The sequence below is a fragment of the Bradyrhizobium sp. i1.15.2 genome (genome assembly GCF_040548425.1).
GTDB lineage: Bacteria > Pseudomonadota > Alphaproteobacteria > Rhizobiales > Xanthobacteraceae > Bradyrhizobium > Bradyrhizobium canariense.
Genome location: NZ_JBEPRQ010000015.1, coordinates 1 through 57,354, shown reverse-complemented (window position 1 = coordinate 57,354; position 57,354 = coordinate 1). Strand labels below are relative to the sequence as shown.

The following is a 57,354-nucleotide window of genomic DNA, read 5'->3' as shown; positions in this document are numbered from 1 at the left end:
CATCGCAGCGGCGATCGGCTGCTGGCCAAACTCGCTGCCGATGACTGCTGAAAAAATTGTTGCTTCAATGCGAGCCCGGCACCCATGATCCGCGTCGAGGTCAACATGCATGGAAATCTTCGCCGGTTCTTGCCCGGCGGTGTCGGATCCATTCAGCTTGACCTCCCCGAGGGGACCACAATTCTCAAGGTGATCGACTCCTTGAGCGCCGAGCATGAGGTCTGGCTCGCATCAATTGGTGACACGGTCGTGCCGTTATGGGCTGAGGTCAAGGAGGGGGCTGAGCTCAACTTCTATCCCTATCTTGAGGGTGGCTAGCATGGACTCCTTTTTTCGGGGAGAGGCTGACAATCGTCGACCTACGGCCGCGTCGGGCTTGACGAGTTCGTTCTCGTGAACAGGCGGGGTCGTGTTCGGCCTCGTATGAATACGGTGCGGCAGGCTCAAGCAGAGCAAAATTTTCGCGGCAATACGCAGGCCGCAAGCAAAGGAGTGTAATACAAATGTCGAACGCGCCCCTCCCGACTTTGTCGATCGTCGGCGGCACCGGAGATCTCGGATCGGGCCTTGCCCGCAGCTGGAGCCACGCCGGATATTCCGTCATTCTTGGATCGCGCTCGATTGAGCGCGCCCAGGATGCGGTCGCGCTCCTGAAGTCGGACGGGTTTGCCAATGTCAGCGGTGACACCAACGCTGCCGCCGCGGCGAAGAGCGATATTGTTGTCATTGCCGTGCCTTTTTCCAACTACGAGGCAAGCCTGGCCGAGATCAAGGACGCGGCCAAGGGCAAGATCGTTGTCACCGCGGTCGTGCCGCTCGTGCCGCCGAAGGTGTCTGTTGTTCAACTTCCGAGCGCCGGGTCGGCCGCCCTGATCGCGCAATCGCAGCTTGATCCGAGCTCGCGGGTGGTCGGGGCCTTCCACAATGTCGGCTCACAGAAGCTCCATGCCGGAGGCAAGGCGGACTGCGACGTCCTCGTGTTCAGCGACGACCCGGAGGCCCGCAAAGAGGTCATGCTGCTGGCCGATGCGGTGAGCAATCGCGGCATCGATGGCGGTGCGCTCGCGAACTCAGCGGCAGCCGAGGCTCTCACCTCCGTTCTGATCGCGATCAACCGCAAATACAAGGTGAAGGGTGCCGGCATCACGATTTCCGGCCTGACGTGAATGGAAAACCGCAGGGGCGTTCGCAACGATGCTCACAGCCCTCGATACTCTTGACCGTAAAATCTTGGGCCAACTCATTCGGGATGCCCGAATAAGTCAGTTGGCGCTTGCCGAACTTGTCGGTCTCTCGGCAACGTCTTGCGCAAGGCGTGTGCTGCAAATGGAGAAAGCCGGCATCATCAAGGGCTACTCGGTCGAGATCGACGCAAACTCTCTTGGCTTTCCCTTGACCGTGATCGTCCACATCACCCTCGACCGCCAAAGTGAGGATGCGCTCAGGGTTTTTGAGACCGAAATCCAGAAGTGCCCCGACGTGATCGCCTGCCATCTGATGTCTGGCACGGACGACTATCGGCTTTTGGTGCTGGCGCGCGACATGGAGGACTACGAACGCATCCATAAGCAGCACTTGTCACGGCTACCCGGTGTGGCAAGACTGCAATCGAGTTTCGCAATGCGGACCGTCATCAAGCGCTCGATTTCTCCGGCGGCGCTTCATGGCTAGCAACCAATCGCGCAGCGGAGCTCGCAATGAAGGCAGGAGAAGGTGCAGGCGGTCGCAAACCCGCGACAGCACGCCTGCAGCATGTCGACTTCGGAGACTTGTCCGCAAGCCTTGGCGGCCGGACGATGCTCAAGGAGAAGCAGACGAGGTATAAAACTGAGGGGCAGCTCGTCGAGACCGTATTCGAGGTGAGATGCCCACGCGCCAGAAACACGAGACAAATTCCGGACATGGGCGCCGAAGGAAGGAAGAGCTCGCGATGACGAGGAGCATCACATACACCGCCCTTCCCGGAATTCCTTTGACGGAGCCGGGCGACGATCTGGTTGGCGTCATCGCGGCCGGCGTCAGGAGTGCGGACATCGTCGTCGCGACCGGTGACATCTTTGTCATCGCACAAAAAATCGTATCGAAGGCGGAAAATAGGTACGTCTATCTTGACGATGTGAACCCTTCCGACCGCGCTATCGAGCTTGCAAAGACGGTCGGCAAGGATCCCCGGCACATTGAGGTCGTGCTCTCGGAATCCACCGAGGTCTTGCGCGCAAGGCAGAACGTGATCATCGTTGCCCACCGCCTCGGCTTCGTGATGGCTAACGCCGGGATCGATGAATCCAACATCGAGCAGGATCGCGGCCACCGCGTATTGTTGCTGCCGGAAGATCCGGATGTGAGCTGCCAGCGCCTGAAGGCCGGCCTCGATCGGCGGTTCGGAGTCGATGCCGGCGTCATCATAAACGACAGCTTCGGGCGCCCCTGGCGCAACGGCGTCGTTGGCGTGGCGCTCGGAAGTGCTGGTCTTCCTGCCCTTCAGAGCATGATCGGCGAGCCCGATCTGTTCGGGCGGCCCATGCAGGTGACGGAGATCGCCGTTTCCGATGAGCTGGCCGCCGCCGCCTCGCTCGTGATGGGACAGGCGGCCGAAGGCCAACCGGTCATCCATGTCCGTGGATTCTCCTCTCGCGCTCCAATTAATTCGGCGTCCGCACTCCTGCGTGCGAAAGAACGGGACATGTTCAGATGAACGGGCGGTCACAGTTTGTGCCTACAGAAGGCCGCGTAGTGGCACTCTGCGGGGGCGTCGGAGGAGCAAAGCTTGCTGTTGGATTGCAGCACGTGCTCGCAGAGAGACTAACCGTGGTCGTCAATGTCGCCGATGATTTCGAGCATCTCGGGCTCCATATCTCGCCTGACCTGGACACAGTCCTTTATACGCTCGCGGGCCTCAGCGACCAGCAGCGCGGTTGGGGCCGATCCGATGAGACCTGGAACTTCATGGAGGCTTTGAAGCAAATCGGCGGCGAGACCTGGTTCTTGCTCGGCGATCGCGACATGGCGATGCATGTGGAGCGGACCCGCCGTCGCCTAAGCGGTGAAAGTCTCACAGCCATTGCCATCGATATTGCGCGGCGGTTCGGTATTCGTTCAGCCGTGCTGCCCGTCACCAACGACAGGCTTTCCACCATGATCGGCAGCACGGAAGGCGAACTCGAATTCCAGCGCTATTTTGTCGGACGTCGCTGCGAACCGGTTGTCAAGCAGATCCGATTCAGCGGGGCGCAAAGCGCCCGCCTGAGCGAAGAGGTGCTGGCGTCGCTCGATGCCGAGGATCTGCATCTTGTCATCATTTGCCCTTCCAATCCCTATCTCAGCGTCGATCCGATCCTGGCTGTTCCTGGGATGGCCGAAAAGCTGCGTGCGACCGGCGTTCCCGTTCTGGCCATTTCCCCAATTATCGGCGGTCAGGCAATCAAAGGGCCGACGCGCAAGATCATGGACGAACTTGGCCTCGAGCCGTCAAATGCGGAGATTTCCAGACATTATGCAGGGCTGCTCGATGGCCTCGTCATAGATGTCGCCGATGCCGCAGGGGCGGGCGATCTCGGGGTTGATCTACACGCGGCACCTACGCTCATGACAGACTTGCAGTCGAAGATCACGCTCGCCGAGCATGCGCTTGCCTTCGGCGAGAGCCTTCGCGCAACGCACAAACGGCGGATCAGGCCCCCTTCGATACGAGGCGCGTCATGACAAGACGAAATGCATGGGTGATCATCCCGGCAAAATCGTTCTCGTGCGCGAAGCAGCGACTCTCGCCATTGCTGACGCCTTCCGAGCGTGTCCTGTTGGCCCGGTCGATGCTGGGCGACGTTCTGAGCGCGGCATGCGGCGTGATGCAACTCAACCATGTCGCTGTGGTCACCAGTGCTGAAGATGTCGCTCAAGAGGCGGCTCGTCTGGGGGCTGTCGTGATTGATGACGGCGGTGCGGACGGAACCAATGCTGCAGTGGCAGCCGGGCTCGCCGCCATCGGAAGTCGTGGAGGCGAACTCATCCTCGTTCTGCCGAGCGATGTTCCGGCAATCTTGAGCGAGGACGTCTCAACGCTTCTTCAAGCCGCACAAGGCGACGCCGTGGTGATCGTGCCGGCGCCGCGCGACGGCGGCACCAACGCGGTTGCGTTCAGCTTGGCGCGACCATTACAGCCGTGTTTCGGCCCCGACAGCTTTGCCCGCCACATCGCCGCAGCCGATCGCCTCGGCATTAAGCCCATCTTGTGCTCCAATGCGAGGATTGGACTTGATCTCGATGCTCCCGCCGATCTCTTTAATTTTCTTGAGCTGAACACGACCACAGCCACCGATCGCTATTTGCGTTCGATCGATCTGGGGCAAAGGCTGCTCGTGGAAAGCGCCGGACAGGGCGGGCGCACAATCGTCGATGCGGCGCCCGAAATGCGCTCGAAACTGGTTGCCCAAAATAGGGAGAGCTCCGCCGGACTGCGGAGAGCGTGAGGAGTTCTGAGAATGGTGGATCGGATGTTCCTGGAATCGCTGAGACGAAGTGACATTTCGGCTTCAGAGGCCCTGTCTGTCGTCAGCGACGTGTCCCTTCCCGATCTCATGCGGATGGCGGCATCAAAGCGGGATGAGGCCCATGGTAGAAAGATCTCCTACTCGCGAAAGGTGTTCATTCCGCTTACGCAGTTGTGCCGGGATGTCTGCCACTACTGCACATTCGCCCATTCTCCCCAAAAAGGGCAGCGCGCCTACCTCACCATGCATGAGGTGCTGGCGATCGCGCGTGCCGGTCGTGAGGCCGGCTGCAAGGAGGCGCTGTTTACGCTCGGCGACAAGCCTGAGCTGCGATACCGCCTGGCCCAGCGTGAACTGCACGAGATGGGCTTTGCATCGACCCTGGCTTACCTCAAGGAAGCCGCGCGCGTGGTTTTCTGCGAGACAGGCCTCTTGCCGCATCTCAATCCAGGCTTGATGGAGGCTGATGATATCGCGGCCTTGCGCAAAGTCTCCATCTCGCAAGGGATCATGCTCGAGAGCGCCTCCGCAAGGCTGTGCGGGCCCGGGGGACCGCATTTCGGTTCACCTGACAAGGACCCTGCAAGGCGGCTGCGGACGATTGAACTCGCTGGCCAGCTCTCGGTGCCCTTCACGACCGGATTGCTGGTCGGTATCGGTGAGACGCCGCTTGAGCGCATCTCCTCGCTGCTTGCATTGCGCAATCTGGACGAACGCTACGGGCACATTCAGGAAGTCATTATCCAGAACTTCAGGCCGAAGCCGGATACCCGCATGAGGCACGCGCCGGCGCCAACAATGGAAGACCATCTGTGGACCATTGCGCTCACGCGATTGCTGTTCCGGTCTGATATGAACATCCAGGCGCCGCCCAATCTCAGCCCGGGCGTACTGGACATGATCTTGGCCGCTGGCATCAATGACTGGGGCGGCGTGTCCCCGGTGACACCGGACCATGTCAATCCCGAGGCGCCTTGGCCCCATCTCGCACGTCTTTCCGAGTCCACCGCTGCATGCAGCAAGACGATCGTCGAACGCCTCGCAGTCTATCCGGCCTATGCGCGTCACTATGCACGCTGGACTGACACATCGCTGCAGAAGAGCCTGCTCGGCCTCGTCGACGGAAATGGCTGGCCGCGTCGGGACGAATGGTGCCCTGGAACAAGGTGCGATCCGCCTGCCGGAGAGCTGGCGATGCTGCATGAAAAAGCCAACCCGCCCGCCGTCTTAGCCGGCAGGTTTCGGAGAATTATCGCGAAGGCTCAATCTGGGACACGACTCGAAGAGGCAGAGATCGTGTCACTGTTCGAGGCCGAGGAGCGCGATTTCATGGCCGTGTGCCGCGCTGCTGATGAGCTGCGCCGATCCGTCAGTGGCGATTCCGTCAGCTATGTCGTCAACCGCAACATCAACTACACCAATATCTGCTACTTTAAGTGCCAGTTCTGCGCATTTTCAAAAGGAAAGCTCGCCGAGAACTTGCGCGGGCGGCCCTACGACATTTCGATGGATGAGATCGGGCGGCGCGCCCGCGAAGCCTGGGAGCGCGGCGCCACCGAGGTCTGCATGCAGGGCGGCATCCATCCCGCCTACACCGGTGCGAAGTATCTTGAGATTTGCCGGTCCGTGAAGCAGGCCACGCCCGACATGCATATCCATGCCTTCTCGCCGCTCGAGGTGTTCCAGGGCGCCAAGACGCTCGGAAGTTCGGTCGATGAGTTTCTGCGCGAGTTGAAGGACGCCGGTCTTGGCACTTTGCCGGGGACGGCTGCAGAAATTCTGGACGACGAGGTCCGCGCGATTCTGTGTCCCGACAAGATCAACACCGCGCAATGGCTGCAGATCATGGCAGCGGCCCATAGAACGGGATTGCGCAGCACCGCAACGATCATGTTCGGCCATGTTGACCGTTACGACAATTGGGCAAGACATCTGTTGCGCATCCGGGATGTTCAGGCCGAGACCGGTGGCTTCACTGAATTTGTCCCATTGCCGTTCGTCCACATGGAAGCCCCGATCTATTTGAAAGGGCGATCGCGCAAGGGGCCGACCTTCCGCGAGGTCGTTCTCATGCATGCGATCGGACGGCTTGTCTTCCACACCAAGATCTCCAACATCCAGGCGTCTTGGGTGAAGCTCGGCGAAAAAGGCATTCGCGCCTGCCTTGAGGCTGGTGTGAACGATCTCGGCGGCACGCTCATGGACGAGACGATCTCGCGTTCAGCCGGTGCCCAACACGGCCACGAGATGGCTCCAAAGCAAATGGAAGAGCTCATCCGCGCGACGGCGCGCCTGCCGCGCCAACGTACGACACTCTATGGCGATGTTGCTGACCATCGTTATCTCGCCTCGCTGAACCCGCCAGAACTCGAGCCGATTGTTACTGGACTGGAGGACCATCGCGGTGGGGGCGGCGCTGCAGGGCCTCCTGCGCTTGAAATGACGTAGCGGGAGCGCGGACCCTGCGGGCAAAAGTCTAGCGACGCCGACATGCGTTGCCGCGGAATACTTGACGCGGTTTCGAATTTGTGATCACATATCTCATATTGGAGAACTTTGGAGTGAGCCGTATTATCGCGCCAGCGCACGCTTTCGGCTGGGCCTTGATTGTCCAACGCGTTTCGATTGACCGGCGTTTGGCGCCGTTATCGGGCGCGGCACTCCGCTCAAGCTTGATCCGGGCGGCCGACATGCGGTGCCGCAAGGCTCATTGCATCAACTATTCCGTCGCCTTTGAGTTGGGGAGCCTGCCTTGCGAGCTCTCCAAGCGCACCCTTGCCGTGATTGATATCAGGCCATCACGAGGAGCAGGAACATCGTCCCGCTTTAGCTCTCGCGATGTCGCGTTTTCCGGCGCGCGCACTCAGCTGAACCGCCCAGAACTGCTGTCCAAGGAGTCGACGGGGCCAAGGCCGCGGAAGCGGATCCAGCAAGCAAGAGAATCTGCCCTGGTTTTTAGACCAGAGGCCGATGAGGTCGCCAATCTCAGGCAATCCCCGGCGGCCAATTCCACGATCACACCACCCAGGAGCGTTCATGCCGACTATAGATGAAGACCGAGCAGCCATTTTGAAAGTGCACCGCGACTGGTGGGCGGCCAATTACAAGTGGGATATCCCCTTGATGCGAACTTGCTTTCCGAGTGGCGCCGCGTTCTTGAATTTCAACCTCAGCGGTGATCCGTACTTCGGGCGGGAAGAACTGACCGCCTTTTGGGAGTCGTTCAAGGACACGCCGCGATCCAGGCCTGCGGTCATGCACATCTGGCGTCTGGATGTCCATGGCGACGTGGCTTACCTGCTTTGCGAAGGCAACTTCGAGACCGCCGAGAAACCGGACCAGTACCTGCGCAGCACCGAGATCTACGTGCGCAATGACGGGGAGGGAAAGCCGGAGTGGAAGATCTGGCACTTCCACTGCTCGGAGATGGCGCCGCAAGACAAGATTCGGCAGCCGTTCGGCGATAGCTATGCCAGCCGCGGTGTGGGCTATCTGCCGTCCAGCTTCGGCAAGAGCTTCTCTGTCACTGACGATCAAAAGCCGTAACGGCAAGCGAGCGTCCTGTCGGGGCTGGCAGGAGCATCCTACTTCCGGCGGGACGAACTGATCCCGCCGGTGCTGCAAAAACATACAGAACCGTTTTTTTCTCGTTGAAGTGCCGTCCGATGTGCCCGCCCGGAAGCGAATGGACTTTCGATGCTTGAGCTTGGCTGGAATCGAAGAGCGATCCACAAATTGAGCGTCCTTTCGGCCGTTTGGGTCACCGTGCCCGAGGATGATTCATGAGGCGGCTCACTATCAAGCGACCGGTCGGTACGATTGCCGTGTCTTACCATGGCGAGACCGATGCGAGCAGGCCGCCAATCCTGTTCGTGCATCCCATCAATCTTCAAGGCGCGGCGTGGGCCGAAATTGTACCGGCGTTCGCCGACCGGTTCACCATCGTTCCTGACATGCGAGGATTCGGTGACTCGCCGCCGACCAAACAATACGACCTTGCGCGGTGGGCGCAGGACTGCATCGACGCCGTCGACCGGGCGGGCGTCGACCGCTTCCACGCGGTCGGCGGTTCACTCGGTGGAGCGATTTCGCTCTATCTCGCAGCCGCCGAACCCAAACGGGTCATCTCGGTTGTTGCGGTAGGCAGTCAGCTCTACTCGCGAGATCCTGACAATACGGCGGTGCTATCCACCCTCGAACATCACACCGTCACCGAGATGTTTGAGCTCATCCTGCCGAAATATGCGCTGGGCCCAAACGCGTCTGCCGAAGTGGTGGCCAAGACCATGACGCTGCGCAATCCGAACGGAAAGGACGACATCCGTCGCGTGTGGCGAGCGGCATGCGCGGCCGATATCCGCGCACAGGTGGCTAGCGTCAGCTGTCCCGTGACGGTTCTGACCGGCGAGTTCGACCTTACCTGCACTCCTGCGGCGGGCGCAGAAATGGCAGCCTCGCTGCATGCTCCGCACGTTGTCCTGCCAGGCGTCGGTCATTTGCCGATGCTGGAGGATCCGCCCGCTTTGATCGCCGCGATCAAGGCGCACCTCAAGCGCGTGGAGTTCTGAAGAGATGACATACTCGATTGTCGCCAGAGACCCGATCACCGGCCAATTGGGTGTGGCCAGCCAGTCGCATTATTTTGCCCTCGGGCGCGTCGTGACGTTTGCGCGAGCCGGCGTTGGTGCTGTTGCGACCCAGTCCTTCGTTGATCCAGCTTACGGGCCGAATGGGCTGGATCTCATGGCCTCGGGCGCACCGGCGGCGACGGCGCTCGCGACCCTGCTCGCAAAGGACGCAGAGCGAGAACTGCGCCAGGTCGCCTTCCTCGATGCCGTCGGCGGCAAAGCCATGTTCACTGGCGATCGCTGTGTTCCCCATCGCGGTCAGCTCGAGGCCAATAACGTTGTGGTGTTGGGAAATATGCTTGCCAGCGACGGCGTCGTGCCTGCCATGCTGGCGGCGTACGAGAATGCTGCCGGTCCACTCGTCGATCGTATGCTCGCGGCGATGGACGCAGGTGAGGCCGCGGGGGGTGACGCCCGTGGCCGGATGTCGGCTGCGCTTCTCGTGGTGTCCGCAGACGCCGGTCCAGCGCCTTGGGCTAACTGCCTTATCGACGTGCGAGTTGACGACCATCCTGACCCGCTCGCCGAATTGCGCAGGCTCGCCAAGCTCTCTCAGGCACACACGACCTTCGGCGCGTCTGTCTTCACACCCGGGCTGCTCTCGCGCGAAGCGGCAGCAACAGGTTCGCAGCTTGTAGAGGCGCTACGTATGCTCACGGACGCTCAAGTATTGATCGGCGCCGACCCCGAGCCAACCTTCTGGAAGGGCGTGCTGCTGATCCGTGCCGGCGAGATTGCCCTAGGAACGAGACTCATTACCGCCATCGTCGCGGCGCGACCGCAGTACCGGACCTTCGTGGACGGCCTGCACGCAGTCGGCATCCTTCAGCTGTCATCGCACGAATTCCTCGGTGCGTGAAAAGCCCAACCTTCTTGCCTTCTATCTGCGGCACTTTGCTGCCGAAGGGTCCCGGCGGCCGGCACGCATCACGCTCAATCCGAGCCGGTCGACAACACAACGCCCACGCCACACCGCGCGAAACCGAAACTCGATAGGCCAGACAGACCGCCTTTGCGGCGGCCCTTGACGGGTTTTTCGTATTGTGATCACATATCTCATATACGGGAGGGGACCTTGGAATCGAGCAATCTCGTTGCCTTGCTGCCATTGCCAGCCATTGCCCGGGGCTCAATGGCGGATCAGGTCTACCGTCATTTGAGAGACGGCCTGATGGCCGGTCGCTTTGCGCCGGGTCAGAGGCTGATGATCCGCGGCCTCGCCGAGGCGCTGGGCTCAAGCCCGACGCCGGTACGCGAGGCGCTTCGCCGCCTGCAAGCCGACGGCGCCTTCGAATTCAGCGGTTCGGCGCGGCTGAGCGTTGGGCAGCTGTCCGAGGCGCAGTTGCGGGATGTGCGCGATGCGCGCGTGGCGCTCGAGGGGCTGCTGGCCGAGCGCGCAGCCTCGCGCATGACGCGCGTCGATGATGCCGAGGTGACGCAACTCTGCGCGCGGCTTCAAGCAGCCGCTGATGCAGCCGATGGGCCCGCTTATCTATGGACCAACTTCTCCTTTCACCGGCGGATCTACCAAATCGCGGACGCCCCGATGCTTCTCGCTGCCGTCGAGAATTTTTGGCTGCTCATTGGCCCCTGCCTCGTGCTCGTTGCATCCGATGCTGTCCACCTGCAGCGTTCCATGGACGCACACCGCCAGATCCTCGATGCTCTCTTGGACCGCGATGCCCCCGCCGCCCGCTCCGCCGTGACCGACGACATCATGCAGGCCGCCAGTCGTCTGTCGGGCATTCTGGACAAAGCGGGCAGAAAGCGCTCCTTGGTCGTTCCGAGACGCAGGCGGGGAGGCATACCGGCATGAGCGTGCTGCAGCGTCTTGTGCCTCATCCCGAGCTGCGCGTCCTGATCTCGGCAGGCGCGTCCGGCATTGGCGCCGCACTTGCCGATGCCTTCATTGAGGCAGGTGCGCATGTCCATATCTGCGACATCAACGACGATGCGCTTGCAGCCTTCCGCGATCGGAATCCAAAGGTGCTTGCCACAAAGGCCGACGTGTCGGATCACGAGGCCGTCGCCGCCGTCTTTCTCGCGCAGGCAGCGCGTTGGCGTGGGCTCGACGTGCTCATCAACAATGCAGGCATTGCCGGACCAACCGGCGGAATCGATACCCTTGCAGAGTTCGACTGGCAGCAAACGATCGATGTCAATCTCAACGCGCAGTACCGCTTCGCCCGTCATGCAGTCCCGATGCTTCGCCAATCGCGCCATGGGCAAATCCTCTGCATGGCCTCCGTTGCCGGCCGGCTCGGCTACGCCTGGCGTACCCCGTACGCCGCAACGAAATGGGCCATTGTCGGGCTCGTCAAATCGCTTGCCGCCGAACTCGGTCCCGACGACATCCGCGTCAACGCGCTTCTGCCCGGTATCGTCGAGGGCCCGCGCATGGAAGGCGTGATCCGCGCGCGCGCCGAGCAGCTTCATACCAGCTACGAGGCGATGCGCCAGGAATACCTCAAGAAGATCTCGCTGCGCCGCATGGTGACGGCCGAAGACGTTGCAGCGATGGCCTTATTCCTCTGCTCGCCAGGTGGACGCAACGTGACCGGCCAGGCGATCAGCATTGACGGGAACGTGGAATATCTGTGAAGCGTAAGAACGGGGGGATGACTTGCAGATCGAGATCGTGGCGGATCTGAAGACGACGCTGGGCGAAGGCCCGCTTTGGGACACGGAGCAGCGGCGTCTGTACTGGATAGACAGCATCGATGGTCGCGTTTTTCGCGCGACAGAAGATGGACGCGAGCTTCACGCCTGGGATGTCGGGGCGAAGATCGGCTCGATGGCGCTGCGTCGCGAGGGTACCCATGCGCTCGTCGCGCTGCAATCGGGCGTGCATGATCTCGATCTGGCGAGCGGCGAGCTCAAGCTGATTGCGGCACCCGAGACGCATCTTCCGCGCAATCGGCTGAATGACGGCAAGGTCGACCGCCGCGGGCGTTTCCTATTCGGCTCCATGGATATGCTGGAGGCGGAAGCCTCCGGTCGCCTCTACCGGCTCGATCCCGATCTCTCGCTGCACGTGCTGGACGAGAAGATCATCGTCTCCAATGGCCCGTGCTGGAGCCCGGACGACCGGATCTTCTATTTCGCCGACACCTGGACGGGAGAGATCTGGGCCTACGACTATGACATCGAGACCGGTGCTGCCACGAAGCGGCGCCGTTTCGCGCCAGTGGATCGCTCAAATGGCGGTGCTGCGGACGGCGCCACCGTTGATGCAGAAGGGTTCCTCTGGCAGGCGCTGGTCTACGACGGAAAGCTCGTGCGCTACGCGCCCGACGGCCGCGTCGAGCGCATCATCGAGATGCCAGTGCGCAAGGTCACGAGCGTGATGTTCGGTGGTGCTGACCTCGACATTCTGTACGTGACTTCCATGGCGAAGCCGCCCTTGCCGCGATTTCCCGATGATGGGCAGCAGCGCGGGGCCCTATTTGCCATCAAGGGACTTGGCGTCAAAGGCATCCCGGAGCCGCGGTTTGGCAGCTGATCTGCCAAAAGCTGCTTCATCATCAAAGCGCAGGCGAGAGAGCTCCACGATCCGAAAAGCGCGGTGGAACTCCTGATTCTGGCGGCTGTCCTGCCACTTCTCGGCGATAGACCTTGAAAGCCGAAAAGGCCGCGGCCGCCCCTTACGATTACCGATTTGCTCTGGAGGTTTTTACATGCCCAGGACCGGCAAGGTCATTCTCACCTGCGCGCTGACCGGCGCGATCCACACGCCTTCAATGTCCGAGCATCTTCCGGTCACAGCCGAGGAGATCATCGAAGAGGGAGTGCGAGCTGCCGAAGCGGGAGCTGCGATCCTGCATGTGCACGCACGCAACCCCAAGACTGGTCAGCCGGACCAATCGGTCGAGGGATTTGCGAAGATTCTGCCGGAGTTGAGCCGCAGGTCGCGGGCCGTGATCAACATTACGACCGGCGGCAGCCCATTCATGACGGTTGCCGAACGCGTAGAGCCCGCCCGGCATTTCCGGCCCGAGCTCGCCTCACTCAATATGGGCTCCTTCAATTTCGGCCTGTTCCCGATGCTCGATCGCTATCACGAGTTCACCCATCAGTGGGAACGCGAGCACCTGGAATCTTCACGCAACCTCGTTTTCCGCAACACCTTCGCAGAGATCGAGCAGGTCCTCGCCCTCTGCGCGCCCGGTGGCACGCGATTTGAATTCGAGTGCTACGATGTCGGCCATCTCTATAATCTCAAGCATTTTGTCGACCGCGGTCTCGTCCGGCCACCGTTCTTCATCCAGTCCGTCTTCGGCCTGCTCGGCGGGATCGGCGCGCATTACGAGGACGTCGCCACCATGCGCCGCACGGCCGAGCGGCTGTTCGGCAACGATTATGTCTGGTCGGTGCTCGGCGCCGGCGCCGCGCAGATGCGTATAGGCGCCATGGCCGCCGCGATGGGCGGCAACATCCGCGTGGGACTCGAGGACAGTCTTTGGGCAGGGCCCGGCAAGCTCGCCGCTTCCAGCGCCGAGCAGGTGGGGCTGGCCCGCTCGATCCTGAAAGGAATAGGCTTGGAGGCGGCTACGCCCGAGGAGGCTCGCGCCATGCTGAAGCTGAAGGGGACCAGCGATGTTGGCTTCTGATCGTGCGATCTATTCGGCAACTCGAACCCTAACGAGGACGCTCGAGATCAGAAAAGAAGCGAGTGACCGATGAACGGCTACAACGATAACGGGAGAGTTCTGTGAAGCAGCATCCCTGCCTGTTGGCGCCTGGTCGCCTGCCCGGGCGCGCGTACGATGCCGTTACTTACCTTCAGCCGGCATGGTCGAACACGTGATGGGCAACGGCGGTTCGATCCGGCCAAGTGGTCTCATGGCCGTGTTCTCCGGCCTGATCATCAACGCAAATGACTTGTAAGCGCGCGCTGCACCATATGACACGTCGTCACGTGTCGATTCAGCGCCCGGACGAAAAAGGGTGATCAACCGCGCTAGAACAGAGGCGTTCTGTGCGGCTTAACAGGGAGGGGCAGGTTGATGCCAAGGCAGACGAAAAGCGTCCACTGCTCACCCAGATATGGCGCGGGCGGCTGGATCCACTGGCCGGATTATGAGGTGGAGAGCACCCAGCTGAGACGCCTGCTGGGAGATGCCCAAGAGGGCGCAAGCTTCGTGTCCGAGTGCCTCATGGTTGCGGCCAAGATCGTCGTCGGCGATGACGAGAGCTGGCAGAGTGAGTGGCGGGCCTTAGCGGATCGTATCGCAAGGCGCGCGCGGCTGTCGTACGCAGATGGCCACTTTGCGACGGCGACGAACGAATGGCTGCGCGCCTTGAATTATTATCGCACGGCAGCCGCGTTTCTTGTTGGGAGCGACCCGAGAATTTCCGAACTGTCTCGCATTGCCCAATCATGTGCCGCTGCCTTCCTGGAACTGCTGTCTCCGCGTGGAGAGGTGCTGGAGATCTGCGTCGGGCACAACCTGCTCCAAGGCTATCTCATTCGTTCATCGGCCGCGCCTCGCAAGTCTCCAGTGATCCTTGTCATTGGACATGAAAGGGATACCAAGGAAGACCTTTTGGTGAGGTTTCAGTCTCACGCCATTGCTAGCGGCGTGTCGTTGCTCGTTGTCGACTTGCCGCAAGAGATGGAGTGCTTTCAGGATCGACATGTCCATCATCAAAGTATAGTGCTACGCTGCTGGCTGGACTACCTGCTGAGCCGCGATGACGTCGATGCGAGGCGAATCGCCTTGATTGGTGATGGTCTTGGAGGAGCTCTTGCCACGCGCGTGGCTGCAACCGAAACGATGTTGGCGGCCGCCGTTTGCGACGGAGGATTTTGGGATGATGTCGAACACAGGTACGTCGCCGCCAGCTTGTTCGGTTCAGGCACAAGGTTATCGCCGCCCTACAAGCTTGCGCGCCAAATCAAGTGTCCATGCTTGGTCGTCATGGGTGAGCATGACTACGCCAAGCAGGAAGATATCACTGCGTTGCACGAGCACTGTCGCGCCGCCGGCGTACCGATGGACCTGAAGATTTTCAAGGACGAGGATACCGGGTCATCGCACCGGCAACTCGACAATCCGAGCATTGGTCGGCAGTTTATATTCGATTGGCTGACAGACCAGCTGCGCCTGGATCGAAAAGAAGAGACGCTTACCATTCCAGCGCGAAAAAGCCGCGTGAAAACCTCTCGGCAGATCGCAGCCGACGATACGCGCACCGCCTCGAGGGCCTAGGCCCTTTCCGTTCCGACGGAATCGGAACGGGGCTCTAGATTCTTATTTTGACCCGTTTTCTTTACTCGAACCGGTATCCACTTCGCTCGAAAACACTCTAGAGCGCGAATACGATTGGAATCAATCGCTCTCGCGCTCCAACCATGGGCATGTATTCGCTGATGACGAGCCTAAACGCGCTCCAGTGCTCAGTTGCTCACACGTCAGGCTTGCTTGCATCCAGCTCGAGCTGAAGGGCCGCTTTCTCCATCCTGCGCTTAATGGTCGAAAGCACTTCCCTGAAATCTTCCAGTCTTTCGTGGCCGAGATCTGCAAAGATCGCCTCATCCAGCTTTCTGCGCTTGGCGGCAAGGCCTGTTATCGCCTTACGTGCCTTTTCAGTTAGCGACATCAAGACGACCCGGCCATCCGCCGCAGAGGCGGTGCGGGATACGAAGCCGCCTTTTTCCAGCATCTTGGTCTCTGCCGTCACGAACGGTGAGCGGACGTTGATCTTCGCAGACACATCCCCGACGGACACGCCCGCTCCCTGATCCTGATCGGCGATCGCCATCAGGATCAGCCATTGAGGGCCGCTGACGCCAAGCGCCTTTGCCCACGTACGCCGGATGTCCTCCAGATGCACATTGATGGCCGCGATGTCCCAACCGACTTCTCCTATGATTCGGTCCGACGAAGCGGTCTGTTTGCTTGTCCTTTGACCTTTCGCACTGGGCGAGGGCTGCTGCCGGGTCGTATCTCGGGGCGTCATCCGAGACCTCCTCTTCATTAGTTCGTTAACTTACCTAACCCGGTTTGAAAGACACGGCAATCATTTGGCTGTGGTGGGTGTTGCTCGAATGTCACGACGTTCTCCGATCTAAAGCTTCGCCAGCTTATATCAGTTGCATATATAAGTTACTTATATAATGTCCAGGCCGTGACGGAGGCGGCCCTCGGTCGCACGTCAAGCAGATCGATCCATTCGTGCGTGGCGAAGACGTCGAGGCTCGCAAGACGAGAAGCAACAGTCGTGAACTTGGGATCATTCTCCGGTGACCGCCCGTAAGGGCCGCCGCAGAAAATGTTGGAGGGCTTTTATGAAGATGTTTAACCGAATGCTCTGCGGTTCGGCCGCTGTACTCACCTTGATGGGTCATGCACACGGCGCCGACCTGCCGGCCAAGGCAAGGCCGGTCGAATACGTGAAAGTCTGCTCTCTCTACGGCCAGGGGTTCTACTACATCCCTGGCACCGACACCTGCATAAAGCTCGGAGGTTACCTGCGCGTTGATGCGGCGTTGAACACCAACTCGATCTACACGCAAGGCGCGGTGAATGGTGCGCCCGGAGCTGGCAATCGTCTGCGCAACTACTATTCCACCAATGCTCGCGAAGATCTGACGATCGATACCCGCACCGCGACCGAATACGGCATGCTTCGCACCTTCTTCGATGGCGTGTTCGATTGGGGCTCGGGTGGCTATACCGGTGCCGGCACGGGCGCCGCTAACGGCTCGACAGTTTACGGCGGAACTGGCGTCGCCAGCGGTTCGGTTGGTGTCTATCTGGCCTTCATCCAGTTCGCCGGGTTCACGATGGGCAAGACCATCTCCCAGTTCTCAACGCCCTGGATCAACTACCCCTCGAACAATTTCGACGGTCTGCCGGGCGGCGGTGGTGCGGTTACGGGTGTCAATCAATTCACGTACACCGCTGACTTCGGCCAGGGTATCACGGCTTCGTTCTCCGCGCAGGATCAGGTCCAGTACTATACGACCAACATCTGGAATGTCAGCGGCGCGACAGTGGCGGGTCTTGCAACAGGTGCGTACGGCAGCAAGGACATTGCCGGTGCAAGCTCTCCGGACCTTGTCGCCATGCTTCGCGTCGATCAGGCTTGGGGTCTGTTCCAGGCCTCAGTCGCAGCGCATGACAATCACGCCGCATATTACGGCGCTGATGAAGCCAGCGGTCATGCCGGCGACAAGTGGGGCTGGGCCGGTCAATTGGCCCTCTCGATCAAGAACCTTCCGACGGGGCCGGGTGACACGATCAACGTACAGGCCGTGTATACGTATGGCGCAAGCCGCTACAATTTCCAGGATCTTGTGCCCACGACCTACGCGATGTACGGAGGCTCGGGCCTCGCGGGGGCTTACCAGAGCGTTGGCCTTGCGGGTCTCGCTGACTCGGTGTTCGTGACCGGCTCCGGTCAGGAGCTGACCACCACCTACGGCTTCCGTGGCGGCTATACCCATAACTGGGATCCTTACTGGAACACTGGCATCTACGGTGCTTGGGCTGCTGCGCGATACAACGGCACGGCGAAAAATTACATCTGCGGTGCATTCGTCGCAGGCCTTGCGCTCTCGAGTGGCGCGACCGGCTGCAATCCGGACTTCAACTATGCCGTCGCCGGCGTGATCACGCGCTGGACCCCGGTCAAGAACCTGACCTTCTCTGCCGATCTGGCCTATAGCATGCTCGATCAGAAATACGCTGCCGGCAGCACCGTGGTCTTACCGACCCAGACGGGTATCGCCAAGCCCGCTGCCACCTACGAGCTAAAGGACCAGAGCACGCTAAGCTTGCTCCTGCGAGCCCAGCGTAATTGGTGATCCGCTTCAACAACGAGCAAGAAGGAGAAAAGAAAGGCTTTTTAGAACCGACTTTGACCTCCAAGAGACCTCCGGCATGCCCGCCGGAGGTCTTTCTAAGCAGAGCCGGAATACCCTGGACGGCGAGATCAGGTGCATCGCCGCTCGCCGCCTTATCGAGCTCTCTCGCGTTGATCGGAACGACCCGTCAAGTCTTGCCGCGTTGCCGAGCGAACAGGCCAATGATCGTCGCAAGCACACGATTTGACGCAGAACAGAATTTGTGATCACATATCTGGAATCAGATCTGGGAGGATCCGCGAAGGTGAAGAACAACAAACCGCTACCGCCGCTGCCGTCCGTTGCCCGGGACTCCATGGCGGATCAAGTTTACCGGCATTTGCGTGATGGCGTGATGGCCGGCCGTTTCGCACCGGGCCAGAGGCTGACCATACGCGGACTTGCCGACGCGCTGGGTTCGAGCCCGATGCCCGTGAGGGAAGCGCTGCGCCGCCTGCAGGCCGAAGGCGCATTCGAGTTCAGCGACACGGCGCGGCTGAGTGTGGTTCACCTATCAGGACCTCAATTGCGCGACGTGCGCGACGCACGGGTAGCGCTTGAGGGGCTCCTCGCCGAACGCGCAGCAATCCGCATGACAGGGGTCGATGATACCGAGATCGCCCAACTCTACGATCGCCTCCAGGCAGCCGCCGATGCGATCGATGTGCCGGCCTATCTATCGGCAAACTTCGCATTTCATAGGCGGATCTATCAGATCGCTCAAGCCCCGATCATCCTTGGTGCGGTCGAGAAGTTCTGGGTTCTGATTGGCCCGTGCTTCGTACTCGTTGCGCCTGACGCCGCACACCTGCGCCGCTCCATGGATGCGCATCGCCGCATTCTTGACGCGCTGATGCATCGCGACGGCCCCGCCGCCCGCGCGGCTGTGACCGATGACATCATGCAGGCGGCCAACTGCCTTTCGCGCGTTATCGACAAACCTGAAAAGAAGCGCTCGGCCGCCACTCCCAAACGCAGGCGCGGAAACGCCTCGGTATGAGGATCCTGCAGCGGCTCATGCCTCGTCCCGAGCCGCGCGTCTGGATCGCACCTTTATCTCCGCGATCGTCGATTGTACGGACGCGAACCGACCTTCCTGGCCGCTGCTTTGCGAGAGCCTCTTTGAAGACTCGTGCACCTTCACGTCATTTGAGCTTGTTCACGTCACACAATCTACGCAGGGGGACTTGAATGTTTGGAAATCAGTCACGCCGCAATTTTCTCAAGCTGGCGGCGAGCGGAAGTGCGATGTTCACGCCGGGCCTTGTTACCGGGTCTGCAAATGCACAGGGCGTTCCGACGCTCACGGTCGCCTGGGGCACGGATATCGATTCTTTCGATCCGGCACAGTTCAAGTCCGACGGCGCTTATATCGTTCAGGCAAACATCTACGATACGGTATTGAGTTGGGGGGCGGAGCCGGTTGGCGGATCGCCCAACCTTGCGATGTCCAAGCCCGGTGTTTTCACAGGCGGGATCGGCGAAAGCTGGACATATGAGAACGATAACAAAACCCTTGTCGTCAAGATCCGTCGCGGCCTGAAGTTTCCCAGCGGGCGGCCGGTGAATGCAAGCGCGGTGAAATATCTCTTTGACCGAGGGCTACAATCCACCGGCTACATGCGGCTCATCTTTCCGACCATGATCGGAGTCACAGAGGCCGATCAATTCGAGGTTCGCGACGAGAGCACCTTTGCCATCAGCCTGCCGGCGCCAAGTGCCATGTTGCTCGACGTGCTGGCCTTGTCCAACAACGCACTTCTCGATCCCGAAGAGATCAAGCTGCACGCGACGGCCGACGACCCCTGGGCCGCTCAATGGCTCAAGCGCAATACGGCCGGGCTTGGGCCCTACAAAGCTGTCAGAAACGAACCGGGGGTCGAGGTAGTCCTGGAAGCGACCCCGGGCTATTGGGGGCCGCCACCCTATTTCAGGCGCATCGTGATCAAATCGACGGCGAATGAAGCGGACCGGATTCTCCTGCTCAAGCGCAAGGCCATCGATATGGTGATCGGACCAAATTCGATGTCGCCGAAGAACCTCAAGAGTCTTGAGGGCGAGCCGGGCCTCAATGTCGTGTCTCTGCCCGATACCAATTGCAATTTCCTCTGCATGAATCTGAAGAAAAAACCGTTCGATAATGTGAAGGTTCGCCAGGCGATCAACTACACGATGCCGATCCACGCGATCATCCCAAACGTGCTCTATGGCTATGGCGAACAAATGAAAAGCCCGGTCGCAGCTCAAACGCCCGGCTATGATGGTTCGCTCTCGCCGTACACATATGATGTCGCCAAGGCAAAATCACTGATGGCGGAAGCTGGGTTCGGCTCCGGGCCGATCCCGGTCAAGCTCGCGGTGCGTGTGGGCTATGCGCCGCATGAGCAAGCAGCGGTTTGGATACAGCGCGAACTGGAGAAGATCGGATTCCAGGTCAGCATCGAGAAGGAGCCCGACGCGACCTTCCGCCAGCTGTCATCGAGCGGCGGGCACGAGCTGTCGATCGAAACGTGGCAGTCCTGGATCAACGACCCATTTTATCACCTCTATTGGAACTTCCACAGCAAAGCCAGTGCGACCAACAAGGGGGGCTACGCCAATCCTGCCCTCGACAAGATTATCGACGAGAATATCCGCGAGGCTGATTCAGCGAGGCGCATGGCCGCAGTCAAGGACGCGCAGAAGATTCTACTGGATGACGCGGCGTGGGGTCTGCTTTGGTACGACAATTGGGCGAGGGTGACCCGTTCTGAGCTCGCGGGCGTTGCGAAGTACTGGGATTCGTTCGAGCGCTTCGACAAGATGAAGCTGGCTTGAAAAGCAGCCTGGACGCGCTGAGAAGGCCATGTCGTTCCTCGCTTTCGTGCTTCGTCGAGTAGCTCTGCTGGCGCCGACCTTGCTCGGCGTCAGCGTCATCGGCTTTCTCCTCGTCTATCTGTTGCCCGGCAATCCCGCCCTCGTGAAGACTGGCGCGATGGCGATGCCCGAATCTGTCGCGGAGATGCAGCACAGGGTGGGGCTGAATCAGCCACTCGATGCGCAATACGAGCAGACATGAGTGCTCTTCTCCACGAAGATCTCGGCGGAAGCTCCTCGACTGGCCGTCCCGTTTTGGTTGACGTCAAGCAGGGTCTGCCGGTCACCTGCGAGCTGACGTTGGTGAGCGTGCGTCTTGGTCCTCTGTTTGGTGTCCCGCACAGTGTCGGAGCCATGGATCTCGGCATCATCGTCCAGGAAGGCGATCCGGCCAGCTTCGCCGACCCAACGCATCCCTACACGCGCGCGCTTTTGTCATCGCTACCCGTTCCTGATCCGGACGTCCGGCGCGAACGCTTCGCTTTAAAAGGCGAAATCCCAACTCCGACCGCCGTTCACGTCGGCTGTCGCCTTCGCGCTTGCTGTCCGCTGGCCAAGGCGGTCTTGCCGAGCCCGTCCCGCGACGGGAAATCGCGCCAGCTCATCACGTCCTCTGCCATTTGGCCCGACAGACGCAAACATGAGTCGAACGAAGCCCGTCTCATTAGGCCTAGACCGGCGCTCGCAAGGCCCAGCTCTTGCCGCTCTGCCGATCGGCCAGCCCATCCGCCGCCCCTCGGCGTGATCGCATGCGTCGTCAAGGATCGGACGCGTGGGCTGGTCAGGAGCTTGGCCGCGGGATCGGCGAAGCGGCAAGGCAAGCCCTTTCTTCATCACCTCTCGGCCGGATCAGCTGCTTGAGCGCGGCCGGAGGCAATTGTCGGAGACGTTCATGTCGATAGAATTGTTGATGCTCGGCGACCAATCGGTGTCCCGCCTTGCCGCTCGTACCAGGCTTGCCGAAGAGAGCGGATTTGAAACCGTCTGGCTTGCGGATGAGCGCTTCTACCGGGAAACTTACGCGTGTCTGTCCCACCTGGCTGGACAAACCTCGCGCGTCAATCTCGGTCCCTGCGTTACCGATCCGTTCGCGCGCCACCCGGCTTTGACCGCCATGGCCTTGGGCACCCTCGATGAAATTTCGGAAGGCCGCGCCATTCTCGGGATCGGCGCGGGCGTCTCCGGCTTCGCCGAGCTGGGGATCCAACCGCGCAAGCCTCCGCTGGCCATTCGCGAAGCCGTTGATCTGATCCGTCAGCTGATGGCCGGGCAGGAGGTCGACTATCAGGGCGAGATCGTTCGTTTTCAGCGCGGCCGATTGAATTTCGTCCCGCCACGCGCGCGTGTCCCTGTTCGCGTTGCAAGCAATGGGCCACTCGGCCAGAAAATGGGCGGCGCAGTCGCCGATGGCGTGATGATGGAAGGGTGCGGATCTGTTGAAGAAGCAAAGGCCTTCGCGTCGATCGTCGCCGAGGGAGCCATGAAGGCCGGCCGTTCTCCGGGCGAGGTCAAGCTTGTCGCGCGCCTGGATTGCTGCATCGCCAATGACGGTAAGCAGGCGCGGGATATATTGCGGCCTTCAGTGACACGGATCATTGCGCAAGCCACTTCGCGGTTCTACACGCTCCAGACCCAGGGACTTACGTTGCCGAATGAGGTCGTCGAAGCCATTGGTCCGGTCCCTTATGCTGCCGGGGTCACTCCGTTCGCGCCACTCTTTCCCCTCGTGACTGACCGCCATGTCGACGCTCTCACCCTCTGCGGGACTGTCGAAGAGGTGACCCAGCACGTCATTGACCTTCGCCGCGCCGGCGTCACCGGCTTCAATATATTTCCCGTTCCGGCTCCGGGTATCAGTTACGAAGACGTCATTGTGCGCTTCGGAACCCAGGTCTGGCCGGCGGTCGAGGCGACTCTCGCCAAGGAGGCCAGCGATCGGAGCGCATAAGCCTCGTGCGCTTCGGTGCAAAAGAGAGTGGCTGGCTATGAGCGGTCCCCGTCGCGCCGCTACGATCGAAGCACAGCTTTGCCGATATCTCTGAGGGGTGGGTGCAGCTTGGGGCGGGTCTGAGCCAAGATGATGGGCTCGCTCGTGGCGTTGAGCAGGACCTTATCGTCACCCGCTGAGCCAACATTTAAGAACCTCCTGGTTGAAGCGTGGCCTTGAGGTTGTGAAAGCTCGCTCTTTCTCCCTGAGCAATAATGATGAGGAGCACTTCATGACGACCGTCGTCTATATCCTGACCGCCTTGAAGCCGGGGGTCGATGCGGACGAATACGAGCGATTCGAGCGCGAAGTCGACTATCCGTTTACAGCAAAGCTGAAGACGATCATCAGTTATCGGATTCATCGCCTCACGGATCCGGTGCCGTTCGACGGCGGCCCCTGGGATTACATCGAGCGCATCGAGGTGAGCGATCGCGCAGCCTATGAGGCGGAGCTGGCCACATCCGCCAAGGATCTCATCGACCTGATACACAACAAGTATCTGGACGAATCGAAGCTGAAGTTCATCTGGTCCAGGAGAATCGATCCATGAATGCTGGCGAATGTGATCTCAACGGCAAGGTCGCCCTTGTCACCGGCTCCTCGTCAGGCACCGGCGCTGCAATCGCAGTCGAGCTCGCCCGCCGTGGGGCGCGTGTCGCAGTGCATTGCCGGCGTTCTTTGAGTGAAGCAGAAAGCATTGTCGCCCGCATCGCCGCGATCGGTGGAAAAGCGGCTGTCTTTCCGGTTGACCTCAGAGATCCAGAAGCGGCGGCAGCGCTCGTATGCCGCGTGACGGAGCGACTGGGAGCCGTGGTCATCCTGGTCAACAATGCGGGTCCGTATTCGGATACGCCGTTTCGGTCACTCCCCCTGTCGGAGTGGGAGACGGTCATGACGGTGAATCTAAGGACACCATATCAGCTCGCTCAATGCACCATCACTGGCATGGAGCGAATGGGCTGGGGCCGGATCATCAATGTGAGCGCAACCTCGGCCTATGCGAGGTCGCATTCGGTCTATGGCCTTGCCAAGGAGGCTTTGATCCATTTGACGCAGTGCCTCGCGCTTGAATTTGCGCCCGCTGTCACGGTCAATGCGATCGTGCCCGGCCAGATCGCCAGCGAGCGTACCGACGCGATGACCCACGACAAGGCGACGGTCGTCAAGGAAACGCCGCTGGCACGACTGGTTACGGAACAGGAGGTCGCCCGTATGGTGGCGCTTCTGTGTGCATCGGAGTTTTCCACGGTGACGGGGCAGTCAATTGTCATGGATGGCGGAAGATCGCTGCCGCGCACTCTGAAACTCAACGTCACGACGACTGATTGAGTGTCCGCCGCGGGCAAAAATCCATTCCTTGGTTTGAGGGACCGCTGGCCTTCCCGGCCCTTTGCTGACGTCCGGTGTCCGGCCGCTCGTGGTCCTCCAGGCCTGTCCTGCCCTGTGACGAAGCTCGATCGCTTATCGACACGCCTAAGCAACAAAATGGTGCAACGCGGATGGCCGCCTTTGGGTCAGGCGCGTTCATGCCTGAGTCTTACGGTGAGAGACAGCCAATCCCAGATAGCTCTGTCGCAACCGGTGATCGGGCTGACTTGGTGCCGGGGCGGGCGGCTGACGGTGAGAGCTGTCTTGGCCGAACTCCTTCGGCTCCGTCCCTGACGGCGATGGCCCTGCCTTTTTCATTCCAGGGAGAAGGGTGAAGGGTAATGTCCTCGGCTCCCTTGCAGCGGCATGGACACGTGTGCTGCGCCACGCGCTTTTCCGCTTCTTGGCTGCGCCACGAGCGCGCGACATTCGCTGCAGGTGCTGTACGAACTTGATTCGATCGTCTGTCTATCCATCGCATCTTGCAGAAATGTTTCGCTCATCTCCAATCTTGCGGCGGATTCCACCGCAACTATCCAGCAAACGCAGTCAGATCGCCGAGAAACGAGACCTTCGCAGTGCTAGCTTGCGCGCAGATGCGAGGCAAAATGCAATGGGGCGGGGATCCAATGTGAGGTGCAATCGGCAGCTGGATGCGGCAGGGCGCCTGACCTTGAGGTTCATCCGCCGCAATCCTCATTTGATTATGGGTAACGAGTGAGCGAGCTTTCGATTCAGGCGTGGCGCGATGGTCGGTGTCCCGGCTTGGCCCGGGCGGGATAGTCCGCGTACGGAATGCCGCGCTGGCAACATTGTCTCTCCATTCGGACCAGCGGCCTGAGAGCTCCATTGCGATTTGGCAGATCGCGTCGAGTAGAAAAGCGGCGCTGCGCCGCTAGAGCTTAAAAGGCTCGGCGTCTTTAGGAAGCGCGCCGGGCACGTAATAGAGTCCAGCAAACGAGCTTATCCCCAGTGCGGACAGGTAATCACCAAAAATAAACTCGGCCGTTCCGCGGGCCTGCACTCGGAAGACCATTGCACGAAGACAGGCGGCACTCGCCGGGAGGTTTCATGAAGGTTGCCGTTGCCAAGGAAATCGATCCGTCGGAGCCGCGGGTCGCCGCTTCGCCGGATACGGTGAAGAAGTTCAAGGCGCTGGGCGCCGAGATCGCCGTCGAGCCGGGCGCCGGCCTCAAGTCGGGTCTGCCGGACTCCGAATTCACTGCCGTGGGCGCCACCGTCAGCGCCGACGCGCTGAAGGACGCCGATATCATCATCAAGGTGAAGCGCCCTAAAGCCTCCGAGTTGGCGCAGTACAAGCGCGGCGCGCTGGTCATCGCCATCATGGACCCCTACGGCAACGAGGCCGCGCTGAAGACGATCGCCGATGCCGGCGTCTCCGCCTTCGCGATGGAATTGATGCCGCGCATCACGCGCGCGCAGGTGATGGACGTGCTGTCCTCGCAGGCCAACCTCGCCGGCTACCGCGCCGTAATCGAAGGCGCCGAGGCCTTCGGACGCGCCTTCCCGATGATGATGACCGCGGCCGGCACGGTGCCCGCCGCCAAAGTGTTCGTGATGGGCGTCGGCGTCGCCGGCCTTCAGGCGATCGCGACCGCGCGCCGTCTCGGCGCCGTCGTCACCGCGACCGACGTCCGGCCCGCTACCAAGGAGCAGGTCGAATCGCTCGGTGCGAAATTCCTCGCCGTAGAGGACGAGGAATTCAAGAACGCCCAGACCGCCGGCGGCTACGCCAAGGAAATGTCCAAGGAATACCAGGCCAAGCAGGCCGCGCTTACCGCCGAGCACATCAAGAAGCAGGACATCGTGATCACGACTGCGCTGATTCCGGGCCGGCCGGCGCCGAGGCTCGTCACGGCCGAGATGGTCAGGTCGATGAAGCCGGGGTCGGTGCTGGTCGATCTCGCCGTCGAGCGCGGCGGCAATGTCGAAGGCGTCAAGGCGGGCGAGGTCGCCGAGGTCGATGGCATCAAGATCGTCGGCTACACCAACGTCGCCGGCCGCGTCGCGGCGTCGGCCTCCAGCCTCTACGCGCGCAATTTGTTCAACTTCATCGAAACGATGATCGACAAGACCAGCAAGGCGCTGGCCGTGAACTGGGACGACGAGCTCGTCAAGGCGACCGCGCTGACCAGAGACGGCGCCGTCATCCACCCGAACTTCCAGCCGAAAGCGTAAGGAGAGCCGTCATGGAGCATATTGCACAAGTCGTCGACCCCTTCGTCTTCCGGCTGTCGATCTTCGTTCTCGCCGTCTTCGTCGGCTATTTCGTAGTGTGGTCGGTGACCCCGGCGCTGCATACGCCGCTGATGAGCGTCACCAATGCGATCTCCTCGGTGATCGTGGTCGGCGCGCTGCTCGCGGTCGGCGTCGGCATGATCTCGAGCGGCTCGGGCTGGGCGCGCGGCTTCGGCTTCATCGCGCTCATTTTCGCCTGCGTGAATATCTTTGGCGGCTTCCTTGTCACCCAGCGCATGCTGGCGATGTACAAGAAGAAGGTGAAGTGAGCGGCGTGCACCTCGGGGTGACGAAGACAAAGGGGACCTGAGATGAACGCCAATCTGGCTGCAGTTCTGTATCTCGTGGCAGGTGTGCTGTTCATCCTGTCACTGCGCGGGCTGTCCAGCCCCGCCTCATCGCGGCAGGGCAATTTCTTCGGCATGATCGGTATGGCGATCGCGGTCGCCACCACGCTCGCCAGCCATCCGCCGGCGGACGGCCTCGCCTGGATCCTCGTGATCCTTGGCATCGCGATCGGCGGCAGCGTCGGCGCGGTGATCGCCCGCCGCGTGCCGATGACCTCGATGCCGGAACTGGTCGCCGCCTTCCATTCGCTGGTCGGCATGGCTGCGGTGCTGGTCGCCGCCGGCGCGTTCTACGCACCCGAGGCCTTTGACATCGGCAGCCCCGGCAACATCCATCCGCAGAGCCTGGTCGAGATGTCGCTCGGCGTCGCCATCGGCGCGCTGACCTTCACCGGTTCGGTGATCGCGTTCCTGAAGCTGTCCGCGCGGATGAGCGGCGCCCCGATCATCCTGCCGTTCCGTCACATCATCAACATTGCGCTCGCGATCGCCCTCGTCGTCTTCATCGTCGGGCTGGTCATGACGGGCAGCGCGCTCGACTTCTGGCTGATCGTCATCATCGCGCTGGCGCTCGGCGTGCTCATGATCATCCCGATCGGCGGCGCCGACATGCCGGTCGTGATCTCGATGCTGAACTCCTACTCGGGCTGGGCCGCGGCCGGCATCGGCTTCACCCTCGGCAATTCCGCGCTGATCATCACCGGCGCGCTGGTGGGATCAAGCGGCGCGATCCTGTCCTACATCATGTGCCACGCGATGAACCGCTCCTTCATCTCGGTCATCCTCGGCGGCTTCGGCGGCGAGACCGCGGCGGCCGGCGGTGGCGGCGGCGAGCAGAAGCCGGCCAAGCTCGGCTCGGCCGACGATGCCGCCTTCATCATGAAGAACGCGCAGAAGGTCATCATCGTGCCCGGCTACGGCATGGCGGTGGCGCAGGCTCAGCATGCGCTGCGCGAAATGGGCGACATCCTGAAGAAGGAAGGCGTCGAGGTGAAATACGCCATTCACCCGGTCGCCGGCCGCATGCCCGGCCACATGAACGTGCTGCTGGCCGAAGCCAACGTGCCCTATGACGAGGTGTTCGAGCTCGAGGACATCAACTCCGAATTCGCGCAGGCCGACATTGCTTTCGTGATCGGCGCCAACGACGTCACCAATCCGGCGGCCGAAGAGGACAAGACCTCGCCGATCTACGGCATGCCGGTGCTCCAGGTCTGGAAGGCCGGCACCGTAATGTTCATCAAGCGCTCGCTCGCTTCGGGCTATGCCGGCATCGACAATCCGCTGTTCTATCGCGACAACACCATGATGCTGCTCGGCGACGCCAAGAAGGTCACCGAGAACATCGTCAAGGCGATGTAGCCGCAAGGGGCTCAATATGGTTCGGGGCGTATCGATTGTTGCACAACCCCGGCGCCGGCGCGACGGGGCTTATCAATCGGCTCCCCCTGATAGCCGTGAGGCGTTTTCATCTCGCTTGCTCGATCCGCTGCAACCCAGGAGACATTCAGATGCCGCCCCCGCCCCTTGTGATCCCTGAACCGCAAGATGCTCCTGACCTTTCGCCTGCGACGACTTGGTTGCTGGCGATCGTGGCCGCCCTCGTCAATCTCGCTTTCGTTGGATTGGTCTTGTTCTGGGCGTGAGCACAAGATGCGCTCTTGCGGTGAAGGCGACTATGTCCGCCTCTGGAATTCGCATCACGCTTCAGAGCACGAAGCGTCCCGATGCATGAGCATTCAATGTTTCATATTCAGCTTGAGGAGCTAGCGTGACTGCATACCGTGGGCCAGTGTTTGAGATGGCCGTAAAGCAATTCGAGGTGATCGCGAACTATCTGAGCATACCGGATGACGCGAGACCGCGCCTGTTGCTGCCGAAGCGATCTGTCACAGTGTCGTGCCCGATTCACCGTGATGATGGCACCACTGCGGTTTTCGAGGGCTACCGGGTTCAGCATCATTTGACGCTTGGCCCGACAAAGGGTGGCACCAGGTTCGCGCCAACAGTTGACCTTGGCGAAGTTGCAGCGCTTGCCATTTGGATGAGCTGGACGTGTGCTCTGGTCGGGTTGCCGTATGGCGGGGCCAAAGGCGGAATCAACGTCGACCCCTCGACCTTGTCGAAGCCCGAGCTTGAGGCGCTTTCGCGCCGCTATATGCAGGAAATGATTCCATTTGTTGGGCCGCACACCGATGTTATGGCTCCAGACCTCGGGACAAACGAACAGATCATGGCCTGGTTCATGGACACATACTCGATGTATCAGGGCCAGACCGTCACCGAGATCGTGACGGGCAAGCCGGTCAGCGCCGGTGGAACGCTCGGTCGTCGTGAAGCGACAGGCCGGGGTGTGGCTCATTTGGTCAGGCGCGCTGCGGACGAGCTCAAAATCCGCCTCAATGGCTCGACGGCCGTCGTTCAAGGATTTGGAAATGTCGGTTCGATTGCCGCGCTCGAGCTGCACAACATGGGAGTGAAGGTGATTGCGGTCAGCGATCACACCGGGGCGCTCTACCGGCCTAGGGGTCTCGACATACCCCAACTGGTCCGGCACGCAGCGTCGCAAGGGAGCCTTGACGGTTACTCCAACGAGCTTGCTCTTGACTCCGCAGAGATCTTGACCCTGCCGTGCGACGTGCTTGTTCCGGCCGCCGTCGAACGGGTCATCGACGCCGAAATGGCGGGTAGGCTGCGCTGCCGGATCCTTGCCGAAGGCGCCATCGGACCCACCACACCGGAAGCCGATAGAATCCTGGAGGGACGCCAGGACGAGGTGTTCGTCATTCCCGATATTCTCTGCAATTCGGGAGGTGTTGTCGTCAGTTACTTTGAATGGGTGCAGGACCTTCAGCGATTGTTCTGGGAGGAGGAGGAAGTCATGCGCCGCGAGTATCAGCTCCTGGATCGTGCATTCGATCGTGTCCTGGCGCGAAGCAAACGTGAAAAGTTGTTCAATCGCACCGCAGCCATGGCGATAGGGGGCGAGCGTGTTCGCGGTGCCAAGGAAACACGCGGACTGTTTCCGTAACAGCTTCGTCTTTCTTTCGCCTGCCACCGCTGCGGGCCGATATCGCTGTCGCTAACCGAGCCACACGAATGAACTGCTCCAATCTAGCCTGTGCCCTCGCGCTGATGCGTTTCCTTGCGAGCTCGATACACCCGATCCGCTGGTAGACCAGTATGTCTGCCAATTCGCCCTAGACTTGGCTGGGCCGCTGCCGACAACCGCAGCGGCCGGTTTTTGTACATTGAGTGACTGTCTTGAGTCTTACGAGTTTTCCAATCGGCCGCAGGCTCGGCAAAGCCATGCGCCATCTAGTAGGAAAGAAAGCATTGTTCTCACCTCTCACACTTCGCGCGCTCTCCTTCAAGCGCACCTCATCGTGGCGCTTGCTCAAGCTGCCTGCCAGCCCGGGATTCGGTGCCTCATTACGCGTTAAGATCGGCCTGCTTGGCATTGTCGCGGTCATTGCGACCGGTGCGGTCTGTCTGGTCGGGCTGAACTACGCAGCGCAGGTCCAGCGTGATGCGGACGAGGCCGCTCGCTTTCGTGACCGGTTTGCGGCGCTCTCGCAGAGCTTTCTGGAATCGCAACATGTGACGACCGAATTCCTGCGCCGGCGTGACGAGGCAATGATCGAGCGTCATGCCGAGCTGCTCAAGCAAGAAGTGACGCTGCTCGGCGATATCGAAGCCTCTGCGGCCCAATTGCCCGAGGGCGACCCTCTCAAGAGCTCCTCCGGATTGCGCAGCGGGATCGACCTCTACGCCGCGCGCTTTCAAAACATCGTCTCGACCGAGCGCGCGCTTGGTTTCAACGGCGACCAGGGGCTTCAGGGCGGGCTCCGCGCGGCCGAGCTTCAGCTGCAACAGCGGCTTGCTGAGCTGGACCAGCCAAGGATGACCGCGCTCATGGAGACAATGCGTGGGCACGAGAAAGATTTCATGCTGCACGGCGACGAGAAATACGGCCAGGATTTCGACAAGTCTGGCGCCGAGTTCGCCAGGCTGCTGGCCACCTCAGATGTTTCCTCGGCCATTCGGACGGAACTTGAGGGTCTTCTTAAGTCCTATCAAGCCGGCTTTTCTGCCTTCATGTTCGTGCAACAATCGCTGAACGACGAGATGGAGGATATTGCAAAGGTTTATGGCAGCCATCGACCGGCATTGGCACGGGCGATCGCAGAAGCCGATGGCCGAAGCGCAGCGGCTGGCTTGCGGGCGACAAACGCCCGCGATCTCTTATTTTGGCCGGTTACTGGCGCGATGGGCATGGTCGCGACCTTTGCCCTGCTGTTCGGCCATCGCATTGGTGATGCCATTTCTCGAATGACGGCGGCCATGCGTCAGCTTGGTGCCGGTCAGTTCGCGATTGTTCTGCCGGGGCTTGACCGCAAAGACGAGATCGGGGACATGGCACGAGCGGTCGAAGACTTTAAGCACGGCATGCACCAGAAGGCTCAGCGCGACGTTGCCGAACAGTTGGAGCGCGACTGCCTGCAGGGCGAGCGAAGCCGCGCGGAGCTCGTGCGGCTTGCTGATGCCTTCGAGGCGGCCGTCGGTAACGTCATACAGACGGTGGCTGACGCCTCTTGCCAGCTTGAATGCGCGGCTCTTGGCCTTGCTCAATCGGCCAAGCACACGACCGGCGTTTCGAGCCACATCTCGACAGCATCCGACAGCGCCTCTTCCAACATCCAGCTCATTGCTGCCGCGACGGAGCAGATGATGACCTCCGCCTCCGAAATTGGGCGGCAGGTGCAGGAATCCTCGAAAATTGCGCTGGAGGCGGTCCGACAGGCGGCGCGGACTGACAGGCAGATGTCCGAGCTCACTGAAGCGGCCGAACGGATCGGCGACGTCGTTCGGCTTATTGCGAAAGTGGCACGCCAAACCAACCTGCTTGCCCTCAACGCAACGATTGAAGCGGCACGTGCGGGCGAATACGGCACCGGCTTTGCGGTGGTCGCGCAGGAAGTCAAGGCTCTGGCGGATCAGACTTCTTATGCCACCTCGGAGATTGCCGCGCAAATCGGCTCGATGCAGTCGGTCGCCCGCCAATCGGTGAACGAAATCGTCTCGATTAGTGCAACGATCGACCGCATCTCGCGGATTTCAGGAGCTGTGTCGGAGTCTGTCGAACAGCAGCTCCTGGCAACGCGCGAGATCGCGCAGAACATCCAGCAGACCGTCGCCCGAACCTCGGAGGTTGCCAGCGGAATGAGCCAGGTCGCCTATGGCGCCGCGAGCACGGATACGGCTGCAAGTGATGTCCTGCAATCGGCGCGGGCGTTATCCACGAGCAGTTCTGCGCTGCAGGCAGAACTGAGCCGCTTTCTTGCAACCTTGAGACTGGCATGAGATGCCTATCGCACAACGGTCGACAAGCGAAATGTCCCTTGCGCAGGAACAGTCAGTGCAACCTGATGATCAGCAAGACCAAATCGCCGCGGAGACACCCCTGCTGTGCGCTGGCGTATATCTGCTCGACCCCGGCTATCGAAAATGTGATACTTGCGTTGTCTTTTCCGCAGGGTGAGCCAACAGTCTAACGACTTGCGCTCTCAGAAATATCGACGTTTAGGGCGATGGGTGTTTTCGTGGATGAACGATTCTTGAAGGACCGGGTCCGGATCATCCGGAATCTGGCAGACGATGCGCCCTCGTTCATTAGGAAGAGGCTGCTGGACCTTGCGTTCCTGCAAAATAGATTTTTGGCTGCGATGCAGCCTACCGACGATTTCGCTGCAAGCTAACGGTCGTCGTGGAGTTCGCGCGATGGTGCTTGCCGGCAGCCCTCGATCGATCAAATTCCGCAGTCCGGCTCTTGCCTGCGAACTGTGAGCGGCGTCAGGAACTGCGGAGCGAAGCCGTGATGAAGTTGCCCCGAGTCAGGTATCGCCTTGTGCGCTGCAACCGACGCGTTCGCGATCCAGAGTTGTCAACGGACGAGCATTCTCTGTAAACGCTGAGCGCGAGATTGAACATTTTGAATTACCTAGCTATAATTCCACTCTGTGCTGTTTGGCGTTAGCTGCAAGGTCGATGGCACGGCTTATTCGCCCAAGCCGGGATGTACCTGAAGGTTGAGGATCCACGACGGGATTGCAACTCCTCTACGACGTGAAGGGCCGTAAGATCGGTTACCCGTCTTCTAGTGCGCGATGGTGTGGAGGGGACAATCATGTTGTGGCATCGACTAGTCCGTCACGCTCCTCCGCCCGTCGTTAAAGAGGTGCCCAAGGAAATACGTCGCAGAGGGGAGCTCTTCGAAGAAACGCAACGCATTGCCCATGTCGGCTACTGGGAAGGCGATCTCGGAACAGACCGGATCACCTTTTCGGACGAAGCATCTCGTATCTTCGATCTGGCGCCGCGTGAGGGAACCATTACGATTGAGGAGGTGACCGAGCGGCTACATCCGGAGGACCGTGCGATCTGGCGCTCAGCGATAGCCCAGACGCTACGCGGCGGTCCTCGCTTTATTCTCAATTGTCGGTTAGTCAGACTCGATGGCGAGGTGCGGTTTGTCAGCAGCCAGGCCGACCTGACTAGGGACGCATCCGGCAGACCTCTTAGCCTCTTCGGAGTGGTCCAGGACGTTACCGATCTCAAACGGGCCGAGCATCTGACGCAGCTGGTTTTCGAACGTTGCCCTGATGCAATCTGCATCATTGGGCGGGACTACCGGTACCGACGCGTTAATCCGGTCTTCGAACATATGACAGGAAAATCGGCCAAGGATGTGATCGGGATGCACGTGGCCGATGTCTTGGGAAACACGGTTTTTGAGCAGACGGTCAAGCCGAAACAGGACCGGTGTTTCGCAGGAGAAGAGGTCAGATATGCCGACTGGTTCACGTACCCTGATACTCAACGATATATCGCGATAAGCCATTCACCCCTGTACTCCAAGTCGGATCGGGTGGAAGCCATCCTTTCGATCTTTCACGATCTTACAGACTATGCGTTGGCGTCCGAAGCCTTGCGATTGGCGCAGGCGAAGCTTGCGCATGCCAACCGCGTCGCGACCATGGGGCAACTCACGGCCTCAATTGCCCACGAGGTCAACCAGCCAATCGCTGCGGTCGTCATGAACGCCCAAGCAGCTTTGCGCTGGCTCGATGCCGATCACCCCAATCTTCAGCGGGTCCGTCAATCCCTGGATCTGATCGCTGACGATGGAGCACGAGCCGGGGAGGTCGTTAGCCGAATTCACGGACTTCTGAAGAAGGCACCGCCACGCAAGGATAGCCTCGACCTCAATCGCGCTGTCCTTGATGTGATCACCCTCACTCGGAGCGAAGTCCTCGAGCACGGACTTCTTCTGCAGAAAGATTTCGCGAAGGATTTACCACTTGTGGAAGGCGATCGCATCCAACTGCAACAAGTGATTCTTAATCTTATTATGAACGCCGTGGACGCGATGAGCTCTCTTGCAAACGGCGTCAAGGAGCTCACGATTAGCACTTCAAGCGACGCCTCTGATCGCGCGCTGGTATCTGTGCGGGATACCGGGCCAGGCGTGGACCCAAACATCGAGAACCGCCTCTTCGAGGCGTTTTACACCACCAAGCCGGACGGGATGGGAATGGGGTTGGTCATCTGTCGTTCGATCATCGAGGCGCACGGGGGACGGTTATGGGTGACCGCGAATGAACCACGGGGAGCGGTGTTCCAGTTTAGCTTGCCTACAAAGCAAGACGACCATTCTAAGGGGGGGCCACGCCAAAACGTGGCAGCATGAGCTCAATCTCAAGCATGCTGCAGAGCCTGGGAAGGTAAGACCTCCTGGTGGAGCAATCTCTGTAAACCTTTCCAGCACATCTCTTTGCGATGAATGAAGCGCTTGCGTCCGCAAAAAGTCTGCCGACTGCATCAATTCACATTTACTCCGACATCATTGCATTACATCTGCGCTCACTCGCAGAAGAACCAAGCATCCGCAAGCCGAGCTATGTCTATACAGTGCATAAGCTGCGCCCGTTGCCCTTACTCCCACCGATCATCGCGAAATCTCCAAGGGCGTTAAGCGGCACTCCATCGTCCCGGTAGCCATCGTCGGCCGGACAAGAATATTAGCGGATCATGTAATCAAGCCCGATAAGATCCGAACGGCAATCACTGAGACACAAACGACGTGCCCAGCTGACCGGCTGTGGCCGTTTCAACGCTCGCAAACTCTGTCTCGGCTTCCCAGATATTAGATCACCTCCCACAAAGACGGTCGAGAGGCAGCCAAGCAGAGAGTGTTACGGAATTGTCGGTTTCGGACGCCTTCAATTGAGCCTTCCATTGCAAACGCCTAACGCGCTGCAGCTTCGCGCTGTGCGTATCGGGCGGGCGAGCACCGAAAGGGTGCCTGCGCTACCCGATACTGCTCTGCCGCTCTCCGAGATCTGCTTACGCGGTGCTTACGCAAAGAATGTTTCAGATCGGGCAGATTGCCTGTCGTGTCAATCGATCCTTTAATTGCGGTTTGTTGTCAAGCTACCATTCTTTCTCGCCGGTGGCACGCCGGTAGCGATTGCTCCGTCGGAGTCTGGTCGGGATTGCGGAGACGGATGCTGGCGGCGAGCTTTTCAATTCCGCCCGGCAACTGGACACCGATCCATTGCACCTCGTCTTGTTCTCCGTCTTTTCTAGCAAAGTAAGTAAGCTGATCTGAGTGTCTTGATCGGCTGAACCACCACGTGCCCGTCCTAATGAACTGCACCATATCCGAGAGCGATACCTGTTGGATGAAACTCCTCCTCCTCGACGGTCGCTTCCAGCCGCAGCGCTTTTGGGTTCTCGTCGGCGACGTTCGGCAGTGGCATGCGTTGTCCGATCCAGGCCGACAACAACGTGCGAATGGTGTTGCCATCGCAGCCCGGGGGAACTGCGTCGAATAGTTGACCGAACGGACTGGCCTCCAACTCGGACAGCACTTCGCCATTCGCTCAACTATTGAGCTTCGCCTTGGGAAAGTGCAGAAAGCGCCCGACGGCCTCGAAAAGTCGGATGCGTCCCGAATGTCCAATCGGGCCCTCACGAGATTGTCCTGCCCGGACTGTCGATCAGTGACGCGCAGTGGAGTCATCGTGTGATAGACGGAGCGCACCATCGCCCAGGCAAGCCAGGTATCGTATTTCGTGATTACTGCGCGGGCCTGGTCCAGCTCCTTGTGAGGCGAGGCTCCGTTTGCGCTTCCGTTTCCTGCGCGATGCGCCTTGTCGATACCGTCAAGCCAAAGAAACACCCGCCGCGGCGACGCGGTTTGTCTCAGGCTTCCAAACCGCTCACCGGCGATCTGCGCTACGAATTTGAATTTGGTGCGGCATGCCTCATCGACGCGGCGTTCTTCTAGGGATTTGGGCCGCTGTCGGTCACGCTGCTTGAAAGATGGTGCTTCGTCCTGCACCCAGTCGCGCCACAGCTTGATCTCGGCCTCGGTGAATACACGGAACATGGCGCCTTTAAACTCGAGCAGTTTGAAGAAGCGGCTTCCGTCGGGATCGCCGGGCACGATATAGCCATGTTCGATCAGGCCAGTGAGGAACGCTTTCGGATCGTTGAAGAACTGGTTGATCGGTGCGCCGCCCATTTTTTTGGTACCGTGGTTATATTGTCCGTAGATCTTCTTCGCGCTGATCAACTGGAGCAACTGGTCTTCGATGGTGCGCGGCTCTCTGAGGACATGGATGATCTGCTGCATGAGGATGACGAAGGTGAGGGCGTAAGCGACGTAGCCATCCCAGATGCAAAACCATTGCGCCTGCACCGCCTCGTCTCCGCGATGCAGCATGACGTTGTGGAGATAGATCTTCACCGCTCGAAGGATCTGTCCTGCATGTCCGTCCTCGGCATTTTCGATAGGATGTGGAGACGATGAAACTTGGAACTGAGGCCGACATTCTCGAGGATCGAGGCAGCTCGGTGCAATTCGAGCGCAGTCCATTCCAGCCAGAGCGTCATGCCAATGATTTCGGGGTAGTACAGGCTCGGAAACTCTGAAATTCCGAGCTGAAATGTGGCGCTCTCGAAGGCGGCATCCAGGAACTGGATCGAAGGCGAACGCGGTACTCGCCACGGCGCCGGATAGAAGCCAAAGGATGGCAAGGGTCGCGGTAGACGTTTGCGTGATTTCTGCGAGACCTCGCCGTCGCCGAGTTCTTCGTTGAAGATCGAGAACAGCGTCGAGTTCACCTCATCCATCGGTCCCATGCGATGAACGTTGCGCAGCCAGGCGCCGTCAAGGAAATTGAAGGAGTAAGCTGCTTGACGCGCTCGATGACGTTCTCACGGGTCAAGAAGTAGGGGTTGTGCTCCTCGTTCGCAGCGTTGTAAGGCCTGCCATTCTCGGTCAGACGAACTCCATGCAGTCGTCATAGATGTCCTTCATGCGCGCTTCGAACACGTCCTCCGAGTACCGGAAAAGGCCGGACATTGTTCATGAAATTGAACGCGCTTGGCAATTTCTGCACGTCGCGACCAACCGAAGAGATCGTCCTGGCTGCGGTCGTCCCGGAATGCGTCCGCAAACCGATCCACGACGCTCGGCACAATCTCGCGCATGGGCTTGAACGTGTCGGCGTCTGCTTCATCCTCCCTGCCAGCTGCTGGGATCAAGGCCACGGCCCTTTCACGGCTGGACTTCGTTGGTGAAACTCCGACTGGCAGGACCAATTCTGACGGGCTCGTTCAATGGTTAGGACGTCGCACTTTGAAGGCGATCACGTCGGTTCGATTCCGTCACCCGTCTCCATCATCGCAGGCCCTCGGTTTGGTGGGGGTTGGACCCCATAAGTCTGACTAGGCCGGCGCGACCCCGGCGCCTGCGACCAATCTCTCTGGCAGGGCCCGTGTGCCGCGATCGGACCATTCCGGTAATGCGCGTAGTCCGTCGCTTCTTGCTCCGTGACGAATGAGGCCACCCTATGCGCGCCCGCGCCTTCCCCGAGGCTGCACCGGCTTACGTCGAAGCAGTGCCGGAAAACGACATAGCCGCCCGCTTGCTGGGAATATGGCATCATCCGGTAGAGGCTGGGTACGCACGCGCCGGTATCATGTTTGTCGATCGCCTCGACGAGCGCGATCAGGTCGACCCAACCATCAATCATCGTCCGTTGGTGATCGCTGCTGTCGACGTAGATTCCGGGTCCTTTGTTGGCTTCGCTCTGCCGATACAACTCGGCGAGGATCACTTGCGATCATGGTCATGACGGCAGCACCATTTCGCGGGTTTCGATCTTGTCGACGTAGTAGGCACCGTTGCGTCCGCCGCTCCCGGCGTTGTGCCGGAGCTCGACGAATAAATCGACGCGATGGGCTTGGGGCAGGGCGTTGTTCAGCGCGGTGACCGCCTTCATGATATCCGATGAAGCGTCGCGCTGCTCTTTCGTCGCCATCTCTTCTTCTCCCGCCGGTTTAGCTCAATGGTTCGAGCGCTGCGTTGTGAACGCGGATATCTCGGTTCGACTCCGAGGGCCGGTACCATCACAGAGCGGGCATATCGCCGCCTGCCGCCAGTTCGAGGCCAAGAAAGACCGGATTATTGCCGGCCGCCATATAGCCGCTGTAGGTGAGCGTTGGAGCTCGGAATGATAGGCCAAACGCGGCGCACCAGCACCGCCGGTCATAGCCGCCGGCATCTTCGTAGACGTCTTGGCCATACCTGACCTGCTCCCAGAAGACGCGGCCCATCGCCGCTGTGTAGGGGCCGCGGCCGATCGCGGCGGGGGCGCCATCGACGAGCCTGTCGACGCGGCGAGCTCGACGTTGCCACCACCGCGCGCGCTACCGCGGGATGCAGGGCCACCCGTGAACGGTGGTGCCGAAATATTTCTCCAGAGCATCGAACGTCTGTTCCTCGACCATCTGATCCTCTCGGGGAGTGTCGTCTAGTAGTAAGACACCGGCTTACAAAACCGGCTATGTCGGCTCGATTTCGGCCACCGCTGCCAATTCTTGATCCGAGAGCCTGCCGACGCGGCGGACCTCGCCGATGAATCTGAGCATGAACTCGTTGCGTGCGAGCCGTCGCGATCGGGATCGGCGCCGATTATCCCCGGCTTGTTTCGGTCCCACCAGCTTTCCCGGTTCTTCTCGTACCAGCGACGGACGAGATCCGCCTCTAGGTCACCCGTGACGTGACGTCCATTTTGCTTTTCCCATCATGAGCGCGCGCCTGCGCGGACTTCTTCGACCTATTCGGCCGTGATCCCGCCGTTGGCGACGAAGCAATCCCACGAGCCCGGTTTCAGCAACCCGATCGCTCGCAGCGAAGCACCAGCTGGCGCGGGGTTGTTCCGTACATATCGGCCAGGCGATAACCATGCGACGAATGAATTTGTTTTCTCCGGCCGTGTGACTCCGGAAGGCTGCCGTCAGCATGTCCATATCCATTAGGCTCATCGTCGTTCTCTCTCGTCAGAACGGAATCTCGTCGTCGTGCAGCACACTCAGCGCCTTGCGCGGCCGGACCCGCTCGAGCAGACGGAAGACCGGTCAGCGGATCGGGTAGGTGACCTTGCGCCAGAACTACTGGCGCCGCCTCCGTCGCTCCTCGCGCCTGACGTCATCCTGATAGTTGGCCTGCCGCTCGAGCTCGGCGTCGACTTCCCCCGCAGTCAGGTAGCCAGTCTTGGAGCAGCCCCCTGTTCTCGCGTAACGATCTCTCGGTCGGGCGCGGTCGGCTCGACGCCCATGATCTGCTCCAGTGGTCACCTCGTAAAACGATGCCAGGCGCTTCAGCAAAGGGATGTCGACCCCGAGCGATGTCTTCTCGACGGAAGCTAACAGCGACGCATGGATGTCGAGCGCTTCCGCGACGGCCCTGATCGTCAGCTTGCGCGCCAATCGCAGCCGCCGCAGCTCGGCACCAAATTCGGACTGCGTTTCGCTTTCCTCCACGGACGACTCTTCGGCATCGTCGCGCGGCATGGACGCAAACGTGGTCTTCATCTCGGGGATCGTCATTCCTACCACCGTTCGCATGCGCTTGATGACGATGGCGGTCCCGACGTCCGACTGCCGATAGGCTCGTCTGCCCGAAGCCGTCTAGGCCGGAGATAGAAGGTCCCTGGGATTCCCATACCCGGATCGTTGAAACCGACACACCAGCGCGCCGGGAGACGTCGGATATCTGAAGCAGTTGTTCACGCGGTTCGAACATTGGGTAATTTCAGATTTCTGAGATGCGCCGACAATGATCAGAGGCTCGGGCTTCAACTGGTAGGGGTCGTACAAGAAGTTTCGGTGTTGGCGACCGATCTCGATCGTGTCGCGGAAGCCCTTTGTCGTGATGAACGCTGCGGCCGGGTAGTTCCGCTCGATCAGGGCGTTTGTCGCGGTCGTCGTGTCGTGCATCAGATAGCTGATGTCGCCGAGCGGGATGCCGGCCGCCTTGAGCCACCGGAGGAGACGCCGGAAGTTGTAGCCAACGGCGGCGACCTCATGACGCGAGCCCGGGGCGGAGATTTTGTAAAAACCATGAGCTCCGGGCAGTCGAACTATAAATGGAGTTCATCTCCCATTTGTGGGAGCATTCTTGCATTAGCTCTGCGATTTCCAGGCGTCCAATGCACCGTGTCTCGTACCCACCATGTCGTATTCGCAAATGCTGACCTGCAAATTGTAGGGTAACAGTCGCGGTCCGGTGCAACGAAAGACAATCGTCTGTTCTAGTTGGAAGATCTTGCAAGGCTTCGATAAGAAGCTTTTATGCGTGTGATCAGCTCGCCCCCTCAGTCGTCGAGCGCGGCACTGGAGTATTGGCTCCTAGCCCGAGTCGGGCGCTCGATCTGAAGCATCGCTGGCCTCTGTAGAACCGGCTCTGCTCGTCAGAAGCTGGAAACGTAGGACGAGGAGGGCGGCGCAAACGGCCTTCCCGATTGATAAGCCAATCCAGATGCCAATGGCGCCTAAGCCGATTTTGGAACCGAGCACGTAACTGAGGGAAAAACCAATCGGCCAATAAGCGATGCCGGCGAAAAGGAGCGGCACGCGCGTGTCCTTCAGGCCGCGCAGTCCACCCGCCGCAATGCTCTGCACCGCATCAGTAATAAAGAAGCTCGCGCCAACCAAGATGAGCTTCGCAGCGAGTCCGATCGTTGCGTCGGCATTGCTGGCCGATTTGCCGACAAACAACGCGGCGATCTCAAAACGCGCGACGATCACCGCAAGCGTAAGAATTGCAGCGATCAGGACCCCGAGCAACATGGCGGCCAAACCTGCCCGCGTTACGCCTGAGGCGTCATTGCGACCTACTGCGTGCCCAACCCGAATGCTCGCCGCCATACCGATGCAAAAAGGGATCATGAACAGGATCGTGACGACCTGGAACGCGATCTGGTGGGCGGCAACCGCCGTGGTGCCGATCACGCCTATCAGGAGCGCCATAGCGGAGAAAAGTCCGGAGTCCATGAAAATGGCGATCGAGATCGGCGTCCCGACCACGAAGATCTGCCGCATCAGCGGCCAGTCGAAGCGCCAGAGATGTGCGAGCACGCGGTAGTCACGGAAAGGACGACGCATTGTGGCGAACCACAAACCAGCCAAGAAGGTCGCACAGTTCACCAGCGTTGTCGCAAGGCCCGCCCCGAACAATTCTAGACGCGGCAGGCCGAGCTTGCCGAAGATCAAGAGATAGGCTAGCAGCGCATTGAACGGGATGGCCGCGAGTGTGATCCATAAAACTGGCGCGGGCCGGTTGACCGCAGTCATGAAACTGCGGATGGCCAAGAACCACAATGCCGGCAAGGCGCCCCAGGCAAGTCCGAACAGATATTGCTGAGCGAGCCGCGCTGTGGCTGGCCCGTGGCCGAGCGCGAGCACAATTTGTTCGCCGCCTACCGGCAAGGCCATAATTGGCACCCACACGACGAGTGCGGCCCAGAGGCCCATGCGCAGCGAGCGCCGCACCATAGCCGGGTTGGCGGCACCACACGCTTGCGCGGCGAGCGGTCCCACCGCCGACACCACGCCAGATCCCAAGGTGAGGACGACGGATAAGACCATGCCCGCGAGCGCCGCCGCGGCAACGGCCTCGGTGCCGATGCGGCCGATGTAGGCAAGATCGGTTGTCATCATCGCGATCTGCCCGAGCTGCGTTAGCGCTATTGGCAACGCGAGTTTCGCAGTTTCCCTGAGTGCAGCCGTGAGGTGATGGCCATCTACACATTTCGGCAGTCGATTAGGCCACGATGATACCGGTTTTGTTTCGGCTGTTTTTTCCATGAAAGTCAGGCTGCCCCGGTTTGCATCGGTCGAGCAAACCGATCGCTTTCTTCACTGAGAGGATAACCTCCCCGCCCTTGCGAGTTGGCAGCGTGATGTCTATTGCACGATGTTCTCACGCGATGACGAGCCACTCGAAAATGGCGGCGAGAATTCTGACCGCAAGGGTGATCTCGGACAATTTCTCGTTTCAGCGATCGTCGCCGATGACGTTCCGTGTTGTTGCGTTGAGCTGTGTCTGGTTCAAGACGTCGACGTCCCAGACGCGACAGTGAGACGGCAGTATTTCGTCAGCGCGGCGAGAGGCGCATTGTTTCTTCAAGAAAGCTCCCAGAACGTCGTTTGGCACGTCGGTTGCTAGAGATGCGGGGGGTCCGTTACGGCCATGCCGGTCTCGCAGCAACTATCCAAGAGCTCAGATGAAATTTGCTCGGTTGATTCAAAATGCCTCGCTGCCGCGTCCGTCGCGCGCGCCTCCATGGCGAGGCTCTCATCTGACGGTGCTTCAGTTTGCCGGTGAGGACGGGATTGCCCTGTGTACCCCGTACGGGACGAATGCTGGCAGTCAAAGAGGTGCTGCGGACCACATTCGAAGTGATGTGATGCGAGCAGTTAAAGATGATCAATCTGGTAGACGTCAACCTACGAAGCTGACAGCTGGCCGCAGACCGGTGCTCGCTCGTAAAAGGCCAATGGGCTGATGCAGGACAGTTGGGACCTTCGAGAACGATTGAGGCGACGAGAAGATCTCAAGGTCGAGCTTCTTCGCGCTCAATCGGACGTGGCCAGGTGTAAGGCAGAGTTGGTGGACCTCGAGCAGAGGCTGGAGCGTGAAGATGGCTCATCGGTCTTCTGCGGTGCATGCCAGCGCGCGTCTCCGCCAAACGCTGCGGCGCGTGACGGGCGACCACGTAAATCGCGAAGTCTCGCGGATCCCATCAGTTCACGAGCGGATGCTATGGGGTTCACCAGTCGATCGCGGGACCGTTGAAACGCGGCGGCCACGCGGATCACCCGCGTGGAGGTGTTGTCATGGGTTACGAACATCACGACTCATGCGGGTTGGCCTAATCGCATTGCCAACCCGGCGGCGGGCTGGACAACGAGATGCGGCCGTACCATTCGGCTCTACCGTCTTTGTCGGTGCTGGTACGCTAGCTATCAGGTGCGCGCTGCTGGCAAGAAAGATGGGCCACGTCATCGCCGCGGCATTGTGTGGCGACGCCCTATTCCGCGATTGGGCTGCTCGCGCCGATATCTTGTGTGTCGCGAATGTCGAAGAGTTCTCCGCCTTGGTCAATAGCGAGCCGGTGGAGTGGATGTTCTCCATTGCCAATCCGTTCATATTGCCCGCAGACGTGTTTCGACGCGTGCGTCGAGGCGCGTTCAACTACCACGATGGTCCGCTGCCACGCTATGCTGGGACGCATCCGACGTCTTGGGCGCTGCTGGCCCAAGAGACCGAATATGCCATCACGTGGCATCGCATAGATCATGGTGTTGATACGGGTGACCTGGTGGTTCAACGCCAAGTCCTGATTGGACCCACCGACACCACGTTAAGCCTGACCCTCAAATGCTATGAAGCCGCAGTCGAGGGATTCCGCGAGCTTTTAACTGGCTTAACGAACGGGACGCTCGCCGCCCGTTCGCAGGCGCTAGCGAACAGAAGCTATTTTCCAGGCGGCCGCCGCGCGGATGCTTCGGGGTCTCTGCGATGGGATAGATCCGCGCAAGATCTATCGGCGATGGCGCGCGCCTTAGAGTTTGGGCTGTATCATTCCAATCCGCTGTGTTTTGCCCAAGGCTCTCCTGGGGAATGACGTTGTCACAGTCGTGTGCTTGGAGCCACTGCCTCGGTGCTCGGGCTTTCCGGCAGGTTGCCTGCTTGAAATCCATCCCAGCCACTGGCGTGTAGCGACAGGTACAGAGGATGTTGATGTTTGGTTCTGTAGCTCGGATGGTGAGGCTCTGGACGCGGGCGCACTTGCAAGGCGCTCCGATCTGGATCAAGGCGATCGCCTCCCGATTCTAAGCGATGACGAGGCACGCAGCATAACTGTTGCCCATGAAATGTTGGCGCCTCGAGAGAGTTTGGCGACAGCGGCTTGAGCCGTTTAAGACATTGCAGCTCCCCTTCCCGTCATTTTCAGAAGCTGTGGCTTCCCCCGGACGACAGTCGAGTTCCTCGCTGTTTAGTGCTTTGGCCGAGTTGGCGCCAGTTGATCGCACTGAGTAATTGTGTGCTTTACGGATCTATCTCGCCCGCATCACGGGTGAATCAGAGCTTCAATTGGGGTGGACACCCGCACCGAATGGGTCGCGGGCCGGGTTGAAGGCGGTGGAGATGCTTGTCGCTTCTGTCGTGCCAATGGAAATAACCATTGACCTTGCTCATGAATTTGCGCGGTGCGCGGGACGGTTGGGGCCGAATGCGCCGAGCTGAGGGCCCACGATAGCTTCGCGCGGGATCTGATCGCGCGTTGCCCGGCATTACGGATGATGGAGGTGCTGCGGTCGTGCCGGCCCTGGCCCATAGGCGTCACGGTTACTGAAAGCGGTTGTTTCGCTGCTGGTGATCTGGCTTCGCGCCCCGAGTTCTGAAGCGGTCCCGTCGGGCCATTTGCTGACGTTTGAGGTTTGCGCTCTGGATGGGAGCTTTCGATGACACTTTGATGCAAGTCGCTTGGCGCCTGAGCAGATCGACCGTATGACGCAGCATTTGCAAAATTTGTTGTGTGCGGTGATGGCCGATGCGGAGCAGCCGGTCGGGCGGATCGGGCTGCTGGATCTCGAGGCCGAGCAGTCCAACAGTGCAAATGACGGTTTGTCTCCTCAACCGACGCGGCCCGCGCCCACGACATTCGAATCATGGTTGCCCATGGATTCAGAAGCCCGCAACAAAAGCAACTGTAATGCTAAACCTCCCCCGATAGTAGTCGAGTGCTGCCGAAGTAGAACTCATTGATGGCGTGAACTTGAAATATGCGAGTTGAGGACGTCTCGCGCCGATGCGCGCAACCTCGTAGGCCGACGCGGCCCGATGCAGCATTTGATACTCGCAATCAACAACAGTCTCGGGAAGGGCAGCGCCGTGGACGTTCATGCACTCGTCTTCTCCAACGATGCCGTTGGCATCGAGTCGTGCATGCATGATCTAATGTCTGGCTGCCGCGTGAACGAGGTGAATCGTAGGCGCGATTTTTTTTGCGCGACCGCGTCGGAGGTGAAAGCACATCTTGGTCAATTGACAGGAGAGTTGCTTGAATTCCGCGAAGTGGCCGAGGCAATTGAGTTTAGACAGACACTGAATGCGAAATTTCATCACTGCACCGGCTCAGTGATCGCTGGCGCGCTAATGTCACTGGGTTATTAGCGCGCGGAGGTCGGGCTTGGCCGAGTATGGTCTGGCCGCGCGCGCTGCATTTCGAGCCGCGAGAGGTGCGCTCGGGTGCTTTTTTGCCTGCTACCTCGCGAGGCGCCCCGCTAGTTAAGCATTTTGTCACCAGTTATTGTCACCATATTGCCATTGCAGATGAGTCGCGATTTGCGGCCCGGAATTCCTGAAGTGTTTTGAACCTGGGCACCCCGGGGTTGGTGATCTCCTTCACAGAAGAGAGGCCAATGTTTAAGGTCTTCACGGTGGTCGTTGTGGCGCTGATCAGCACCTAACCCACGGTCGGTACGCGGCGATGGCTATGCTGCGGCAAATTGGTCATGCGTTTGGATTTTAGATAGTTCTTTGCGACGGAGACGCGTCATGGACGGCATCTCATGGGCCGATCTCGACAGGGATGAACAACGCGCAATTGCGATATTGGGAGCGGGTCTTTCCATTGAACTGTGCGCCCCCCTTGCTCTCCTGACGTTAGGTCGGCTCGGTCTGACCATAGGGTCTCATTTGACGGCTGCTGGAGACACTTTGCGAAGAGATGCCGTTTTGAACGGTTTAGCAGGGTAAGCACAGGACTGCGCTCGGGCATGCCAAACGCGATCGAACTCATTGTAGACGGTTACGTTACCCTGCAAGACCGCAGGGCTCTCGACAATTTGCGCATGCAGCGCCGGAAGCTGGCCGTAGACCTAAAGGCGCTTACCGGTTTTGATTGCCGGCCAACAATCCAGCAGATCGAGGAAGATATCGTCGCGATCGAGGCTGGGCTGGCGCGGTTGGATGAGGGGGCGACGAGCTAACCTGCCAAGGCGTTATAGACAAATGCGGCCCGGGTATCTGGCTTGGACTTGGTGCCACGGTCTACCCGGCTCCGACAGTGCGGTCGCGATGCGTGCCTGTGTCCTAATTCCCACACTTGCGATCAAAAGAGCATCCGTTTGTCACCTTTCGAACAGACAGGCCAAATCCACTCCGGTCCAACTCCACCATTGGAAGCAGTCATCGGTTGGGGGAGGCGAAATGGAACGTTCCCTGTTAATTGAGATGACGCGCGACAAATATGTCGAGCGATGCAAGCAACGTGCCTTCTATCATCTCGACCGAGGCGATCTTAGGAACTCGGTCGCGTCGTTTGTCGCCAATATGAACGCGCGTCCCGATTGCGAAGTGCCACACTACTTGGCAACGCTTGGCGCTTCGCTGCTAACGGCGAACGATGCGCTCGGCTGGAGGGCGCTCATTGAAGGGTTGAGGTGATGGCCGATGATCGACATGCGGGATCAGAAATGAAGGAGCGCGACAAGGCGTCTCCTCCATCCAGGTTCTTGGTTCGCCAAGGGTCGAAGGGCTGGATGGTTTACGACCGGCAACGTAGGGGACCGGCAATGGTTGGGACCGGTGTGGCGGTCAATTTGACCAAGGAACAAGCCGAGCGCATCGAGCGGGTGCTAATGGATAAGCGCGAACGTGGGATCATCCCCGATTAGGGCAGAATTCTATTACGGTGTTGGGTTGATTGTGTGCAACATGATAGGGGCTTAATGACATATTGTATAGTCGTCAGAGCATCTGGACGAGAGCTAGATCGCTTGCGGACACATGCCGCACAGATTGCGCGCGATCAGAAATCAGATTGGTGGGTGGAGGCAACTGAGAAAGGAAAAGCATTTTGCTTTGAGCACGCAAACGCGCGGGCCTCATTCAGTGCGGCCTGCGAAAGAGACAGTATTCAGTTCAGCGACGTCTAAGTGGCATAAGAGGATTGAGAGACCAGTTATCGAAGGCAGGGTTCTCGGGCCTCAGCCATCCGCGCCACTGCGGCGACGACGTGTTGCGGATGTTGGTGACCGGCGGCCCGCCTGTGCGCGGCGGCGACGGCATTGCCCCAGCGTATCATGCTTAGCCTCGCGTCCAGTCTCGGTGTTGCGAACCGTTGGAGCCGGTAATCCGGAAACACGCCCGGCATCGGTGCGAGGTTTCCGACACAGCGGTTGACGACGCGGGACAGCGCGATGATTGCGGTTTGATTGGTGGTGATCGAACAGAGATTGCGCAAACGGAGAACACCGGCCCGCGACCTACTCGACGTCGATCATTCGCTGCTTGGTGACCCGCAGACTGCGGACGTAATAGCCTTGTCCCTGAACGGCTGACTTGATTTCGTCGCTGACCTTGAGAACTCGTTTCCTGCTCTTGCGCCACTTATGTGCAGAGCAAAGCATGGGTACGGCAGAGCCTGTACTTAGAACGAGCAAGTCGCGCTTGTCATTGCGATAGACATCAAACATCTTTCGCCCCCGCTGATCATATTGAAACAAGAATGAAATATATTTCGGTTGTCTCGATGGACGAGCTTAGTATCTCGAATGCCCGTTGTAAATCTGCAGCGCCCGCGAGTTTTGCTTCGCCGCTCCCAAATTAACGGCGAGCTGAGGTAACACTGCCGGGGTGTGAATCGCGGGGGAATCACCGACGGGCTGGCACGATCAACTTAGGTTTCTCTTTGTATGTTGTTCGTATGCCCACGCCAACGCATCAACTCTGCTCTAGATCAATACGAACTGGCCGTCGATGAGATCGTCGCCGCTTGTGACGGTGATCTGCGCGGTGCGCTTCGAGCGCTGATGCTCTTCAATGAGCAGCTAGAGCAAGAGCTGGCGCGTATGAGCGGGTCCGTCCTCCTGACCAGCGACTGCACTAACCTTGGATAGTTCAGCGAGTCGCTGGGCATCGGTGTAGGTTGCCGACATAGCTGTTGATGACGCAGCGCGATGATCGCGGCTTGGTTCGTGGTGATGCTGTAGAGGTTGCACTTGCGCTTTGCGGACTACCGCTTCTTAAAATCCGTTAGTTTGCGATGTAGTAGCCCTGTCTCTGAACGGCGAGGTTAATGTCCTCGCTGACGCTCGCCACGTTTTTCTTCTTACGCCATCCGCCTGACGCGTCAGGAAAAGGAATTGGCAAGCCATTGCGCACAACCAACAGATCACGCTTGGTGTTCAGATACACATCGAACATTCTACAGGCTCCCCAGCCGCCGTCAGAGTATGGCGGGGAGCAGAAATGGCAACTGCTCCGCCCGGCCACGATGGACAGGCAAGCCGCTACAGATTGCTGTGGTTGGCATGGCGGGCACAACGGAGGCGACGACGCGGCCAAGGTCTCACCGTAAGGACCTGCGATGTCGGAGTTCCGCCCAGAAGCGGACATTCGGGCTCGCCTTCAGCAAGTCCGCTTTGTGCACAACACAAGGCGACATGCCAATGGGCAGGGAATGCTCCGATGAGCGGCAGTGGTGGCATGGTAGACACGATCGAACCCGCAGGGCATTACCAGCGGCACTTGGCGGCCAAGCAGGCTCACCGTCGATCAGGCGAAGGGGCGACCCGGTTGGCTTCGCTGCCAGCGGATGCCAAAAACTCATTTAGCAGGTGTCGCTTGATCCTGATCGGTTCACGCACGCCTTGGGAAGCGAGCAAGAGAACGCGCTCGGCAACTTCCAGAGCAGATCGCTGCTGCTGGCGAGTGAATGACGGACTGGAAAGAACGTCGTCTAGAACGTCGCGGAGCAAATGTACTGTTGCCGTGTCGTAGGCCATGCGCCAAATACCCGCTTGTCGAAACAATATGCGCCGTAGCGGTGGCGCAAGGGAAACGCAGTGAGGCGTCGCCGGGCTCGAAATAAAGCGTCCCGGCAGCGCTTATTCTCTAACTGAGCGCTGAAATCCCAGTTGTGCTGAATTAAGCAATGGTCATGCCACAAGTTTGTGACGCCGGTTCGCGCGGGGGCTCCCATGCTGCAGTCCAACGGTCGACCAGAAGCCCCCGCTCGCGATTTAATGCACGTTGGCGGGCATTTGGTTCCCTGCAAGTCCTTAACAGAAATAAGGAATTGCCACTAAACATCTGAGCCGGGTGTTGCGGCTTGGCTACATCAACCTGCAGGCGAACGGGATACCATTTAGTCCTTAGGTGGGCGTCGTGCCTTTTTTGAACTTCTTCTGGGGAGATTTCTCGTAATGAAAAAGCTTCTGATTGTCGCGGCCGGGATGATGGCTGTGGCTCTATCCGGCCCTGCGTCGGCGGCTGATTTGGCGGCTCGCCCCTACACTAAAGCGCCGCCGCCGGTGGTCGCTCCGATCTATGACTGGACCGGTTTCTACATCGGCGCCAACGGCGGCTGGGGCCAAACCCACAGCTGTGTGGATTTCGTTACGCTCGCAGGGACAGTCGCGGGTGGTTGCGCTGATCGCTCCGGAGGTCTTGTTGGCGGACAGATCGGGTATCGCTGGCAAACCAATCAGTTTGTGTTGGGACTGGAAGCACAGGGCGATTGGGCTGACATCAAGAATACGCGCGTCAGCCTGATCGATCCGCTGATTTCGACCACAGGGAAAACCGATGGCATTGGCCTCTTCACGGCCCAACTCGGTTGGGCATGGAACGCATCGCTGCTCTACGTGAAGGGCGGCGCGGCCGTCACTCACAATCGCTTTGACGTGTTCAACAACATCACCGGGGTCGGACTCGCCTCGGCAGGTCACACGCGCTGGGGCGGCGCCCTTGGTGTGGGCTGGGAATATGGTTTCGCACCGAACTGGTCGGTCGGTGTTGAATATGACCATCTCTGGATGGGGCGTGACAACTCCTCCTTCGCAGGCGTGGTCACGCCCGGTGGGGTCACCCTCTTAGGCGACGGGGTCAAGCAGGACGTGGACATGGTCACCGTGCGCTTTAACTATCGCTTCGGCGGATTGGGAACACCTCCTGTCGCCGCGAGATACTGACTTCATCTAGACGCTTTTGTCAGGACAGTGGGCCGGGCATTTTGCCCGGCCTTTTGTTTAAAGCCATGTCTGAGAAAGATACAAAGCGCGCATCAGATCCAGACTGAACCGCCGAGAGGTTGCGGAATGCCTCAATGCCGCATTCGAGACTGGCGACATCGCCGATATGTGTCGTGCGATTGAGGATGCTGTCCGTGTGCACAACATTTCGGAGCTCGCGCGACGTTCTGGGAATCACACGAACAAGCCTTTACCGCGCGTTCGCAGGCGGCAAGGCGCATCCGAATTTCAGCACCGTCTTGAGCGTTTTGCACGCGATGGGTTTTCGGTTGCACGTTGACCCTGCGCGTGCACGCTCAGGCGAGGACGACGCATCACAAAGGCTCAAGCGTCGGCCCCACTTCCGCATCGGGTCAACGAGCGAAATCGGAAGTCGCGGCCTTGCGGCGGGATGTCTGCTTTGCCCCGGATTGTGTTGCCAAACGCCGGTTGAGACGACTCGCGAACCGTGATTCCGTTGGTTTGAGGCGGCATTTGCGGGAGCAGCGGATGTTAGGTCGGCAGGAGAGCGGTCAGGGCCAGTTCTTTTACTCCTTTGATCTCGACAAGGTGGTGCCGGTTGATCACCTGGTACGGCAAATCGACGGTTTTCTGGACCTGAGTTGGGTGCACAACGAGCTCGCTCCATTCTTCTCCCACACTGGCCGGCCTTCGATTGATCCGGTGCTCATGATCCGGATGCTGGTCTTGGGCTACGTATTTGCACTTCGTTCCGAGCGTCGGCTCTGCGCCGAGGTCCAGGTCAATCTGGCTTATAGATGGTTTTGCAAGCTCGGCATCGAGGATCATATCCCTGATCACTCGGTGTTTTGCCGGGCGCGGGGCGAACGCTTCCGTGAGAGCGATGCCTTACGCCGGGTTTTTGAACGTGTAGTGGCGCTGTGTATTTCGGCGGGGCTGGTCGGAGGCGAAGCGTTCTCAGTCGATGCGAGCCTAATCAAGGCCGATGTGAACAAGACTAGGCGACTTCCCGGCGACCAGCCTATTACCTGGCCAAAGGCAGAGGAAGCATCCCATGCGGTGCGCGAGTACATCGCAGCGCTTGATGCCGCCAATAGCGATAAGGACGGCGATGAAGACGGCGGCGGTTCAAGTGAAGGCAGCCGTCGCCGCAAGCCTCCCAAGGAAGTCTCGCTCACCGATCCGCAAGCAACATGGGTTACGAGGCCGGGCGTGGATCCATTCTTTGCTTATGATGCGAACTATCTGATCGACAACAAGGCCGGGATCATCCTCGATGCGGTAGGCACGCGCGCGAACCGTGCGGTTGAGATTGCTGTCACCCAGATCATGGTGGACCGTGTTGAGCGTCGCTTCGATCTGCGCCCCAAGAGATTGGCAGGCGACACGGCTTACGGCGCGGTCAGATTGCTCAAATGGCTAGTGGATCGCAAGATCACGCCGCACGTTCCGGTGTGGGACAAGTCGGCACGCCCCGATGGCACCTTTAGCCGAGCGGACTTCGTCTTCGACAAAAAGCGCAATGTCTATGTTTGCCCGGGTGGCGCGGAACTGACCAGCACCGGCAATATCGATCAAGGTCACATCGTTTACTACAGGGCCAGCAAGAGCGATTGCTCTGGCTGCGCCTTGAAGCCCAAATGCACGACGGCGGTCGTGCGCAAAATTACGCGTGACGTCAACGAAGATGTGCGCGATCATGTCCGTGCGCTGGCCAATACGGAAGCCTTCGAGCAATCGCACCGCGAGCGCAAAAAGGTCGAGATGCGGTTTGCTCGTATGAAACGCATTCTCAGGCTCGACCGGCTTCGGCTGCGGGGCCTGAATGGCGTCAGGGACGAAGTGCTGCTCACAGCCACCGCGCAGAACCTGAGGCGGCTGGCCAAGCTAATCTGCCGTCCCCCGCCACAACTGGCAGTCGCGTGCTGAAATCCACCAGCAAAACGGAAACCGCCGACACCCCGTACCAAAAAAAACCGCCGAAACTCCAAAGCCAAGCTCGCCCCCAAGTCAGAAACGAGTTTTGCAACACAATCCCCCGGTGAGCGGACATAGTGGTCGTGAGTCGAGGTGATAACACGCTGCGCGGACCGTCGCGGCCACCCTCCGCACAGTCGGGACGTCCGGGTCCCTCTGGGCGTGTCAACCTCCGCGGGGCCGCGCGACCGCGACCTTTGAGGGTATTTGGGGTTTTTGATTTTCGAATTTCCTTTCGTACCATCTCGCACACAAAGGCTGGCGCGCGATATGGAGCCTACCGGCTGTGGGCGCTCAAGCAGCAGAGCAAGTAAGCCCGACAGGACCATAAACCTTTGTATCGTTCCATCACCCCTTACGTTCAATTGAGCCGCTGATCGCGATCGTCTAGCTAAGGGTATGCGGTAGCTCCCTGCTATCGTTGCCCTCCTTGGGCGTTTCCTCCCTAGACTTGGGCCGCTTGTGGCAACGCAGGCGGCCTCCCTTTTTGTATGGCCGTCACGTCCCGCAGCAATTCGCGATCTGTCATGTCGCTGTCTTCTCCCTGAGAGGGTGGCCCAACCGCCAACGATCACGCCACCAGCGGCGCGACCATGATGGCGATCATCGCGATGTACCCGAAGAACGATACGCTCGGCGAGTGGCTCAGGCTGTATGTCGAGGAGTGCTTCCATGCTGCTTGAAGAAAAGATCAAGCTTCACAGGTTCGCCGGTATCTCGCCAGACCAGTCTTTTACCGAGGCTGGCCGCCACTGCGGGGCGGTGGTGGCCGCCGATTAGAACATGGTCATCTGATGTTTGGGCGATGATCTCGCCAGCTTCGTCCACGATGAACTTCATGGGGGCCGCCTCCAATCGAGCGCGCCGATCAGCGCCGCCGCGATGGAGCGCAATCTATCTAACCTCGTGCGGGCTCCGGGCGTTCCAACCCATGAAGATCACGGTTTCCGGACGACGTGCGCCACTTCGCGCACGCTTTTCTGTGCCAACTCGCACAAAATAAACGGGGATACGCGAAGTGAAATGTATTTGTAGCGGGCCGTCGCGCCGTCCCCGCACAAACCCACGCCCTCAAAAGGACCCTATCGACCATCATTCGGAGGGGCGCCATCGTCAGAGGGCAGCGGCATGGCACAAACTGCATAGATCGCCTCGAAGAGACAGATCAGTTGCCCGAAAGAGCGTCAAAAGACACTTACTCACCGCGCATTGCGCGATACCCTCTCGATAACGAAAAGGGGATCGGTGCCGGGGTTCGCGCACATTGTTGACGATGACAAGTCATTCCGGACGGCGATCGAACGCCGCCTGAAGAAAGCCGGGTATAGGGTCGAGACCTATGCTTGCGCCCAGCAGTTGCTGGACCACCTCCCAACCGGCGACGAGCCGACCTGCATCATACTCGATGTGCGGATGCCCGGCGTGGATGGCCCGGCCCTGCAGAAGCGCTTGGGCGAACCCAGCTCAACGCTGCCGATCATATTTCTCACGGGCGATCCCGACATTCCTGCCACCGTGCAGGCCATCAAGGCGGGCGCCGATGACTTCTCGTTCCAGGAGTCGGAGGCGCGCAATTTCGGCCTGACGAGCAGCTCTCGCGCGAGGGGCGCTACGAGCGCGCCGACGAATTTCTCGAGGTCGTGACCAAGCTGTGGAATTCGTGGGGAGGATGGTGCGCTGGTCCGGGATCGCCAGCCGCCGCTGTTCGCCGACTCGGCGCGGGTCCACCGGATCGACCATTCCGGCAAATGGTTCAATGTGCGAGGCCCCCTCAATGTCAGCCGACCGCCGCAAGGGCGCCCGGTCTTTATCCAGGCCGGCGCTTCGGATCGTGGCCGCGATTTCGCAGCTCGATGGGCCGAGATCATCTTCGTGACACCCGGCCTGATCGACGTCTCAGTCGAAATTCCGCAACGATCTGCGCGCCCGCGCGGTCCGTTTCGGCCGTGACCCGGACACGATCAAGGTGCTGCCTGGCATAGTGCCGGTGATCGCCAACACGGAGAAGCAGGCCAAGGCGCTGCAGCACGAGCTCCAGGCATTGTCGCATCCAGAATCTGGCCTCTCGACATTGTCCGATCGTCTCGGCGTCGACCTCTCGCGCTTCCCGCAGGATCAGGTCCTGCCTGAGAACCTCGACGTTCCCGGCGTCGAAGGGCACTACCGCGAGGTCGCCGAGCTGACGCGCCGCTCGGGCGTGAGCCTTGCCGAGCTGGGATAGCGCTACGGCGCGGGGAGAACCACCAGTGGATTTACCGGCACGCCCGGTGCGGTGGCGGATCGCATGTAGGAGTGGTTCGAGGCGGGCGCCTGCGATGGCTTCATGTTGCAGGTCCCATATCTTCCAGGCGGCTTGGAGGAGCTGGTCCACGGCCTCGTGCCAGAGCTGCAACATCGAGGCCTGTTCCGCACTGAGTACGACGGCTCGAGCTTGCGCGATTCTCTCGGCTTGCCCCGGCCGGCGGGCTGATGGTCGGCGCTGGCCCCGACGCAATGTTCTTCAGTTTCAGACACTCCATGATATGCAGCGCACCCTTTTGATCGTGCGACGAATGTCCATTTACGGCCTGAGAAACCCCGGGGCACAACCAGTAAGGCATTGATAGTGTTCAGCGCGCAGACTCTCAATCAGTGGCGCGGTCGGTGTTCATTCAGGCAACAAGCGCAGGAATCTCTTGTTCAATCAATCGCAATAATCGGGCGTTGCGCCGTTGCGCCTCCCCGCAACCAAGTTCGGACTTTACCGGTCCCGATACGAAAATGGCCCGCATCAAGCGGGCCATTTTTGTTTGGCGAGACGATCGCCGGCCGTCTCAGGCGATGACGTATCCCTCGGCTGATGCCGGCTGTTCGGTTAAATCAGCAGTACGCCCGCGAACCATGTCGAACTGGCCGGTTCGGTGCGGCGCCGCAGCGATTGCGACTCTGCCCACCAGATAATTAGTGCACCGTCACCATAGTAATTCTATCCGACCGGGTCGGCTCTAAGATGCCTTTGCACCTTGGTTCGGCAGCTCAAAGAGAACACCCACCACTTCCAGTAAGTCGCTTAGCACAGGTAAGCCATGCGAGCCGTCCAAACTAAGCAGCTGGGCTGGCGTGATTCCGTCAGGGTTGAGGCTTTCCAACACGACCAGCCTTTTGTGGACGCGCAGACGCTTGAAATACCTTTCTCCCGTCTCGTCCACCGCCACGACCAGCCGCCCTTCGAGGCGCTTTAATGTGTCAGAACCAAATGTCGTAGGATGAGTGACAAGAAATTGTCCGTCCAACGCGATAGGCTCGGCACTTCGACCCTGTACTTCAAACAAGCGCGCATTCGCTAAAGCTTTTTCGGCCAGAGAAAAGTCGCTTACCGCCACTACCTCCTGATTAACGATATGAGGCGGTGGGCGTGCAATGTGGGAGACGAACAATGTCCCCACGATCTTTTTTTGCTGCACCTTTTCTTTTGGCGCGATCACTGGCTGAGGGAGTTGGTGAGGTTCGAGCGTTTGCCCCGTCAAGACGGTCATCGTCGGGTGGAGATCTGTCTCGCTGTGTCGATGAGCTAACAGTTGCTCGCCAAAAGTTGCGACGACCAAGCTGTGCTTGGTGACGGAGGCAAAGTTCGAAACAATCAGGAAGTCACCGATTCCTGCGACCGGATCAAGCGTATCGGCCGCTAGCTGGTAGATATCATGATTGAAGAGTTTTACAGGTTGGGCTGAATCCCATTCCTTAAGGGTGACGATTCCATCGCCTGCTTTTCCATCCGTTTTCGCCGCAGCGGCCACGCCGGTCTTCATTAGCGTAAGTGCCTTTAGCGAGTCCTTGTGACCGGTCGGGAACGCAACAACATTGTCCCGCCATGCGAACATTCGCGGCTCGCCAGCAAACGCTTCGAATTGTGCGCACACATGGAATGCTTGATGCAACTTGGGCCGAAGCTGGTTATCCCAAAACGTCCTTATATCGAGCGCCTGTGACCTTGCCCCTTGGGCTCAATCCAGTTTGAAGTTCGTTCTGGCCCAAGACGAGGACCAGAGCATGAAGCGCAAGCGGTTTACCGAAGAACAGATCATCGGGATTTTGAAGGAGCACGAAGCGGGGGTTCCGGTCGCCGATCTCTGCCGCAAGCATGGTGTCAGCGACGCCAGCATCTACAAATGGAAGGCCAGGTTCGGCGGGATGGACGTCTCGGAGGCCAAGCGACTGCGGTCGCTGGAAGACGAGAACACGAAGCTGAAGCGGCTTCTGGCAGACGCCATGTTGGACAATGCGGCGCTGAAGGATCTCGTGGGAAAGAATGTATGACCCGCCCCGCCCGTGCAAGGTCGTTTAATGAGGACGATGCAGTCTGCACAAATGTATCCGGCCTCTTGCAAGTGGGCCGCTGTTGCGGCCAGGCCATGATGAGATCCGCGCGTGCCGTTCCCAGATAAATGGTTCGGGCTCGAAGCCCGCTTTTTTGCACAGGGTTTACGGCGCGCCGATCGACTGTTTCGTCATCACCTTCACGAACCTCGCAGTCTGGAACAAACGGGATCAGCTAAAGGCCGGATCCCGCCGTTCATAGCTTGCGCCGGGCTTGGTCATCACCACCCATGCGATCCGCGCAATCTTGGCCGCCAAGGCGACGGTGACCTTGTTATTGTGCATGCGTGCCTGAAGTCCATCAAGCCACGCGCCAAGGCGGTATCGCGAGCGATCAAGCTGAGTCACGCAGGAACGGGCGCCATGGATGATCATCCGGCGCAGATATCGATTGCCGCGCTTGCTTATCCCCAGCAGCTTCGTTTTGCCTCCCGTAGAATATTCTCTCGGGACAAGACCTAGCCAAGCTGCCATATCGCGGGCCTTTTTGAACTGGCGGGCAGATCCAGCTGCGGCCAAAAGCGCCGTCGCGGCCAGCGGACCAATGCCCGAGATGGTCATCAATCGACGTGCGGTATCGCTTTGAGAGGCAATTGCCTCAATCTCGCGGTTGACCTCGGCAATCCGCAGCTCCAGCTGCCGCAGCTCGTCAAATGTAGATGCAAGAATGCGACGCATCGCCGAGGTTAGATCATTCGACTGATCGGCCAAAACCCTCGGCAGATCAGCCTTGAACTTGCCGGCGCCCTGGTGAATAGCGATCCCATATTCCAGGCAAAAAGCGCGCATCTGATTGATGAGGCACGTCCGT

The 57,354-nt window shown here is 59.7% G+C and carries 54 protein-coding genes, 2 tRNA genes and 2 pseudogenes (1 of these 58 only partly in view); 44 read left to right on the top strand and 14 right to left on the bottom strand.

Annotated elements, in window-relative coordinates; all coding sequences use genetic code 11:
* From ABIB80_RS24620 to ABIB80_RS24545, 16 genes are all read left to right on the top strand, one after another.
* Positions 1–88: the final stretch of a xanthine dehydrogenase family protein molybdopterin-binding subunit gene (locus tag ABIB80_RS24620; RefSeq protein WP_354128621.1), read on the top strand. Its footprint begins 2,186 nt before the window's first position; the window shows 88 of its 2,274 coding nt (coding positions 2,187–2,274); its start codon lies beyond the left edge, outside the window; its stop codon occupies positions 86–88.
* Entirely contained in the window at positions 85–318 is a 234-nt protein-coding gene (locus tag ABIB80_RS24615) for a MoaD/ThiS family protein (protein ID WP_354128620.1), read from the top strand. The genes ABIB80_RS24620 and ABIB80_RS24615 overlap by 4 nt, the downstream gene beginning before the upstream one ends.
* A 185-nt stretch (positions 319–503) precedes the next feature.
* Complete coding sequence (npdG, locus tag ABIB80_RS24610) at positions 504–1,166, top strand: NADPH-dependent F420 reductase (protein ID WP_354128619.1); 663 nt, start codon at positions 504–506, stop codon at positions 1,164–1,166.
* A 28-nt stretch (positions 1,167–1,194) separates the two neighbouring features.
* Positions 1,195–1,671 (top strand): Lrp/AsnC family transcriptional regulator, encoded by a 477-nt coding sequence (locus ABIB80_RS24605; protein WP_354128618.1) that lies wholly within the window; start codon positions 1,195–1,197, stop codon positions 1,669–1,671.
* Positions 1,672–1,930: 259 nt separating this feature from the next.
* On the top strand, positions 1,931–2,695 hold the full coding sequence (cofE, locus tag ABIB80_RS24600; RefSeq protein WP_354128617.1) for a coenzyme F420-0:L-glutamate ligase: 765 nt from the start codon (positions 1,931–1,933) through the stop codon (positions 2,693–2,695).
* Positions 2,692–3,702, top strand: coding sequence for a 2-phospho-L-lactate transferase (gene cofD / locus ABIB80_RS24595; RefSeq protein ID WP_354128616.1), 1,011 nt, complete (start codon positions 2,692–2,694; stop codon positions 3,700–3,702). The genes cofE and cofD overlap by 4 nt, the downstream gene beginning before the upstream one ends.
* The gene (gene cofC, locus ABIB80_RS24590; RefSeq protein WP_354128615.1) at positions 3,699–4,466 is read left to right on the top strand and encodes a 2-phospho-L-lactate guanylyltransferase; all 768 of its coding nucleotides are present in this window, start codon (positions 3,699–3,701) and stop codon (positions 4,464–4,466) included. The genes cofD and cofC overlap by 4 nt, the downstream gene beginning before the upstream one ends.
* Before the next feature lie 12 nt (positions 4,467–4,478).
* Positions 4,479–6,935, top strand: a complete 2,457-nt coding sequence (cofH, locus tag ABIB80_RS24585; protein ID WP_354128614.1) for a 5-amino-6-(D-ribitylamino)uracil--L-tyrosine 4-hydroxyphenyl transferase CofH — start codon at positions 4,479–4,481, stop codon at positions 6,933–6,935.
* Positions 6,936–7,523: 588 nt separating this feature from the next.
* Entirely contained in the window at positions 7,524–8,033 is a 510-nt protein-coding gene (locus ABIB80_RS24580; protein WP_354128613.1) for a YybH family protein, read from the top strand.
* Positions 8,034–8,311: 278 nt separating this feature from the next.
* Entirely contained in the window at positions 8,312–9,055 is a 744-nt protein-coding gene (locus ABIB80_RS24575) for an alpha/beta fold hydrolase (protein ID WP_354128612.1), read from the top strand.
* Between the two features lie 4 nt (positions 9,056–9,059).
* Positions 9,060–9,974 carry a DUF1028 domain-containing protein gene (locus ABIB80_RS24570; protein WP_354128611.1) on the top strand — a complete coding sequence of 305 codons (915 nt, stop codon included), beginning with the start codon at positions 9,060–9,062 and terminating at the stop codon, positions 9,972–9,974.
* 216 nt (positions 9,975–10,190) lie between these two features.
* Positions 10,191–10,931, top strand: a complete 741-nt coding sequence (locus tag ABIB80_RS24565; protein WP_354128610.1) for a GntR family transcriptional regulator — start codon at positions 10,191–10,193, stop codon at positions 10,929–10,931.
* On the top strand, positions 10,928–11,716 hold the full coding sequence (locus ABIB80_RS24560) for an SDR family oxidoreductase (protein ID WP_354128609.1): 789 nt from the start codon (positions 10,928–10,930) through the stop codon (positions 11,714–11,716). Before ABIB80_RS24565 ends, ABIB80_RS24560 begins: the two co-directional genes overlap by 4 nt.
* Positions 11,717–11,738: 22 nt before the next feature.
* A complete protein-coding gene (locus ABIB80_RS24555; RefSeq protein ID WP_354128608.1) occupies positions 11,739–12,617 on the top strand; it encodes an SMP-30/gluconolactonase/LRE family protein in 879 nt (292 codons plus the stop codon).
* A gap of 175 nt (positions 12,618–12,792) precedes the next feature.
* Positions 12,793–13,725, top strand: coding sequence for a 3,5-dioxohexanoate:acetyl-CoA acetone transferase (gene kce / locus ABIB80_RS24550; RefSeq protein ID WP_354128607.1), 933 nt, complete (start codon positions 12,793–12,795; stop codon positions 13,723–13,725).
* A gap of 396 nt (positions 13,726–14,121) precedes the next feature.
* A complete protein-coding gene (locus tag ABIB80_RS24545) occupies positions 14,122–15,327 on the top strand; it encodes an alpha/beta hydrolase family protein (protein WP_354128606.1) in 1,206 nt (401 codons plus the stop codon).
* 196 nt (positions 15,328–15,523) lie between these two features.
* On the opposite strand, the gene ABIB80_RS24540 is transcribed toward ABIB80_RS24545, so the two are convergent.
* Positions 15,524–16,078, bottom strand: a complete 555-nt coding sequence (locus ABIB80_RS24540; protein ID WP_354128605.1) for a MarR family winged helix-turn-helix transcriptional regulator — start codon at positions 16,076–16,078, stop codon at positions 15,524–15,526.
* Between the two features lie 328 nt (positions 16,079–16,406).
* Here ABIB80_RS24540 and ABIB80_RS24535 point away from each other — a divergent pair, with 328 nt between their 5' ends.
* From ABIB80_RS24535 to ABIB80_RS24470, 14 genes are all read left to right on the top strand, one after another.
* On the top strand, positions 16,407–17,927 hold the full coding sequence (locus ABIB80_RS24535; protein WP_354128604.1) for a porin: 1,521 nt from the start codon (positions 16,407–16,409) through the stop codon (positions 17,925–17,927).
* Positions 17,928–18,231: 304 nt separating this feature from the next.
* Positions 18,232–18,966 (top strand): GntR family transcriptional regulator, encoded by a 735-nt coding sequence (locus ABIB80_RS24530; protein ID WP_354128603.1) that lies wholly within the window; start codon positions 18,232–18,234, stop codon positions 18,964–18,966.
* A 191-nt stretch (positions 18,967–19,157) separates the two neighbouring features.
* Positions 19,158–20,783, top strand: coding sequence for an ABC transporter substrate-binding protein (locus tag ABIB80_RS24525; protein WP_354128602.1), 1,626 nt, complete (start codon positions 19,158–19,160; stop codon positions 20,781–20,783).
* Positions 20,784–20,811: 28 nt separating this feature from the next.
* Positions 20,812–21,024: an ABC transporter permease family protein gene (locus tag ABIB80_RS24520; protein ID WP_354128601.1), complete on the top strand. Its 213-nt coding sequence runs from the start codon at positions 20,812–20,814 to the stop codon at positions 21,022–21,024.
* Complete coding sequence (locus tag ABIB80_RS24515) at positions 21,021–21,683, top strand: oligopeptide/dipeptide ABC transporter ATP-binding protein (protein ID WP_354128600.1); 663 nt, start codon at positions 21,021–21,023, stop codon at positions 21,681–21,683. Before ABIB80_RS24520 ends, ABIB80_RS24515 begins: the two co-directional genes overlap by 4 nt.
* Before the next feature lie 31 nt (positions 21,684–21,714).
* On the top strand, positions 21,715–22,770 hold the full coding sequence (locus ABIB80_RS24510; RefSeq protein WP_354128599.1) for an LLM class flavin-dependent oxidoreductase: 1,056 nt from the start codon (positions 21,715–21,717) through the stop codon (positions 22,768–22,770).
* Positions 22,771–23,041: 271 nt separating this feature from the next.
* The gene (locus ABIB80_RS24505) at positions 23,042–23,362 is read left to right on the top strand and encodes a RedY/HapK family protein (protein WP_354128598.1); all 321 of its coding nucleotides are present in this window, start codon (positions 23,042–23,044) and stop codon (positions 23,360–23,362) included.
* Positions 23,359–24,141, top strand: a complete 783-nt coding sequence (locus ABIB80_RS24500; protein ID WP_354128597.1) for an SDR family NAD(P)-dependent oxidoreductase — start codon at positions 23,359–23,361, stop codon at positions 24,139–24,141. Before ABIB80_RS24505 ends, ABIB80_RS24500 begins: the two co-directional genes overlap by 4 nt.
* Positions 24,142–25,251: 1,110 nt before the next feature.
* Complete coding sequence (locus ABIB80_RS24495) at positions 25,252–26,379, top strand: Re/Si-specific NAD(P)(+) transhydrogenase subunit alpha (RefSeq protein WP_354128596.1); 1,128 nt, start codon at positions 25,252–25,254, stop codon at positions 26,377–26,379.
* A gap of 11 nt (positions 26,380–26,390) precedes the next feature.
* Positions 26,391–26,708, top strand: a complete 318-nt coding sequence (locus ABIB80_RS24490) for a proton-translocating transhydrogenase family protein (RefSeq protein ID WP_007596278.1) — start codon at positions 26,391–26,393, stop codon at positions 26,706–26,708.
* Between the two features lie 42 nt (positions 26,709–26,750).
* Positions 26,751–28,148, top strand: a complete 1,398-nt coding sequence (locus ABIB80_RS24485; protein WP_085349147.1) for an NAD(P)(+) transhydrogenase (Re/Si-specific) subunit beta — start codon at positions 26,751–26,753, stop codon at positions 28,146–28,148.
* A gap of 409 nt (positions 28,149–28,557) precedes the next feature.
* Positions 28,558–29,817: a Glu/Leu/Phe/Val family dehydrogenase gene (locus tag ABIB80_RS24480; protein ID WP_354128595.1), complete on the top strand. Its 1,260-nt coding sequence runs from the start codon at positions 28,558–28,560 to the stop codon at positions 29,815–29,817.
* Between the two features lie 305 nt (positions 29,818–30,122).
* Complete coding sequence (locus ABIB80_RS24475) at positions 30,123–32,150, top strand: methyl-accepting chemotaxis protein (protein ID WP_354128594.1); 2,028 nt, start codon at positions 30,123–30,125, stop codon at positions 32,148–32,150.
* An 823-nt stretch (positions 32,151–32,973) separates the two neighbouring features.
* Positions 32,974–34,536 carry a PAS domain-containing sensor histidine kinase gene (locus tag ABIB80_RS24470; protein WP_354128593.1) on the top strand — a complete coding sequence of 521 codons (1,563 nt, stop codon included), beginning with the start codon at positions 32,974–32,976 and terminating at the stop codon, positions 34,534–34,536.
* A 738-nt stretch (positions 34,537–35,274) separates the two neighbouring features.
* On the opposite strand, the gene ABIB80_RS24465 is transcribed toward ABIB80_RS24470, so the two are convergent.
* Both ABIB80_RS24465 and ABIB80_RS24460 read right to left on the bottom strand, forming a co-directional pair.
* Positions 35,275–36,600, bottom strand: a complete 1,326-nt coding sequence (locus ABIB80_RS24465; protein ID WP_354128592.1) for a hypothetical protein — start codon at positions 36,598–36,600, stop codon at positions 35,275–35,277.
* Positions 36,597–36,986: a hypothetical protein gene (locus ABIB80_RS24460; RefSeq protein WP_354128591.1), complete on the bottom strand. Its 390-nt coding sequence runs from the start codon at positions 36,984–36,986 to the stop codon at positions 36,597–36,599. Before ABIB80_RS24460 ends, ABIB80_RS24465 begins: the two co-directional genes overlap by 4 nt.
* A gap of 475 nt (positions 36,987–37,461) precedes the next feature.
* Here ABIB80_RS24460 and ABIB80_RS24455 point away from each other — a divergent pair.
* A tRNA-Gln gene (locus ABIB80_RS24455) sits at positions 37,462–37,536 on the top strand.
* Between the two features lie 172 nt (positions 37,537–37,708).
* Positions 37,709–37,993, top strand: a complete 285-nt coding sequence (locus ABIB80_RS24450) for a hypothetical protein (RefSeq protein WP_354128590.1) — start codon at positions 37,709–37,711, stop codon at positions 37,991–37,993.
* Here ABIB80_RS24450 and ABIB80_RS24445 read toward each other — a convergent pair.
* Entirely contained in the window at positions 37,988–38,179 is a 192-nt protein-coding gene (locus tag ABIB80_RS24445; protein ID WP_354128589.1) for a hypothetical protein, read from the bottom strand. The two genes, ABIB80_RS24450 and ABIB80_RS24445, sit on opposite strands and share 6 nt — an antisense overlap.
* Before the next feature lie 13 nt (positions 38,180–38,192).
* Between ABIB80_RS24445 and ABIB80_RS24440 the strand changes: the two genes are divergently transcribed.
* Positions 38,193–38,267 (top strand) — tRNA-His (locus ABIB80_RS24440).
* 1,044 nt (positions 38,268–39,311) lie between these two features.
* On the opposite strand, the gene ABIB80_RS24435 is transcribed toward ABIB80_RS24440, so the two are convergent.
* From ABIB80_RS24435 to ABIB80_RS24425, 3 genes are all read right to left on the bottom strand, one after another.
* Positions 39,312–39,749: a helix-turn-helix domain-containing protein gene (locus ABIB80_RS24435; RefSeq protein WP_354128588.1), complete on the bottom strand. Its 438-nt coding sequence runs from the start codon at positions 39,747–39,749 to the stop codon at positions 39,312–39,314.
* An 81-nt stretch (positions 39,750–39,830) separates the two neighbouring features.
* Complete coding sequence (locus ABIB80_RS24430; RefSeq protein ID WP_354128654.1) at positions 39,831–40,250, bottom strand: hydantoinase/oxoprolinase N-terminal domain-containing protein; 420 nt, start codon at positions 40,248–40,250, stop codon at positions 39,831–39,833.
* 300 nt (positions 40,251–40,550) lie between these two features.
* Positions 40,551–42,008: an MATE family efflux transporter gene (locus ABIB80_RS24425; protein ID WP_354128587.1), complete on the bottom strand. Its 1,458-nt coding sequence runs from the start codon at positions 42,006–42,008 to the stop codon at positions 40,551–40,553.
* 1,187 nt (positions 42,009–43,195) lie between these two features.
* Here ABIB80_RS24425 and ABIB80_RS24420 point away from each other — a divergent pair.
* Positions 43,196–43,831, top strand: coding sequence for a formyltransferase family protein (locus ABIB80_RS24420; protein ID WP_354128586.1), 636 nt, complete (start codon positions 43,196–43,198; stop codon positions 43,829–43,831).
* A 1,064-nt stretch (positions 43,832–44,895) separates the two neighbouring features.
* Here ABIB80_RS24420 and ABIB80_RS24415 read toward each other — a convergent pair.
* On the bottom strand, positions 44,896–45,162 hold the full coding sequence (locus ABIB80_RS24415; RefSeq protein WP_354128585.1) for a hypothetical protein: 267 nt from the start codon (positions 45,160–45,162) through the stop codon (positions 44,896–44,898).
* 827 nt (positions 45,163–45,989) lie between these two features.
* On the opposite strand from ABIB80_RS24415, the gene ABIB80_RS24410 reads away from it, so the two are divergent.
* The 3 genes from ABIB80_RS24410 to ABIB80_RS24400 all read left to right on the top strand — a co-directional run bounded on the left by ABIB80_RS24410 (position 45,990) and on the right by ABIB80_RS24400 (position 46,889).
* Entirely contained in the window at positions 45,990–46,202 is a 213-nt protein-coding gene (locus ABIB80_RS24410; RefSeq protein WP_354128584.1) for a hypothetical protein, read from the top strand.
* A gap of 220 nt (positions 46,203–46,422) precedes the next feature.
* A complete protein-coding gene (locus tag ABIB80_RS24405) occupies positions 46,423–46,659 on the top strand; it encodes a hypothetical protein (RefSeq protein ID WP_354128583.1) in 237 nt (78 codons plus the stop codon).
* A complete protein-coding gene (locus tag ABIB80_RS24400; protein ID WP_354128582.1) occupies positions 46,659–46,889 on the top strand; it encodes a hypothetical protein in 231 nt (76 codons plus the stop codon). The genes ABIB80_RS24405 and ABIB80_RS24400 overlap by 1 nt, the downstream gene beginning before the upstream one ends.
* 301 nt (positions 46,890–47,190) lie before the next feature.
* Here ABIB80_RS24400 and ABIB80_RS39420 read toward each other — a convergent pair.
* Both ABIB80_RS39420 and ABIB80_RS24390 read right to left on the bottom strand, forming a co-directional pair.
* Positions 47,191–47,458 (bottom strand): annotated as a pseudogene (locus ABIB80_RS39420) (SOS response-associated peptidase); the annotation flags it as partial.
* 22 nt (positions 47,459–47,480) lie between these two features.
* Positions 47,481–47,690: a hypothetical protein gene (locus ABIB80_RS24390; RefSeq protein ID WP_354128581.1), complete on the bottom strand. Its 210-nt coding sequence runs from the start codon at positions 47,688–47,690 to the stop codon at positions 47,481–47,483.
* Between the two features lie 219 nt (positions 47,691–47,909).
* On the opposite strand from ABIB80_RS24390, the gene ABIB80_RS24385 reads away from it, so the two are divergent.
* The gene (locus ABIB80_RS24385) at positions 47,910–48,113 is read left to right on the top strand and encodes a hypothetical protein (RefSeq protein ID WP_354128580.1); all 204 of its coding nucleotides are present in this window, start codon (positions 47,910–47,912) and stop codon (positions 48,111–48,113) included.
* Positions 48,114–48,249: 136 nt separating this feature from the next.
* Here ABIB80_RS24385 and ABIB80_RS24380 read toward each other — a convergent pair whose 3' ends face one another.
* Positions 48,250–48,420, bottom strand: coding sequence for a hypothetical protein (locus ABIB80_RS24380; protein ID WP_354128579.1), 171 nt, complete (start codon positions 48,418–48,420; stop codon positions 48,250–48,252).
* A 1,001-nt stretch (positions 48,421–49,421) separates the two neighbouring features.
* Between ABIB80_RS24380 and ABIB80_RS24375 the strand changes: the two genes are divergently transcribed.
* From ABIB80_RS24375 to ABIB80_RS24365, 3 genes are all read left to right on the top strand, one after another.
* On the top strand, positions 49,422–50,189 hold the full coding sequence (locus tag ABIB80_RS24375; protein ID WP_354128578.1) for an outer membrane protein: 768 nt from the start codon (positions 49,422–49,424) through the stop codon (positions 50,187–50,189).
* A gap of 134 nt (positions 50,190–50,323) precedes the next feature.
* Entirely contained in the window at positions 50,324–50,701 is a 378-nt protein-coding gene (locus ABIB80_RS24370) for a helix-turn-helix domain-containing transcriptional regulator (protein ID WP_354128577.1), read from the top strand.
* Positions 50,702–50,738: 37 nt separating this feature from the next.
* Positions 50,739–52,139, top strand: coding sequence for an IS1182 family transposase (locus tag ABIB80_RS24365; protein ID WP_354128576.1), 1,401 nt, complete (start codon positions 50,739–50,741; stop codon positions 52,137–52,139).
* Positions 52,140–52,832: 693 nt separating this feature from the next.
* Here the strand turns inward: ABIB80_RS24365 and ABIB80_RS24360 are convergent.
* Entirely contained in the window at positions 52,833–53,027 is a 195-nt protein-coding gene (locus ABIB80_RS24360; RefSeq protein WP_354128575.1) for a hypothetical protein, read from the bottom strand.
* Between the two features lie 405 nt (positions 53,028–53,432).
* Between ABIB80_RS24360 and ABIB80_RS24355 the strand changes: the two genes are divergently transcribed.
* A complete protein-coding gene (locus ABIB80_RS24355; protein WP_354128574.1) occupies positions 53,433–53,831 on the top strand; it encodes a response regulator transcription factor in 399 nt (132 codons plus the stop codon).
* 322 nt (positions 53,832–54,153) lie between these two features.
* The gene (locus ABIB80_RS24345; protein ID WP_354128572.1) at positions 54,154–54,408 is read left to right on the top strand and encodes a hypothetical protein; all 255 of its coding nucleotides are present in this window, start codon (positions 54,154–54,156) and stop codon (positions 54,406–54,408) included.
* A 763-nt stretch (positions 54,409–55,171) separates the two neighbouring features.
* Here ABIB80_RS24345 and ABIB80_RS24340 read toward each other — a convergent pair.
* A complete protein-coding gene (locus ABIB80_RS24340; RefSeq protein WP_354128571.1) occupies positions 55,172–56,047 on the bottom strand; it encodes a hypothetical protein in 876 nt (291 codons plus the stop codon).
* Between the two features lie 169 nt (positions 56,048–56,216).
* Here ABIB80_RS24340 and ABIB80_RS24335 point away from each other — a divergent pair.
* Positions 56,217–56,480 (top strand): annotated as a pseudogene (locus ABIB80_RS24335) (transposase); the annotation flags it as partial.
* Positions 56,481–56,714: 234 nt separating this feature from the next.
* On the opposite strand, the gene ABIB80_RS24330 reads toward ABIB80_RS24335, so the two are convergent.
* Positions 56,715–57,354 (bottom strand): IS110 family RNA-guided transposase (locus ABIB80_RS24330; protein WP_354128570.1); only part of this gene is annotated, 640 nt, incomplete at its 5' end.

Bases quoted from the DNA above. Each gene is read 5' to 3' on its own strand.
- ABIB80_RS24615 (WP_354128620.1), top strand. From the start codon at position 85: ATGATCCGCGTCGAGGTCAACATGCATGGAAATCTTCGCCGGTTCTTG.
- npdG (WP_354128619.1), top strand. From the start codon at position 504: ATGTCGAACGCGCCCCTCCCGACTTTGTCGATCGTCGGCGGCACCGGA.
- ABIB80_RS24605 (WP_354128618.1), top strand. From the start codon at position 1,195: ATGCTCACAGCCCTCGATACTCTTGACCGTAAAATCTTGGGCCAACTC.
- cofE (WP_354128617.1), top strand. From the start codon at position 1,931: ATGACGAGGAGCATCACATACACCGCCCTTCCCGGAATTCCTTTGACG.
- cofD (WP_354128616.1), top strand. From the start codon at position 2,692: ATGAACGGGCGGTCACAGTTTGTGCCTACAGAAGGCCGCGTAGTGGCA.
- cofC (WP_354128615.1), top strand. From the start codon at position 3,699: ATGACAAGACGAAATGCATGGGTGATCATCCCGGCAAAATCGTTCTCG.
- cofH (WP_354128614.1), top strand. From the start codon at position 4,479: ATGGTGGATCGGATGTTCCTGGAATCGCTGAGACGAAGTGACATTTCG.
- ABIB80_RS24580 (WP_354128613.1), top strand. From the start codon at position 7,524: ATGCCGACTATAGATGAAGACCGAGCAGCCATTTTGAAAGTGCACCGC.
- ABIB80_RS24570 (WP_354128611.1), top strand. From the start codon at position 9,060: ATGACATACTCGATTGTCGCCAGAGACCCGATCACCGGCCAATTGGGT.
- ABIB80_RS24560 (WP_354128609.1), top strand. From the start codon at position 10,928: ATGAGCGTGCTGCAGCGTCTTGTGCCTCATCCCGAGCTGCGCGTCCTG.
- kce (WP_354128607.1), top strand. From the start codon at position 12,793: ATGCCCAGGACCGGCAAGGTCATTCTCACCTGCGCGCTGACCGGCGCG.
- ABIB80_RS24545 (WP_354128606.1), top strand. From the start codon at position 14,122: ATGCCAAGGCAGACGAAAAGCGTCCACTGCTCACCCAGATATGGCGCG.
- ABIB80_RS24540 (WP_354128605.1), bottom strand. From the start codon at position 16,078: ATGACGCCCCGAGATACGACCCGGCAGCAGCCCTCGCCCAGTGCGAAA.
- ABIB80_RS24535 (WP_354128604.1), top strand. From the start codon at position 16,407: ATGAAGATGTTTAACCGAATGCTCTGCGGTTCGGCCGCTGTACTCACC.
- ABIB80_RS24525 (WP_354128602.1), top strand. From the start codon at position 19,158: ATGTTTGGAAATCAGTCACGCCGCAATTTTCTCAAGCTGGCGGCGAGC.
- ABIB80_RS24520 (WP_354128601.1), top strand. From the start codon at position 20,812: ATGTCGTTCCTCGCTTTCGTGCTTCGTCGAGTAGCTCTGCTGGCGCCG.
- ABIB80_RS24515 (WP_354128600.1), top strand. From the start codon at position 21,021: ATGAGTGCTCTTCTCCACGAAGATCTCGGCGGAAGCTCCTCGACTGGC.
- ABIB80_RS24510 (WP_354128599.1), top strand. From the start codon at position 21,715: ATGTCGATAGAATTGTTGATGCTCGGCGACCAATCGGTGTCCCGCCTT.
- ABIB80_RS24505 (WP_354128598.1), top strand. From the start codon at position 23,042: ATGACGACCGTCGTCTATATCCTGACCGCCTTGAAGCCGGGGGTCGAT.
- ABIB80_RS24500 (WP_354128597.1), top strand. From the start codon at position 23,359: ATGAATGCTGGCGAATGTGATCTCAACGGCAAGGTCGCCCTTGTCACC.
- ABIB80_RS24495 (WP_354128596.1), top strand. From the start codon at position 25,252: ATGAAGGTTGCCGTTGCCAAGGAAATCGATCCGTCGGAGCCGCGGGTC.
- ABIB80_RS24490 (WP_007596278.1), top strand. From the start codon at position 26,391: ATGGAGCATATTGCACAAGTCGTCGACCCCTTCGTCTTCCGGCTGTCG.
- ABIB80_RS24485 (WP_085349147.1), top strand. From the start codon at position 26,751: ATGAACGCCAATCTGGCTGCAGTTCTGTATCTCGTGGCAGGTGTGCTG.
- ABIB80_RS24470 (WP_354128593.1), top strand. From the start codon at position 32,974: ATGTTGTGGCATCGACTAGTCCGTCACGCTCCTCCGCCCGTCGTTAAA.
- ABIB80_RS24460 (WP_354128591.1), bottom strand. From the start codon at position 36,986: ATGGATGAGGTGAACTCGACGCTGTTCTCGATCTTCAACGAAGAACTC.
- ABIB80_RS24450 (WP_354128590.1), top strand. From the start codon at position 37,709: ATGCGCGCCCGCGCCTTCCCCGAGGCTGCACCGGCTTACGTCGAAGCA.
- ABIB80_RS24445 (WP_354128589.1), bottom strand. From the start codon at position 38,179: ATGGCGACGAAAGAGCAGCGCGACGCTTCATCGGATATCATGAAGGCG.
- ABIB80_RS24435 (WP_354128588.1), bottom strand. From the start codon at position 39,749: ATGACGATCCCCGAGATGAAGACCACGTTTGCGTCCATGCCGCGCGAC.
- ABIB80_RS24425 (WP_354128587.1), bottom strand. From the start codon at position 42,008: ATGGAAAAAACAGCCGAAACAAAACCGGTATCATCGTGGCCTAATCGA.
- ABIB80_RS24420 (WP_354128586.1), top strand. From the start codon at position 43,196: ATGGGCCACGTCATCGCCGCGGCATTGTGTGGCGACGCCCTATTCCGC.
- ABIB80_RS24415 (WP_354128585.1), bottom strand. From the start codon at position 45,162: ATGCATGCACGACTCGATGCCAACGGCATCGTTGGAGAAGACGAGTGC.
- ABIB80_RS24410 (WP_354128584.1), top strand. From the start codon at position 45,990: ATGCCAAACGCGATCGAACTCATTGTAGACGGTTACGTTACCCTGCAA.
- ABIB80_RS24405 (WP_354128583.1), top strand. From the start codon at position 46,423: ATGGAACGTTCCCTGTTAATTGAGATGACGCGCGACAAATATGTCGAG.
- ABIB80_RS24400 (WP_354128582.1), top strand. From the start codon at position 46,659: ATGGCCGATGATCGACATGCGGGATCAGAAATGAAGGAGCGCGACAAG.
- ABIB80_RS24390 (WP_354128581.1), bottom strand. From the start codon at position 47,690: ATGTTTGATGTCTATCGCAATGACAAGCGCGACTTGCTCGTTCTAAGT.
- ABIB80_RS24385 (WP_354128580.1), top strand. From the start codon at position 47,910: ATGTTGTTCGTATGCCCACGCCAACGCATCAACTCTGCTCTAGATCAA.
- ABIB80_RS24380 (WP_354128579.1), bottom strand. From the start codon at position 48,420: ATGTTCGATGTGTATCTGAACACCAAGCGTGATCTGTTGGTTGTGCGC.
- ABIB80_RS24375 (WP_354128578.1), top strand. From the start codon at position 49,422: ATGAAAAAGCTTCTGATTGTCGCGGCCGGGATGATGGCTGTGGCTCTA.
- ABIB80_RS24370 (WP_354128577.1), top strand. From the start codon at position 50,324: ATGCCGCATTCGAGACTGGCGACATCGCCGATATGTGTCGTGCGATTG.
- ABIB80_RS24365 (WP_354128576.1), top strand. From the start codon at position 50,739: ATGTTAGGTCGGCAGGAGAGCGGTCAGGGCCAGTTCTTTTACTCCTTT.
- ABIB80_RS24360 (WP_354128575.1), bottom strand. From the start codon at position 53,027: ATGAAGTTCATCGTGGACGAAGCTGGCGAGATCATCGCCCAAACATCA.
- ABIB80_RS24340 (WP_354128571.1), bottom strand. From the start codon at position 56,047: ATGTTCGCATGGCGGGACAATGTTGTTGCGTTCCCGACCGGTCACAAG.